Source organism: Burkholderia sp. MSMB1078WGS, from assembly GCF_001528895.1.
Taxonomy (GTDB): Bacteria; Pseudomonadota; Gammaproteobacteria; order Burkholderiales; family Burkholderiaceae; genus Burkholderia.
The window spans coordinates 1-57,671 of the sequence record NZ_LPDI01000111.1; the positions used below are offsets into that span (position 1 = coordinate 1).

Consider the following 57,671-nt stretch of genomic DNA (forward strand, 5'->3'; position numbering starts at 1 on the left):
AGCCGGACAGCTTACGCGGCCCGAAAGCGGACATTTCTATGTAGCCAAAAGCGGACATTTCAATCTAGCTACTACAATACAAACTATCGATAATGTTGATTATGTCAAATTCAAGATGCGGGAGAAGATGCTGCTGGCCACCGGTCTTTCGTGCGGCAATCCAGTATTCCCTGGGAAGTGCTTCCGCACAAAATGCGACTGTGATCCAGGCATGGGCTGCTGGCACAGGCTACGCGATTGGCAGCACGCGGGCGTCTGGAATCGACGTCATCGGGAGGTAAAGCCCGCGCGACCGACACTCGGTCGGCCAACGCCGCATGGTCCGGTCACACGTGCGTCGAATTGCGTTAGAAATGCCACACGTTCGCTACCCTTCTCAGTCGCAATTCCGGGATCGCGCGTCCTCGCGTTCAGACCTTACACCACTGCACTTGACCTCGAGTGAGGCTGGTTGCCAATCCAGAAGGAATCTCACGAAGGCGCCTGCAAGGTGCGCCGCAAGAGCGGATCGAACGTGTATCTCTCCACCATACTTCTGCTCGATGCAGCCGATCCGGTCCGCGCGCATCCTTCATCGTCCCGGCGCGCGCCGCGCGCCGGGACCGGTTGCCGCCTGGCGGCCTCATCGCCGTCAGAACCGATACGTCGCCCCGACCTGGAAGAAGCGGCCGAGGTCCGTGTAGAGCGACTGGTCATAGCCCGTGATGTCGGGCACGGCTTGCCACTCGACGTCGAACGGCGGCTTCTTGTCGAAGAGGTTCGTGATGCCGCCGTAAATCGTCCAGTGCTTGAAGCCGCGGTAGTTGAACATCAGGTTGAACTGGCTGTACGACGCCACCGAGCCCGTGCCGCCGTCGCCGAATTCCGCGGCCACGGCGTTCGTATAGGGCCCCGTGTATTGCCAGGTCAGCGTGGTGGTCAGTTGCCGGTAGTCCCAGCTCAGGCTCGTATTGCCCTTCCAGCGCGGGTTGCTCGCGCCGAACGGCTGCAGCAGCGCAAGGTTGTTGCCGGCGAAGTCCTGCGGCGCGGTTCCGGGGCTGTGCAGCTTGAAGTGCCACACATAAGCCCAGTCGCCCGAGAGCGTGAACGTGCCGTACTTGGTGCGTAGCGCCTTGCGGAAGTTGAGATCGAAACCGTCGGTGTCGAGCGCGCCGAGGTTCACGAAATGCTGAACAAGGTAACGCACCGACCCGTCGGCGTTGCGCACGACGCGGGAAGGATCGTTGGCGACGAGCACCGCGTTCGGATCGTCGGTGCCGATGACTCCGTCGATGCGGACCTTGTAGAACGCCGCGCCGATATCGGTCATCGCGTCGGGCGAAAGCTGGAAGCCGATGTTGTAGTTCTTCGTGTGCTCGGGCTGAAGATTCGGATTGCCAGCGACTTGCTCCGTCGTGAAGTGCTTCGTCGGCACACCGCTCGGATCGTTCGGATCGACGAGGTTCTGGTGAGAGAGATAGACGGCCTGCGAGTTTTCGACGAGGGTCGGCGCGCGGAAGCCGCGACTATACGATGCATACGTCGTCAGCATTTGCACGGGCTGGAAACGCAGCGCAAAGCTCGGCGAAAATGCCCCGCCGAAGTCGCTGTAGTGATCGTAGCGGCCCGCCTGCGTGAACGTCAGGTTGCGCAGGATCGGAATGTCGACCTGGTAGAACGCGGCGGCGACGTTGCGCGAACCCTCCACCGTCTGCACGTTCGCGGGCGCTGATACGCCTTGCGACGCGAGCGTCTGCGGGTTGATCGTCGACGATTCGTGGCGGAACTCGGTGCCCAGGCCCAGGCCGACGGGTCCCCCGGGCAGCGTGAACAGATTCGACGTCGAGGCCTTGGCCGTCACGCTGTCGACCTTCGAGATGGCCTGCTGATCGTCGTCCGTGAAAACACCCTTCAGGCCGTTCGGCGTGGAGGCCGGGTTCGAGAAGTTGTAGGTGCCGTTGGCGAGCATGTTCTCGAGGCCCGCGACGTTGATCCGGTTGCTATACGTCGTATCGACGGTGCTCTGCGAGTGGCCGTAATCGGCCGACCAGTCCCACGCGCCGAACCTGCCCGCGTCGAACGCGCCTTTGACGCCCGTACTCGCCATCCAGAACGTCGATACCGTATCCGCCCCCACGACGTTGCCCGGGAAGGTCAGGTTGATCGCCGTCGGCACGCCGAACGGGTTATAGGGGTTGCTCACCGGTACCGTGCGCGGCAACGGCGAAACGGATCCGGTCGAAGGGTTGTAGATGTTCGTCGTGCTCGAGATCGAGGCCGGCCCCTGCGACTGGACGGTTTCATCGCGGCTCACCCAGAAGCCCGCATAGGCCTGCGTGTTGTCGTCGATCTTGAACGTGGCCCGCACCTTCGCGTTCAGGCGCGTCGTGGACGGAACGAGCGATGTCGAGGCGGCCGGGTTGTACGTGCAATTGGTCGCGCTCGTCTTGCTGCCCGGCGGGCACGGCGAAAGCGGCACCTTCGAGCCGTCCGCCAGCGACCAGTACGACTGCTGGTTCGGCCCGAGCGGCGCGGCCAGCCCGCCGGGATATTGCGTGAAGTCTTGCGCCGACGTCATGTCGCGATCGCCGAGCGTCGAGCCCGAATCGCGGTAATAGCTGGCGGCCGCGGTGACGTTGAAGCGATCCGAATTCAGATCGCCGAAGCCGGCCAGTACGCTGAAGTTGCCTTGCCCGTCGCCCGGATGCTGCGCCTTGCCGAGTTGGCCGTCGATCTGCAGGCCCTGAAAGTTCTTCTTCGTAATGATGTTGACGACGCCCGCGATCGCGTCCGACCCGTAGACGGACACCGCGCCGGTCTTGACGATCTCGACGCGCTCCACCATGTTCAGCGGAATTGCGTTGACATCGAAGAACGTGTCGGTGAAGTTCACCGACTGCGCATAGTTCGCGACGCGCTGGCCATCGACGAGCACGAGCGTGTATTTCTCGCTGAGCCCTCGCAACGCCATGCCGGCGCCGCCGGGGGCGGAGCTGTTCATTGTCGTCTGGCCCCAGCTGCTGGCGGAATTGGCCGAGGTCGAACGCAGGAAATCGGCGACCGTCGTGTATCCGCTTTGCTGGATTTCCTTCGCGGTGATGACCTGCACTTCGGTGTGGCCGACCTTGTCGGATGTGCGGATCAGCGAACCCGTCACCTCGAACTTGTCGAGCTTTTTCACGGTCTGCCCGCCCGCGGCAGTGCCCGACGCCGGCGCGGGCGCGGCGGCGGCGGTGCTGCCGGTTTGCTCGGTGGCGACGCCCCCGTCGACAGGCGTTGTCTGCGCGTAAGCGGAGGTACCCAAAGCCGCCGTCAACGCGACTTCAGCCCATGCGATGCTGCGTATTGCCGATCCCAAAGCCGTTGGTTTCATAACACCCCTTTGTCGTCGCAAGGCCTGACCTTTTTGTATGCACGGAGATTCGCCGGCCTTTAAATAGCGTTGCCCCGCATTCCTGATTCGCCATCTGGTGCTCACAACCATTCCGTCCGACCGCTTATTTCTTTCAACTTTATTTATTCTGCTTACAGGAATAACCAAGCTGAAATTCAAGAAATAAAATATCCACAAAATTAGTAGCTCTAATTACATGGATCGATCTATCCATGTATCGAACGGCCATGTGCAAGCCGTACTACCAATGGCACTTGGCACATTCTCGCCATGGCGCCTCGTCAACCACAACGTACGCGCTACCAGGAAAGGCAGTCACCCGTTGAAGAGCTGCTTTACGTATTCACTTTGAAAATCTTAATGCACGGAATCTTCATTACCGTTCACTACCAGGCTTTACGCTGGACGCGAACATATCAGGACAGAATCGACGCGTCAAAAAATATTTGATAGCACATAACTTTGTTTAGGTGCATTGAATGCACTCGGTTGGTGCCGAATGAAAATCGATATGGTTCATCAATCGCCACCGTTGCCTTTCTTCCTTGTTCGGCTGCTTTTTTTCCCCGCTCGTGGATGCGCCGCAATGGAGCACACGGCAGGCATTCGCCGGTCCGAACTGTTTTGTTTAGCCGACACGGGCACCCCCTGGAACGGGATTTTTCGGTCGGGTTCGGATGGTGTTCCTCGAATATCGGATAGGATTCCTGATAGAGCAGCCCCTCGAGCATGTGCGTGGCGTCGTGCACCGCCGAATTGACGGCTTTCGTGTGATATTTACACGTCGTCGCCCCTTGATCCCACCGCAACACCTCGTCGCGCACATCAATCGATCTCCAGATTCCCGGCCGTTTCCATGCGCTTCGTCACCGCCGCATGCCGCCCGCGTCGGCCTATGGACACGACTACCCGAAACGCCACCGGCGCGAACACCAGCCCGAACATCGTCGCCGCCAGCACGCCCCCGAACGCGCCGGTCCCGATCGAACGCCGGCTTTCCGCGCCCGCGCCGGTCGCCAGCACCAATGGCACGACGCCGAGCAGAAACGCCATCGACGTCATCACGATCGGCCGAAACCGTGCGGCCGCCGCCTCCACCACCGCCTGCCGCAGCGGCACGCCGCGTGCGACGAGTTCGCGCGCGAACTGCACGATCAGAATCGCATTCTTCGCCGACAACCCGATCACCGTAATCATCCCGACCTTGAAGTACACGTCGTTCGGCATCCCGCGCGCGAGCGCCGCCGCCAACGCGCCCACGATGCCGAGCGGCACGATCGTCAGCACCGACAGCGGAATCGTCCAGCTCTCATACAGCGCGGCGAGCGCCATGAATACCGCGAGCACCGACAACCCGACCAGCAGCGGCGTCTGCCGCTCGGCGATCCGCTCCTCACGCGCCGCGTTGACCCAGTCGTAACCGATCCCGGCCGGCAGCATGGCGGCCAGCCGCTCCATCTCCGCCATCGCCGCGCCCGAACTGGTGTGGGTCGCCGCCCGGCCGCTGACGTCGAGCGACGGGTAGCCGTCGTAGCGATTCAGCATCACGGGTCCGACCGTCCAGTGCGGCGCGGCAATAGCCGACAGCGGCACCATGTCCCCCGTCCGGTTCGGCACCGACAGCGCCATCAGTTGCGCGTCGGTCGCACGCGCGCCCGGATCGGCCTCGATGATCACGCGGCGCATCCGGCCCGACGCCGGAAAATCGTTGATGTAATTCGAACCGAACGTGCCGCCGAGCAGCCCCGCGATGCGCTCGAACGGCACGCCAAGCGCATACGCCTTCGCGCGATCGACGTCGAGCTCGATGCGCGGCGCATCCGGCAAGTCCTCGAAATGCACGGACGCGAGCGCCGGGTCCGCCTTCGCGCGCACGGCCAGTTGCTCGCGAGCGGCCTTCAGCACGTCGAGCCCGACCCCGCCACGATCCTCGAGACGGAACGTGAAGCCGTCCGCGTGACCGAGGCCGGGCACCGATGGCGGCAGCGTTGCCTGTACGTCGCCGTCGAGAATCGCATCGAAACGCCGGTTGAGCCGATCGCGCAACGTCATCGCATCGACGTCGCGCTGCGACCAGTCCTTCAGCTCGACGAATGCCATCCCGACGTTCTGCCCGCTGCCCGCGAAACTCCAGCCGATCACGCTCGTCACGTTCGCGACGGCCGGCTCCGCCTGCAGGATCGCCTCGACACGCTGGACGACCGCGGCCGTGCGCGCCTGTGTGGCGCCAGCCGGCAACTGGATCATCACCTGCAGTTGCCCCTGGTCCTCGGTCGGCAGAAAACCGCCCGGCATCATCCAGGACAGCAGCCCGCACACGGCCACGAGTGCGACGTAGATGCCCGCGACCGCGCCCGTGCGGCGTACCGCCGTCACGGTCATGCGCCGATAGCCGGCCTCCGCGCGCGAGAATGCAACGCCGAAGCGGTCGGCCAGGCGCGCGCCGAGGCTGCGTCGCGGCACGCGTCCGCCACCGCCTTCGTGACGGCCGACCGGTTTCAGCAGGTTCGCGCACAACGCCGGCGTGAGCGACAGTGCCATGAACGACGACACGAGCATCGACGCGATCATCGACACCGCGAACTGCCGGTAGATGCCGCCGACGCTGCCCGGGAAGAACGCCATCGGCACGAACACGGCGGTCAGCACCGCCGTCACGCCGACGATCGCCCCGCCGATCCGCTTCATCGCGCGGCGCGTCGCATCGCGCGGCGACACGCCCTCCTCCATCACGCGATGCACGCTCTCGACCACGACGATCGCATCGTCGACGAGGATGCCGATCGCCAGCACGAGGCCGAACATCGTGAACACGTTGATCGACAGCCCGAACGCCCACATCGCGACGAACGCGCCCATCAGCGTGACGGGAATCACCACCGTCGGCACGAGCGTGTAGCGCAGCTCGCGCAGGAACAGCCACATCACGCAGAACACCAGCACGACGGCCTCGGCGAGCGTCAGCACGACTTCGCGGATGGCGATCTTCACGAAATGCGCGCCGTCGAACGGAATCTCGACCGCGACGCCCGGCGGCAGCGTCTTCGACAGCTCGGCAAGCCGCGCGCGAATCGCGTCGGACGTTTCGAGCGCGTTGCCGCGCGGGCCGAGCTGGATGCCGACGGTGGCCGCCGGACGGCCGTTCAGCCGCGAATAGAACGAATAGTCGTCGCGGCCGATTTCGACGCGGGCGACGTCGGCGACGCGCACCACCGAACCGTCCAGCTTCGACTTCAGCACGATCCGGCCGAACTCCTCCGGCGACGTCAACTGCCCCTTGACGACGATCGTCGCGGTGAGCTGCTGGCCGTGCACGAACGGCGCATCGCCGATCGCGCCGGCCGTCACCGTCGCGTTCTGCACGCCGATCGCCGCGATCACGTCGTCGGCGCCGAGGTCGTATTCGCGCAACTTGTTCGGATCGAGCCAGACCCGCAGCGCCTCGTCGGCGTCCCACAGCTCGGCCGCGCCGACGCCCGGCGCACGTTTCAGTTCGCGCAGCACGTAGCGGTTCAGATAGTCGCCGAGCTGCGCGGAGTCGCGCGTGCCGTCGGTCGACGTCAGCGTGACGAGCATCAGGAACGTGTTGGCGGCCTTGAACACGCCGATGCCCTGCTGCACGACCTGCTGCGGCAGCCGCGGCGCGACCTGCTTCAGCCGGTTGTTGACGTCGACGAGCGCGATGTCCGGATTGGTGCCGGGCGCGAACGTCACGTCGATCTCGAGGTTGCCGTGACCGTCGCTGCTCGTCTCGTAGTACTGCAGCCCGTCGGCGCCGTCGAGGCTCTCCTCGATGATGCTGCCGACGTCGCCGTCGACCGTCTCGGTCGACGCGCCCGGATAGGTCGCGGTGATCACGACGCGCGGCGGCGCAAGGCGCGGATACTGCGCGATCGGCAATTGCGGAATGGCGAGCACACCCGCGACGACGATCGCGAGCGCGACGATCCACGCAAACACCGGGCGGTCGATGAAGAACGACGGCATCGCGATGCGTCAGCGAACGGCACGGGCGCACCGCGCCCGGTTCACGTCAATCATCCGTGCCCCCTTCCTTCCGCAGCGGGCCCGGTTCCGGCGCGAGCATCGACGACGCGAGCAACGCCTGCGTATACGGGTGGGACGGCGCGTGCAACACGTCGAGCGTATCGCCCTCCTCGACCACGCGCCCCGCCTTCATCACGATGACCCGGTGAGCCATCGCGCGCATCACCGCGAGATCGTGCGTGATGAACAGGTAGCTCAGTGCGTACTTCTTTTGCAGATTCGTCAGCAGATTCAGGACCTGCTTCTGGATCGACACGTCGAGCGCACTCGTCGGCTCGTCCAGCACCAGCAGTTCCGGCTCGACCGCCAGCGCGCGCGCGATCGCGATGCGCTGGCGCTGGCCGCCGGAAAATTCATGCGGATAGCGCATCATCGCTTCGGCCGGCAGGCCGACCTCCTGCAGCAGGGCTGCAATCCGAGCGCGCCGCGCAGCGCCGGCCACCTGCGGCCGGTGCACGGCGAGCCCCTCGCCGACGATCTGCTCGACCGTCATGCGCGGCGACAGCGAGCCGAACGGATCCTGGAACACGACCTGCATGCGGCCGTACAGTGCGCGCCGGCCGCGGGTCGTGCGCAGCAACGCCAGCGGCATGCCGTCGATCTCGATGCCGCCCGACGCCGGCCGCTGCAGGCCGAGCACGGCCGCCGCCAGCGTCGATTTTCCCGACCCCGATTCGCCGACGATGCCGAGCGTCTCGCCGCGCCGCAGGCTCAGCTTCACGTCGTGCACGGCCCGGAACGCCGTCTTGCCGAACACCGCGCGCCAGCCCTTCGCAGCGATGCGGTAATCGACGGCGAGCTGCTGCACGTCGAGGATCGTCTGCGCGCCAGTCGCGACCGGCCGGACGGCGCGTCGCGGCGCGCTGTCCAGCAGCCGGCGCGTGTACGCGTGCTGCGGCGCGGCGAACAGCGCGGCGGTCGCGTTCGTCTCGACGAGCACACCCTGCTCCATCACGGCCACGCGCTGCGCGAAGCGCCGCACGAGATTCAGGTCGTGCGTGATCAGCAGCACGGCCATGCCGCGCGCGGCCGCCTCCTGCTCCTGCAGTTCGATCAGCAGGTCGACGATCTGCTGGCGCACCGTCACGTCGAGCGCCGTCGTCGGCTCGTCGGCGAGCAACAGCCGCGGCCGGCACGCGAGTGCCATCGCGATCATCGCGCGTTGCCGCTGCCCGCCCGACAACTGGTGCGGGAAACTGTCGATGCGCCGTTCCGGCTCGGGAATCCCGGTGCGCCGCAGCAGCGCGATGCCGCGCTCGCGCGCCTCGCCCGCTCGCAGGCCCTCGTGCAACCGCAGACTCTCGGCGATCTGCTTGCCGATCGTATACAGCGGATTGAGCGCCGTCATCGGCTCCTGGAACACCATCGCGATATCGGCGCCGCGGATGCCGCGCATCTGTTGCTCGGTCTTCGCGAGCAGATCCTCGCCGTCGAACAGCATCTGTCCCGACAGCGTCGCCTGCTGTGCGAGCCGCAGGATCGACAGTGCCGTCACGCTCTTGCCCGAGCCCGATTCGCCGACGAGTGCGACGCGCTCGCCGCGTCCGACCGAGAGGCTCAGATCCTGCACGGCGGCTTTCGCGCCGAAGTGCGCGGAGAACCGCCGGATGTCCAGCAAGGGCGTCGTCATCGTTGCTCCCCGCCGAAGGCCGAGCCGCGCGCGCGCATGTCGAGTGCGTTGCGCAGCGCGTCGCCCATGAACGTGAGCAGCAGCAGCGTGACGACCAGCGCCGAGAACGCGGAGATCGAGATCCACCACGCGTCGAGGTAGTTCTTGCCTTCCTGCAGCAGTTCGCCGAGGCTCGGCGTCGGTGGCTGCACGCCGAGGCCGAGGAAGTCGAGGCTCGTCAGCGACAGGATCGCCGCGCTCATCCGGAACGGCAGGAACGTGATCACCGGCGTCAGGCTGTTCGGCAGCACATGTCGCCACATGATCTGCCGGTTCGACAGCCCCATCGTGCGCGCGGCCTTCACGTAGTCGAGCGCACGGTTGCGCAGGAACTCCGCGCGCACGTAGTCGGACAGCACGATCCAGCCGAACATCGACAGCAGCACGAACAGCAGCCACAGCGACGGCTCGAAGATCGACGCGAAGATGATCAGCAGGTACAGGTCGGGCAGCGCGCTCCAGACCTCGATCAGGCGCTGCCCGACGAGATCGGTGCGCCCGCCGTAGAAGCCCTGCAGCGCCCCCGTCAGCACGCCGAGCGCGACACCCGACACCGTCAGCGCCAACGCCATCAGCACCGACAGCCGAAACCCGTACAGCAATCGCGCGAGCACGTCGCGGCCGAACTGGTCGGTGCCGAGCCAGTTGCTCGCGGACGGCGGCGCCGGATACGGCCGCGACGCGAAGTAGTCGATCGTGTCGTAACGGTAGCGGTTCGGCGGATAGATCGCGAAGTTGCCGTGCGACTCGAGTTTCGCGCGGATGTACGGATCGAGATAGTTGGTCTTCGCCGGAAAATCGCCGCCGAACTGCGTCTCCGGATAATCCTTCAGGATCGGGAAATAATAGTGTCCGTCGTAGCGCACGAGCAGCGGCCGGTCGTTCGACAATCCGTCGGCCAGCAGGCTGAGCGCGAACAGCGTGGCAAAGATCACGAGGCTCCAGTAGCCAAGTCGCTGCGCGCGAAACCGCAGCCACGTGCGTCGCCACGGCGACGGCGACGCCGCGCACGCGACGGCGGCCGGATCAGTGGTCCAGGCGGCTGAACTGGATACGGGGGTCGACGAGGACATAGCAGATATCCGCGATAAGCTTGGTCAGCAGACCGATCAGGGTGAACAGGAACAGCGAGCCGAGCACGACCGGATAGTCGCGGCGGATCACCGAGTCGTACGACAGTTGCCCCATCCCGTCGAGCGAGAACAGCGTCTCGATCAACAGGTTGCCGTTCAGGAACGCGCCGACGAACGCGGCCGGCAACCCGGTGAGCAGCGGAATCGCCGCGTTGCGCAGCACGTGCTTCCACAGCACGTCGCGTTCCGGCGCGCCCTTCGCGCGCGCGGTCAGCACGTATTGCCGGCCGATTTCGTCGAGAAACGTGTTCTTCGTGAGGATCGTGACGATCGCGAAATTGCCGACCACCGAGGCCGTCACCGGCAACGCGACATGCCACAGATAGTCGAGGGTCTTGCCGATCAGCGTCAGGTCGTCGAAGTTGTCCGACGTGAGCCCGCGCATCGGAAAGACCTGCCAGAACGTGCCGCCGCCGAACAGCATCAGCAGCAGCACGCCGAGCACGAAGCCCGGCACCGCGTAGCCGGTCAGCACCAGCACGCTCGTCACGGTGTCGAACCGCGAGCCGTTGCGCACCGCCTTCGCGATGCCGAGCGGCACCGACACCAGATACGTGAGGATCACCGTCCACAGCCCGAGCGTGATCGACACCGGCAGCTTGGAGCGGATGACCGTCCACACGCTGCGGTGCGCGAAGTAGGACTGGCCGAGGTCGAACGTCGCATAACTTTTCAGCATCAGCAGATAGCGCTCCAGTGGCGGCTTGTCGAAACCGAACTGCTTGCGGATCTGCTCGATCTGCTGCGGATCGACGCCCTGGCTGCCGTGGTAGCCGCCCCCGCCTCCGCCCGCCTCGCCTCCCCGCGTGCTGCCGTGGCGCAACTGCGCGAGCACCTGCTCCACCGGACCACCCGGCACGAACTGCGTGACCGCGAACGTGATCGTCACCACCCCGATCAGCGTCGGAATCATCAGCAGCAGCCGCCTCAATATGTATGCCAGCATCGTTGCTCCCCGTCAGGCCGCCGGAGCGGGTTGTGGCCGTGCGGCCGGCTTCTTCTCGTACCAGTAGTCGATGATCCAGTCCTCGTACTGATAGGAAGCCGGCACGACCGCCGGATGGCCGAGCGTCGTCTTGTACGCGATCCGCGCGTTCGGCATGTAGTACTGCGGGACCAGCACGTACAGGTTGATCAGCACGCGGTCGAGGGCGTGCGTGGCCGTCTCGAGATCCTCGAGCGTATTGGCCGCGAGCGCCGCGCGAATCAGTGCGTCGACGGCCTTCGACTTCACGCCCGGATAGTTCTCCGAGCCGGGCTGCGACGCGGCCGCGCTGCCGAAACGGCGTGTCAGCTCCGCGCCGGGGATCGTCACGGGCGAGTAGATATACGTCGTCATGTCGTACTCGAAATTGTCGAGCCGCTTCTGGTAGAGCGCGCTATCGATCTCGTGCAGGTACGCATGGATGCCAAGCGTCGCGAGCGCCTGCGTGTACGGCAGGATCAGCCGATCCATGCCGGGCTGGTCGTCGATGATCTCGATCGTCATCGGCGTGCCGTTCGCGTCGCGCAACGCGCCGTCGCGGTAGTGCCAGCCGGCCTGCGCGAGCAGGTCGCGCGCTTGCTTGAGGTTCGCGCGCAGCGAGCCCGGCGGCAGCGTCGACGGCTGCTTGCTCATCGGGCCGAACACCTCCGGCGGCAGCGTCGACCGGTACGGTTCGAGCAGCGCGAGCTCCTTCGCGCTCGGCATGCCGGACGCGGCGAACGGGCTCGCGTCCCAGAAGCTGTTGGTGCGGCGGTACTGCCCGTAGAACATCATCCGGCTCATCCAGTCGAAGTCGAATGCCAGCGCGAGCGCATGCCGCACGCGTACGTCCTGGAACATCGGCTTGCGCAGGTTCATCAGGAAACCCTGCATCTGCGCGGGGCCGTCCGGGAATTCGCCTTTCTTCAGCAGTCCGTTGCGAAAGTTCTTGCCGACGTACTTGCGCGCCCACTGCGTCGAGCTGTATTCCATCCGCGCGTCCACGTCGCCGGCCTTGAGGGCCTCGAGCGCCGTGTACTGGTCGAGGTACAGCTTGAACGACACGCGTGCGAAACGGAACATCCCGCGCCGCGACGGCAGGTTCGCGGCCCAGTAGCGCGGGTTGCGCACGTACGTGATCTGCTTGTCGTTCCTGCGCTGCTCGATCAGGTACGCGCCGCTCGCGATCGGCGGCACGTTCGCGATCTGGTCGAACGGCGGTCGCGTACCGTCCGCGCGCTGCCCCCACTTCGGCGAGAACACCGGCAGGTCGCCTGCGATCAGCGGGGCGTCGCGCTCCGCATGCTTGAATTCGAAGCGGATCGTGTGACTGTCGACGACCACCGCGCGCCGGATGATCGAGAACTGCGCGTTGTACAGCGGCGACGCCTGCGGGCTCGTCAGCGTATCGAACGAATACTTGACGTCGGCCGCGGTGATCGCGTCGCCGTTCGAGAAGCGCGCGGCCGCGTTGATGTGGAACGTCGCCGACAGCCCGTCGGGCGCCACCTCGACGTCGTCGGCGATCAACGCGTATTCGGACGCGAGCTCGTCCCAACTGCGCTGCATCAGCGTGTCGAACATCAGGTTCTTGATGTCCGGCGCGGGCGAGCCACGCACGAGAAACGGGTTCAGCGAGTCGTAGCTCTGCGCTTCGTCATAGTTTTCGAAATTGAGCGCGCCGGTGTCCGGCGCCTGCGGATCCGCATAGTCGAAATGCGTGAAGCCCGGCGGATATTTCGGCTGGTCGTATTGCGCGATGGCCGGCACCGCACGCGCGACCAGCGGCATGGCCGTGGCGTATGCGATCAGCGCCACGCACGCGATCAGCGCGGGCATCCGCCGCCATTTCAACAGTCTCATGTTCAGTCAACCCGGTTGCGTGCCGGCCCGATGCCCGCACGCGATCAATGTCTGTCGATTCATACGTCGTCGATGCCGGTCGGATCCGGCTGTACCGTCATCGCGCCTGGTTAAAAAAAAGGCCGCTCCTAATTTGGGGTAGTGGACGTGGAGCGGCCCGTCCAAGCTGGCCAGTCTTGCGCGTGTCGCCGTCAGAACTTGTACGTCACGCCGACTTGCGCGAAGCGGCCGATGTACGAATACACCGACGTGTCGTACCCGCTCTGGCTCAGCGTGCCGGGCACGCCGAAACTGATTACTTGCACTGAGCGCACTGCTTGCTTTCCGTTTAGATAATGCTGGTCCGACGGGCTAGAACAGCCGCGGCGTACCGACCCAGACGATCACCGCCTCTTCGTCGGCCGTGTTGTGCCACGCATGCGGCATCGTCGACTCGTAGTGCGCGGTGTCGCCAGGGCTCAACACGAACGTGCAATCCTCCAGCGTGAGCGCGACCCTTCCGCGCATCACGTAGAGGAACTCCTCCCCTGCATGCGTCGTCACTTCCGACGGCGACTGGCCCGCCGGTATCCTGACGAGGATCGCGTCGAGCTTGCGACCGTCCACGAGATTCGTCAGCCTGGCAAATGAACTCGCCGAGTTCGTGAACTGGAAATACTGCAGTGCGTCGCCGCGGCACACCGAGCGCGCCTCGGTCGGCGTGTCGATGAAGTACTGCATCGTCACGCCGAGCGCCTTCGCAATCCGGACCAGCGACGTGATCGACGGCGTCGCGCGCCCACGCTCGACCTGCGACAGGAATGGCTTCGAGATCCCTGCCGTCGTGGCCGCTTCGTCGAGCGTGAGTTTCAGCCGCTGCCGAAGCGCGCGGATCTTGTTGCCGAGCGAAACCGCGACGAGCACCGATTCATCGGGAGGCAAGACCATGGAAGAACGGACCCTCTCAATCGCAATCGATTTGATGTCGGCAGGCCTTGCCCGATGCCATGAAGCTGCCGCCACGGTGCGAGGCTCCGCTGCCCGTCGCCGCCGCGCGCACGTCTCGCGCGAAGCGAAACGGGAGTCCCGCTTCGCCATCGCGCGATTCGCGCTCATTTCATTCGGTTTACTAATTAACACGGCTGCCCCCTTTTTTCCTCGCCCAGTCAGACTTCTCCACCTTCAGGTGGCCGCAATGGCACATGCATGCGGTACGGTGCCCATCCCGCATTCGGCCGCTGCATCCCCCAGCGTCGCCTTACCGCGACGCGACGACCGTCCACAGCTTCGCCAGATCCCCCGATCCGTCGTTACCCTTCACCGTGCGCAGCACCTGGACCGCATGCGCCTTCTGGCCCGCAACGTAGTACGCCTCGCCGAGCCGCAGCCGCGCCGCATCGGGATGCTCGAGCCCGCCCTTCGCGATGACCTGCTCCATCATCGACAGCCCTTGCGCCGCATGGCCCGCGAACACCAGATTCATGCCTGCGTCGATCGGCGCCACCGGATCGGCAGTGTCCGCGCCCGACTGCGCGCGCCTTGCGGCCAGCGCCTGCAGCCGTTTCTCGCGGTCCGCCTGCGCATCCTTGCCGAGCACGCCGGACGCGAAGCCCTGGTCGATCACCTGCCGGCCTTCGGCCGGCGTGCCCGCCACCAGCGCGAGCTGCGTCATCTCCATATAGGCGCCGGCCGTCGTCAGCGAGCCCGTCGCTCTGCGCAGCCGGTATATGTCGAGGTCGAGCGACGACAGGTAACCGGGGCTGCCGCGAATCGCCGAGATCATTTCCTCCCAGTACGCGGGGCTCGGATGATAAGCCACCAGCATGCCGAGCGCGCTGCGATACGCACCGGCATCCTTGCTCTTTTGCGCACAGTCCGCCAGCATCTGCAACTGCCCTTCGTCCGGCGCGTGGCCGGCCTTCACCTGTGCGTCCGCGCTTGCCTTCAGCTGGCTCACGACCTGGCCGCAATCGTTCGACAGGTAATACGACTGCGTGAGCAGCGTGCGCATTTCGGGATCCGTGCCCCCCGCCTTCAAGTAGCGCTGCGCGATGCGGATCGCCTGCGGATAGTTCTTCTGCTGGAAGTAGATCCCCGCGAGCGCCGCCGTCGTCCTCTGCTCGTCCTCGCCCGACAGGCGCCCCGAGTTCAGGACGGTTTCGTAGGCCTGCGCGGCCACACCGGTATCGCCGGCCGCCATCGCCGCCGCGCCGCGCGTCGCTTCCACCATGTAGGTTTCATACGGCGTGCGGTTGGGCACGGCGGCCGCCTGCGCGATCTTGCCGAGCGCGTCGCGATACCTGTGCGCGCGATACAGGTCCTGCGCGGCCGCCAGCGGCTTCGCCACATCGGGCCGCAACGCGTCGGCCGTCCACGCCGGCCCGCCGAGCACGCAGGCCGCACCGAGCGCCGTCAGCGCCATCATCCATTTCCATCGTCGCTGGCTCATCGGTTGGCCTGTCCCGTCATTGCATGAACTGCTCGTTGCCGATCAGGCCGATCTTCGTCGCGCCCACACGCTGCGCGGACGCCAGTACGGCCGCCACGTCCTTGTACGGCGCCAGCTTGTTCGCCCGCAGATGGATCTCCGCCTGCACGGGCTCGTGCGCGATCGCCGTCAGTTTCGCCTCGAGTGCCGCGCGATCCGGCACCCGCGCGCCGTTCCACGTCGTCGTACCGTCGAAGTCGATATCGATCTGCACGACCTCCGGCGGTGTGGCGGGCGGCGGTGGGTTGCCCACCGGCAGGTCCATCTTCACCGAATGCATCTGGATCGGGATCGTGATGATCAGCATGATCAACAGCACCAGCATCACGTCGATCAGCGGCGTGGTGTTGATGTCGACCATCACGTCCGGCTCGGCGCCGCCTCCGCCCGAAGGCACGTTCATTCCCATCGTCTGCTCCTGTCGATGCTTGCTCTGATCCCATGCGTCGCCGTCAATCGGAATCGACGCGCGTGCCGTCCCCGTGCAAGGCTAACCACCCCGCGCCGGCGGTTCCGTAATGAACGACACCTTCGCGATGCCTGCCCGCTCGCACATCGTGACGACCCGGCCGATGAACTCGTAGCGCGTGTTCTGGTCACCGCGCACGTGCACGCTCGGCTGCGGCTGCTGCTGCGACACGCCCTTCAGCTTCGCGAGCAACGTCGACGCATCCACCCGTTGTTCACCCCAGAAGAAATCGCCGTCGCGATTCACCGCGATCTCGACGCTCTTCGGCGTGGTCTGCAGCGGCTGCACGACCTCCTTCGGCAGCTGCAGCTGGATCGTGTGCGTGACGACCGGAATCGTGATCAGGAAGATGATCAGCAGCACCAACATCACGTCGACGAGCGGCGTCGTGTTGATGTTCGCGATCACCTCGTCGCTTTCGTCCTGCCCGACGTTCATGCCCATCGCGCGCCTCCGTCAGCCGGTCAGTTCACGAGCGACGCGGCAGGCGACGGCGCGCGAGCGGCACGCTTGCTGCCGGCCAGCAGCACGGTATGCAGCTGGGCGCCGAAGTTGCGGACCCGCTCCATCACCGACTTGTTGCGCCGGACGAGGAAGTTGTAGCCGAGTACGGCAGGCACCGCGACCGCCAGACCGATCGCCGTCATGATCAGTGCCTCGCCCACCGGGCCCGCAACCTTGTCGATCGACGCCTGGCCCGCGATCCCGATCGCCGTCAGCGCGTGATAGATCCCCCACACCGTGCCGAACAGCCCGACGAACGGCGCGGTCGAACCGACCGTCGCCAGGAACGCGAGTCCGTCCTGCATGCGGTTCGACACGTTCGTGATCGAGCGCTCGACGGACACGTCGATCCACGTGTTGCGGTCCACGGCTTCGAGCAATGCCTCGTCGTGATGCTCGCCCGCCTCGATCGCCGTTTCGGCGATGAAGCGGAACGGCGATGCCTCGTCGAGCAGCTTCGCGCCCTCGGCCAGCGACGGCGCGCTCCAGAGTTGCGCGTCCGCAAGCTTCGCGCGGCGGTTCGCCCGCAACTGCTCGACGAACTTCGTGACCATGATGTACCAGCTGCCCATCGACATAATCACGAGCAGGATCAGCACGAAGCGCGCGACGAAGTCGCCGTTCTTCCAGAGTGCTCCCAGCCCGTACGGATTCTCGACTGCTTCGGTCGCGGCCGGCGCCGGCGGCGGGGCCGGCTCGGCGGCGGACGGCGCGGGCGCCGCGGCTTGTGTCGACGCGTCGGGCGCCGCCGTGGATCCGCTCGCCTGCGCGTAAGCGAATTGCGGTGCTACGAGCCCGTCGATTGCAGCGACGGACATCAACAGGCTTGCCGCCAGTGCGGCCAGAGAACGCTTGGTCATACCCCACTCCAATTCTTTCGTTGAACTTACGATTAAGGTTCAAGCCGGTTTTCCCCGGCCCGGCTCTCGCCGGGCCGCCCACTGCATCAATTCAGGTTGAACGAGAACGGCACCTGCACCCTTACCGCCTGGCCTTGCGCCACGCATTTGAACCGCTTCACGGTGTTGTAGGCCGCACGATCGAGCACGGGGTCGGCCGACTGGGCCACGCGTTCGTTCGTGATGTTCCCGTCCGCATCCACGACGAACTCGATCGTCACGTCACCCGTGATGTTGTTTTCCTGCGCTTCCTTCGGATACTGCATCGACGCGCGAATCGTGTCCGAATTCGGGCAGACGACACCCACTTCGTGGCTGACCGGCTTCGCGGGCGCGGGCGCGGGCGGTGCGATGACGGGCGCCTGCACGGCCGGCGCGGACGGCACCGGTGCAGACTGGTGCGTGATCGTCGCCTGCGGCGGCGCCTGCACCGGCACTTCCGGCGGCGGCACGAACGGCGGCGGCGGGGGCGCGAACTTGGGCGGCGGAAGCTTGACGACCGGCATCGGCGGGGGTGGCGGGGGCTTCACCGGCTCGATGATGCGGGTTTCGATCGGATGCTGGATCACCTGCACGACTTTCGTCGCGAGGCCGTTGAGCAATGCGTAGATCAGCACTGCATGCAACAGGAGGACGACTGCGATGCCGCCGAAACGGCGCACCGGATTCTGCTGCTTCTTGCCGAATTCCCGCGGACGCCCTAGCGTGGCCAGTCCGCTGTTCGAAGCAACCAGATGCTCTTCGACTTTCATGCCCACTATCCATCCCCCAAGCGAATCGCCCAGTTTCGCGACGATGGCTGGCCCCGGAACCGGGTCGGTTCCGTCTCCGCCTCACCCCGAAATTTCACTTTCAATGCAATTAGCGATCCAAATCGAAAGAATCGATTTCGGATCCCGATTTACTCAATTTCAAGGAATCGTTTCAACCGCAACGGGATAGCCGCCCTATCCGGCGTCTATTCCTAACCAGCGTATTCAGGCAATTGTCAGCTGCTGCGTCGACACCGGCACTTTTCTCGCGTGACGACTGGATCTTCGTTACACACTGATGTCAGCCGGGCCGTTCGTCTTGGGTGCAGAAGATAGCAAGGAAAAAATTTGGGCGTCAAACTTTATTTGATACTCGAATACAAAGTTTGGAGGCCTTGCTCGAATAACGATTTAGTAAACATTTTTCATCGATTTGGTAATTACTTTGTATGGTTATCGCACCAATCAAGTGCTTCTAAAAAATAATCACCAATTTAGTGCGAAGCACCGAATCGGCGCGTCTGTAATGAGCTCGCCGGATGCGTTTCGCATGTCACATGCACGGATGGAAGCCGATTGGCCGTCGTCATGCGGGCCGGGCTTGTTCACGCGATGATCTGACGGGACACCCTCCGCTTATTTATAAGGATTCCAAATAAAAAGAGGGATGCTTTTCCACCGATCTGATCTACACGATGATCTGCACACCGAATCTGCTTTCCGATGCCGGAAACCGCTGCATCAGCGTGAATGCGTTGCCCGCCACTTTGCGCGCACTGGCACATCCACTTCACCGAGCCCGGTGAGACAATGCGCGTGCATGCTTCGTCGATGCACGACCGGCATCGCTCAGGACAGCATCATCCCCTGCATCCGGTGCGAGAAATGCGCCCGCTCGGCGGTCTCCATCAGCATCAGGAATTCGTCCTGCGTCATGTGAATCAGCGCTTCGTGATCGCCGGCCTCGAAATAGACTTCCGGCTGCTGCGCGAGGCGTTCCTCGAGGAACGTCTTCATCCCGTACGCCATGCAGACCGGCGGCAGCGCGCCCATGTCGCAATCCTTGAACAACTCGCGCAATTCGACCTCCCGGGCGAGCACGAGATGGCGTCCCGTCTTCACCCAGAGATCCGACAGGCGCACGGCGTGCGTCGTCGGCAATACGGCGGCGACGTAGCCCTCGGCGTCCTCGAGGAGCACCGTTTTCGCGAGCCGGTCGCCGGGAATATGCGCGGCGGCGGCCGTCTCCATGCTCGTATGACTATAGGGGTGGTACACGATTTCGTACCGCGATGACTTCTGGCGCAGGCAATCCTGCAGGGTGGCTGAGACCGGCATGGCACACCTCGTCTGGGTGAATCGGGCGAACGGCGTTCGCTCCGGATTCGTTCAGCATAGGTCGCATTCGGGCTCAATGGAAACGCCCTCGCGCGACGCCGGTCCCGATGCCCCGGCAGCCCATTCCCGTCATTTTTCATCTGTGCGCCCGCCCTCGCCGGCATGCGAGATCGAGACTCGGAACGGGCCCGGAAAGCCCCCTCGTCTCTGTAGACGAATTTTAGGTAGTGCTACGTACACGCGAACGAGTCGGCAATTTGCCGATGTCGGGAAACCGGACCGTTAGTTGCATTTTTCCGAAAAACAACGGGATACCGCCGGGAATGCGCCGTTCAAAAAGCGAACCCGCGAATGCCCGCCGTCACGCCGGCACGCCATGCCGCCAACAGCTTTCGCGGTGCCCTATACTGAGCCGGCCGCCCCCAATCTCCCGGCGGAAACCGACTCCTGGAGCCATCATGCATTACCAGTTGATCTACGAACTCGTCGACGATTACCTGTCGCGGCGCGACGCGTTCCGTGCGCAGCATCTCGCACTCGCGCAGGCCGCGACCGAGCGCGGCGAACTCGTGCTCGCAGGCGCGCTGGCGGACCCTGCCGACCAGGCCGTGCTCGTGTTCGAAGGCGATTCGCCGGAAGCGGCCGAATCGTTCGCGCGCGCCGATCCGTACGTGCAGAATGGCCTCGTGAAATCGTGGCGCGTGCGGCCGTGGCGCGTCGTGGTCGGCAAGCACGCGCCGCGTCCGGCGTGAAATCGGGCTACAGCCACCCTGCCCGCTTGAAGCGCCACCACAGCGCGAGGTCGGCGACGGCCATCACCGCGATACAGCCGTAGAACCCGTATTTCAGGTGCAGCTCGGGCATGTTCGCAAAGTTCATCCCGTAGATGCCGGCGATCATCGTCGGTATCGCGAACAGCGCGGCGAACGAGCCGAGCCGCTTGGTCACCTCGTTCTCCGCGAGCGAAATCATTCCGAGGTTGACCTGGATCGCGGTCACGACCATCTCGCGGCGCCCTTCGATCGTCTTCACGATCCGCTGCAGATGGTCGTACACGTCGCGGAAGTAGGCCGCCATCCCACTGCAGACCTCCGGAATGCGCCCGCCTGTGAGCTTCGCGAGCGGCTCCATCAGCGGCGCCGTGTGCTGGTACAGCAGCACGAGCCGGCGTTTCAGCGAATAAAGATCCTCGATGATCGCGCGCGAGGACGCGGGCGTCGCCTTCGCGAAGATGCGATCCTCGAGTTCCTCGAGCTCGGTGCCGAGCGTTTCGAGGATCGGGAAATACCGGTCGACGACCTGGTCCATCAACGCGTAGAACACGAACGCCGACCCCTCGCGCAGCAGATGCGGTTCGCGCTCGCAGCGCTTGCGCACGTCGCGAAAATCCTGCTCGGTATGGTTGCGGATCGACAGCACGTAATTCGGGCCGACGAACACGTTCAGTTCGCCGACCTTGAATTCGTCGTCCTCGTCGAGTTCGACCGTATGCAGCACCGCGAACAGCGAATCGCCGTATTCCTCGATCTTCGGCCGCTGATGACCCTTGCGGGCATCCTCCAGCGCCAGCTCGTGCAAGCCGAACTCCTCGCCCATCAGATCGATTTCCTCGGGCGTCGGATCCTTCAGCGCGACCCACACGAAGCATTCGGGCTTCGACACGTAATCGCTGATGGCGGCGATGTCGATATCGGCCAGCTTGCGGCCGTCCTGGTAAGCAGCACAGTTGATCAGCATGTTGTCCCACGATGTTGCAGTTTGCCCATCAGTTTACCGGTTTGCCGCACGGACGGCCCGGCTTGCGCGGCACGCCGATATTGGTCATGATCGTGCTGCGTGCACCGCAGCACGCGCGTCGAGGCACGTCGGCAGGCCCGCCGGGCCTGCGTTGCGCGATGCACAACGGCCGTGCGGCCGCACCGTCAAGGAGACAGACCTATGTGGTATTTCTCGTGGATACTCGGCATCGGCGTGGCACTCGGCTTCGGCATCATCAACGCGATGTGGCTGGAAGCGGAAGTGTTCTCGCGCGGCGACGCGCGCGGCGACACGTCGCGCCGGAAAGCGGGGGGCCGGTATTCGTGACGCATCTCGTGTTCTTCTGCGGTCACGCCGGCACCGGCAAGACCACGCTCGCGAAGCGGCTCATCGGGCCGCTGATGCGCGCGACCGGCGAGGCGTTCTGCCTGCTCGACAAGGACACGCTGTACGGCCGCTACAGCGCGGCCGCGATGGGCGCGCTCACGGACGATCCGAACGACCGCGACAGCCCGCTCTACCTCAAACATCTTCGCGATCCCGAATACCAGGGCCTGCTCGATACGGCCCGTGAAAATCTCGCACTCGGTATCGGCGTGCTCGTCGTCGGCCCGCTGTCGCGTGAAGTGCGCGACCGGCGCATCCTCGATCGCGCGTGGCTCGGCATCGCGCCCGACGTCGCGCTGACGGTCGTCTGGGTTCACACGTCGGAAGACGTCGCGCACCAGCGGATCGTCGCGCGCGGCAACCCGAACGATGCGTACAAGCTCGCGCACTGGGACGAATACCGGCAGCGCCGCTTCGTGCCGACCGGCCGCGAATGCGACGGCATCGTGATGTTCGACAACACCGCGCCGTCCGATGCGGACATCGACGCGCTGCTGTACCGCATCGTGCCGCCGCCGCAACCGGCAACGATCGTGCCGCCGCTGCCGGCCTGATCGCGCCGTCAGAGCCCTTCCCGATTCCTCGAAAAACAACGCCGGAAGCGTTGCTGCGCTTCCGGCGTCGTACGGCCCTCGTGCCAGAGACTGGCGAATGGTCCCGCAACCGCGGTCAGGCGACCGCGTGCACGCGCTCCATCGTGCCGCCGTCGTACAGCTTGCCGAAGCGGTTCGACAGGAATGCCTTCAGCGACACCTTTTCCTGCGGGATGAAACCGCTCTGCGGCAGCTTCTTTTCGCGGAACAGATCCAGCACCGCGCACATCGCGCCGGCCGTCGTGATCTGGATCGCGCTCATGTGCATCCCGCACACGTCCTTCGCGAAGATCTTGCGCGTGAACACGTCCTGCACCAGCTGGCCGTCCTTCACGCCCGTCACCGTGACGAATACGAGCACGACGTCCTGCTTCGTCGACGGTACCGCGCGGCGCATGATCGACTTCAGCGTGTCGCGGTCGGTCGACAGGCGCAGGTCTTCCAGCAGGAACTGGACGAGCTCGCGGTGGCCCGGATAGCGCACCGACTTGTAGTCGAGCGTCTCGACCTTGCCCGACAGCGTTTCGCACAGCGTGCCGAGGCCGCCCGACGTGTTGAATGCTTCGTATTCGGTGCCGTCGAGCGAGAAGTGTTCGAGGCCTTCGAGCGGCTGCACCCATTGCTTGCGGCCGTCGCGGATCGCTTCGCACGGCTGGCAGTATTCGTTGATCAGGCCGTCGACGCTCCACGTGAGGTTGTACTTCAGCGCGTTGGTCGGATATTCGGGCAGCGCGCCGACGCGCATCTTCACGTCGCGCACTTCACTGAAGCCGTTCACGAGCTCGTGCGCGGCGATGCCGATGAAGCCCGGCGCAAGGCCGCACTGCGGCATGAACGCGCGATCGGAGCCGTCGGCCAGTTCGCGGATCGCGTGCGTGGCGCGCACGTCCTCGGTCAGGTCGAAGTAGTGAACGCCGGCAGCCTTCGCGGCGGCGGCCACGTTGACCGCGAGATAGTACGGCAGCGCGTTGACGAGTGCATCGAAACCCTTCACTGCTTCGCGAATCGCATTCGCGTCGGCCGAATCGACCCGCTGCGTCGCGATGCCTTCGCGCGACAGCTTCGCGAGCGCATCCGCGTCGCGGTCGAACGCGACGACTTCGTAGTCGCCCGTTTCACGCAGCATGTGAGCAATGGTGTGGCCGATCAGACCTGCGCCGACGATGGCGATTTTCATGCGCTTATCTCCTGATGATGGGTTTGGTGTTGTGGACGGCGTCGAGCCATGCACACAGTGTAGGGACGCTCAAAATCAGTTCCAAGACGAAGAATGATGCGAAACGACCGATAATTTCGACGTTATGACGATGTATTTCGCCGAAATGACACACCCGCTCAAGAAGCGCCTAAAAAAGGGGTAGCGGTGCTGTCGCAAACCGGTCGTTAGCGGTTGCACGTTGCAACGACGAAGACGAGGACGCACGGCGTGGCACTGGACACACGAACAGCCCATGCGTCGGATGCGGCGCGCCGGTCGATGCGGAATGCGAAAGGAGATTCGGGAGAGATGCGCGAAGTGCGCGAAAGGATGATGGCGGAAACCCGTGCCGATCACGACGTACAGCGAAGGTCAAGACGAATGCGTGCGGGCATGCACCCGACGCCAGGCCGGGCGCCCGCCGCGACGCCACCCAATCCGCACCACGCTCGCGCGATCGTGCGCGGCGCGGCATGCGACCGGTCAGCCGCCGATCGTCCCGCGATCGATCTTGCGCGACAGGATGATCGACGTCGTCGTGCGCTCGACGCCTTCGAGCGTGCCGATCTGGTCGAGCAGATCGTTGAGCCGTTCGGGCGAATCGGCGCGCAGCCACGCGACATAGTCGTACTCGCCGCTCACCGCGCACAGCAGTTGGACTTCCGGCATCCGGTCGAGCTTGCGCAATACGTCGTTGCCGAACTTCGGCGTGAGGATGATGCCGACGTACGCATAGATGCTGGCGTCGAGCACGTCCTGCCCCAGTCGCACGCTGTACCCGGCGATCACGTTGGTGCGTTCGAGACGTGCAATCCGTGCTACGACCGTCGTGCGCGCCACGTCGAGCTGGCGCGCGAGATCCGCGACGCTGGCGCGCGCATCGGCTTGCAGCAGCGCGACGAGTTGCCGGTCGAGATCGTCGAGTTGGTCGAGGCGGGGTGGACGCATGACGCTGGGCCGGTACGCATGTGCCGGCAGAGTGGAAAGTGACGGGATGATAGCGCCGAACGCCGGCGCGCCCAACCGGCATGGCCCGGATTCGAACCTTTCGATTTCGATTCGTATCGGATGTAAGCAAGTGTCGCATTCGCTGCCGCACTGCATGCAACGTGCTACTAATAGCGGGCGACGCGAGATGCGCGCCGGCGGCGATGGCCGCCGCGCCCGCTCGCAAGACACCACCCCGGAGAGCCAACCATGAAGAAAATCTCGCTCACCCTCGCTACGCTCGTCGTTGCAGCCAGCGCGTTCGCGCAAACCCCGGCGCAGCCGCAAGCGCCCGCCCAGGTGCCGGCCACGACGGCCGCCGCGTCGGCCCCGAGCGCCGAACAGCGCGCGGCACGCCACGAAGCGCGCATCGAGCAGCGCATCAAGTACCTGCACGACCAGTTGAAGATCACGTCGGCGCAGGAGCCGCAATGGAAGACGTTCGCCGATACGATGCGCGACAACGGCGCAACGATGGGCCGCCTCTACGGCGAACGGATGGCCAAGCACGACGTGTCCGCGCTCGACGACATGAAGCAGTACGCGGAACTGTCGCAGGCGAACGCCGACGGTGCAAAGAAGCTCGCCGACGCCTTCGCGCCGCTCTACGAGAGCTTCCCGGCCGAGCAGAAGGCGCTGGCCGACACGACCTTCCGCAACTGGCTGCACCACGGCGGCGAGCACCGCGGCAAGGGCAAGACGAAGGGCAAGGAAGGCAGCGCAGCCGCCGCGCCGGCCGCGAGCGCACCCGCGCAGCCCTGACGCCCTCCCTGTCGGCGCCGTGCCGGCTCGTCCGGGCCGAACGGCGCCGCGCCGCCGGCGGCATCGGCGCGTCACACGGCGCGCCGAATTCGGGATAAGCTCCCGGCTTTTCCCGCTTTCCCGCCCTTCCCCGCCATGCTCGAACTCAAGCAACTCGATCTGCGTACCGATCCGCAGGCCCGTCGCGTCGTCAAGGACGAAACCGTCGCCGTGTCCTTCGCGGAGGCCGACGGCGAACTGATGAGCCTCGAAGGCCCGAACCGTTATGGTGTGGGCGACGCGCTGATCACCGGCTCGACCGGCGACCGCTGGGTCGTGTCGCGCGCGCGCTTCGACGCCAAATACCTGCCCGCCGATCCCGCGCTCGCGCACGGCGCGCCGGGCGCTTACCGCAATCGGCCGGCCGTCGTGCTCGCACGCCGGATGGACGAACCGTTTACGATCGCCCGCTCGGAGAACGGCGACACGCTGCGCGGCGTCGCCGGCGACTGGGTGATGCAATACGCGCCCGGCGACTACGGCGTCGTGCAGGCGCAGCGCTTCGCTCAGGTCTATCGCGACGCGTAATGCACCCGCGTAATGCACCGCACCGGCCCGAGGCCGGCGCCGCTGCTCACGCAAAGTCTTCGTCGAGTTCGAGTTCCGCCTCGCGTTCGACGGCCTCGCCGGCCGCGTGCCGCTCTTCGAGCGATCCGAGCATCGCTTCCGTATATGCATGCAGCACCGCATGGCTGCGCGCGCGCTGCATCGGCTTGAGCGCCAGGTAGCGCGCGAGCGCGGCCGGCACGATCCGGATGTCGAGCGTCATCCGCTTCGGCGTCGCGCCGAAACGCATCGCCAGCCAGTGCACGGACAGGAAGCGCCCGCGCGCGTCGCTGCTTTCGGCGAAGCGCGTCTGCTCCGGAAACAGATCGCAGATCACACGCGCGAGTGCGTCGAATTCCGCGCTCCGGCATTCGATCAGATAGTCGTCCACTCCGTCTCTCCCGTCAGGCCGCCGCACGCGACGGCCGGCACGCCTTCACCAGCACGATCGCCAGGATCGCGGCCAGCACGACATACGCGGCCTCGACCCACGCGGCCGGTAGCACGCGCACTTGGTACAGCAGCGCCGGCGTCGCCGCGAGCGCATGCAGCACGATCGCGAGCGGCAACACGGCCATTCGGCCTGCCCGCACGCCGCGCCATACCAGCACCGACAGCGCCAGTTGCACCGCGAACGCCGCGCAGCGTTCGAGCAGCAACAGCAGGATCGACTGGACCGACAGCGTCGCGAGCATCATGTGCAGCCGCACGACGGTGTCGACCGGCAGGTCGGACAATTGCGCCTCGAGCTGGCCGCGGCTCGCGAGCCACCCGAGATACGACCACTGGCCCCACACGAGCACGCCGACGAACCACGCTTCGGCGCCGCCGTGGCCGATCCCGTAGCCGATGCCGCGCCCATCGCCGTCCGATGCGCCATAGCGGCGGTTCAGGACACGCATCCCGAGATAGCGGCCGACTTCCTCGAACACGGCGGTCGCGAACACGCTGTACGCGACGAACGCGAGCGGCTGCGTGAGCCAGCCGTCCTCGGGCGTGTGGCTCAGCACGAGCCCATGGAACGCGCGCTCGAGGATCATGGCAAACAGCGTGAAGACGGCGACGCCGACGATCGTGTCGCGGCGATTGAGCGCAAGCGGTTTGCGCAGGATGCGGTAGAGGACGAGCGGCAGCAGCGCGATGATCAGCGTGGCGGCGATCAGCGCCGCCAGCGTGACGGGAGCGACAGTCATGTATTTCCTTGGTTCGAGGCAGCGCACCCGATGCGCCGCGTGCCCCGAATGATACTCAGCTTGCGGTCGACGCGCGCGCAATCAGCTCGCCGGGCAGCATCGCGACGCGCACGTCGCCCGCCGCGCCGTCGATCCGCTCGTGCACGAATTCGACGGCCTTGTAGCCGATTTCGTAGGTGGGCTGGCGGATCGTCGTGATGCCGATCAGCTCGGCCCACTCCGGATCGTCGATCGACAGCAGTGCCGCCTGCTGCTGCCACGCGGCGCCGAAGCGCGCGCGCAGGTGGCGCGCGATCGCCAGCGCGACCGGCGCATTCGCGGCGAACAGCGCCGCGCGCACGCCGCGCCGGGCCGCGTGATCGATGCGGGCATCGACGTCGGCGAGCGCCGCCGCAGCCGCGTCGGGGGCGTTCAGGTCGAGCACGACCGTCGACGGCACCGCCAGCCCGCGCGCCGCCAGCGCCGCGCGGAACGCGGCCTCGCGCACGCGCCGCGAGCTGACGCGCTCGAACGGCTGCACGACGAAATGGATCGCGTCGAAACCGCGTTCAACCAGATGCGCGAGCGCCGTCTCGATCGCGTCGTCGTTGTCGAGGCCGATCAGGTCGGCCTCGAAGCCCTCGACCGTGCGATCGACGAGCACGGCCGGAATGCCCGCGCCGCGCAACGGGCGCAGCACGTCTTCGTCGGCGCCGAGCGCGTTGACGATCAGCCCTTCGACGCGGTAGGTCGTGAGCAGTTGCAGGAAGCGGCGCTCCATCTCGACTTCGTTCGCCGCGTGACAGATGAGCGGCATGTAGCCGAGCGCATGGCACGCGGCCTCGACGCCCTGCAGCACTTCGACGGTGTAAGGATTGGTCAGGTCGGCCGCGAGCATGCCGAGCAGCCGGTTGCGGCCGCGCTTGAGCCCGCGCGCCATCTGGTTCGGCCGGTAGTTGAGCCGCGCGATGGCCGCTTCGATCCGCTGGCGCAGATCGACGGACAGCACATGCGTCTCGCCGTTCAGGTAGCGCGAAACGCTGGTCTTGCCCGTGCCGGCCTCGCGCGCGACGTCGCTGATCGTCGCCGGACGCGTCGTGGAAGGTTGCGAATCGGTCACTGTCGTGCCTCGCGACGTACGATCCGCGCCGCTTCGTGAGCAGACGGACCATTGTTGTTGGAAACGTAAGCCAACCGGCGGCCTCCCCTGTCCTGGCGCATCGGCGCCTGCGCCGGCCCGGTGCTTCGCGCTCGCGCAGCGCCCGCCAGTCGCGTGCTACGGCAGTCGGCCGCACCGGAGCCGGCGCGGATGCCCGTCGCCCGACGCCGCCGGCCGCACGGCCGGCCGTCGATGCGACGAGAGCGGGCGATCATAACGCAGCCGGCCCGCTGGCACCAAGATCATCGACTCTAACGGCGCCGGCGCCGCGCCAGCCGGTTGCCGGAGGCGGTTCAGGCGTGCGCCAGCGCATCCGGATTGACGAGATTCGTGCGCAGCGTGCCGGCCAGCGCGCCGACCAGGTTTTCCGCGGCGCAGCGCGCCATCGCATGGCGCGTCTCGTGCGTCGCCGAGCCGATATGCGGCAGCGCGACGACGTTCTTCATCTGCAGCAGCGGCGAATCCGCCGGCAGCGGCTCCTTCTCGAACACGTCGAGCCCCGCGCCGCGGATCGTCCCCGCGCGCAGCGCGTCGATCAGCGCGGCTTCGTCGACGACGGGCCCGCGCGACGCGTTGATCAGGATCGCACTGCGCTTCATCTTCGCGAATTCGGGCGCGCCGATCAGGTGGCGCGTGTCGGGCGACAGCGGCACCTGCAGACACACGAAATCCGACTGCGCGAGCAGCGCGTCGAGCGTCACGCGCCGGGCGCCGTACTGCGTCTCGGCCTCGGCATGCGCGGACCGGTTCGCGTACAGCACCTGCATCCGGAAGCCGAGCGCCGCGCGCCGCGCGACCGCACCGCCGATCCGCCCGAGCCCGACGATGCCGAGCGTCTTGCCTTGCACGTCGGTGCCGTACAGGTCCGGGCCGATGCTGCGATGCCAGTGGCCGGCCTTCACCCATTCGGCCAGTTCGACCACGCGCCGTGCGGAGGCCAGGATCAGCGAAAACACCGTATCGGCCGTCGACTCGGTCAGGACGTCCGGCGTATGCGCGAGCACGATGCCTCGCCGCGTGAGATCGGCGACGTCGAAGTTGTCGTAGCCGACCGAGATCGTCGACCACGCCTTCAGCCGCGGCGCGCGGTCGAGCATTTGCGGCGTGACCTTCAGGCTCGCGCCGATCGCGCCGTCCGCGTCGCCGAGCGCAGCGGCGAGCGCGTCGGCGCCGTCGGCCTGCACGACCTCCGCATGCTCGCGCAGGTACGCGAGAACGTCATCGGGCAGCGGCTTGTACGCGACGATACGGGGCTTCATCGTTTCATTTTCCTTGCAGCGGCGCGGCGAGCGGATGCGCATCGCGCGCCTGGGGTTTGACGGACAGCGTGAGGATCACCGCGGCGACGAGCGCGGCGCTCATGAACGCGTACGACGCGACGGGCGACCCGGTCGCACCGTTCAGGTAGCCGACGAAATACGAGCCGACGAACGAGCCGAGCGCGCCCATGCTGTTGATCAGCGCCATCGCGCCGCCGGCGACGTTCTTCGGCAGCAGTTCCGGCACGATCGCGAAGAACGGGCCGTACGGCGCATACATCGCGGCGCCCGCGACGACCAGCAGCGCATACGAGATCCAGAAATGCGATGAACCGAGCGCGTACGACGCGGCGAAGGCGGCCGCGCCGACCAGCAGGAACGGCCACACGAAGCCGCGGCGCGAACCGACCTTGTCGGACGCCCACGACGCGGCGAGCATCGCGATCGTCGCGGCCAGGTACGGCAGCGCGGACAGCCAGCCGGTCGCGACCATCCCGAGATCGGAACCGTTCTTCACGATCGACGGCAGCCACAGCACGAAGCCGTACACGCCGATGCTCCAGCAGAAATACTGCGCGCACAGCTTGATCACGGCCGGCGAGCGGAACGCCTCGCCATAGTTGCGGACCGGCTTGATCGCGGCCTGCTCGGCTGCGAGCGCGGCGTCGAGGTCGCGCTTTTCCTGCGCGCTGAGCCACGGCGAATCGGCCGGCTTGTCCTGCACGAGGAGCCACCAGCACACGGCCCAGATGACGGCCGGAACGCCTTCGGCGATGAACATGTGGCGCCAGCCGAATTCATGCACGAGATAACCGGACACGATCGACATCCACAGCACGGTGACCGGATTGCCGAGGATCAGGAACGTATTCGCGCGCGAGCGCTCGTTCTTCGTGAACCAGTTGCTGATGTAGATCAGCATCGCCGGCATCACGGCCGCCTCGACGACGCCCAGCACGAAGCGGATCGCCATCAGCGACGGGATGTTGCTGACCACGCCGGTCAGGGCCGCGCAGCCGCCCCACAGCACGAGACTGACGAATACGAGCTTCTTCACGCTGCGGCGTTCCGCGTAGATCGCGCCGGGGATCTGGAAGAAGAAGTAGCCGAGGAAGAACAGTGCACCGATCAGCGACGACAGGCCCTTGCTGATCCCGAGATCCTGGTTGATGCCGGCCGCCGCCGCGAACCCGTAGTTCGCGCGATCGAGGTAAGCGAGGCTGTACGTGATGAAGACGATCGGCATGATCGTCCACCACCGACGGGCTGCGAGATTGGCTGCCATGAGAGTGTCTCCGTATATGGACCGCAGTGGGCGCCAGCGCCCGCCCGGCCTCGAACAAAACTACCGTGCGTCGCGCACGAAATGGATCCGCGGATTGTGCCGTGTCCGGCCTCTCATTGCGCGGTGACGGTTTCCTCTAAGCGATCGGCGCGATCGTCGACACCTTCGAGACGGTCGAGTGCGTCGCGCGTCGGCAACCCTTCCGAATCGCCGATCACCTGGATCGCGAGCGCACCGATCCGGTTGCCGCGCGCGACCGCCTGCTCGACGCTGCGGCCTTCGAGCAGCGCGCTGACCACGCCGACCGCGAAGCCGTCGCCGGCGCCGACCGTATCGACGACGCACTCGACGCGCTCGCCGGCGATGGTGCCTTCGCGGCCGTCGGCCGTGCGGAAATACGCGCCTTGCTCGCCCAGCTTGATCACGACGCCGCGCGCGCCCTGCGCGAGATAGAAGCCTGCGATGTCGGCCGGCGTGTCGTGTCCGGTCAATTGCCGACCTTCGGCGAGGCCCGGCAGCACCCAGTCGGCGAGCGTCGCGAGGGCATTCAGCGTCTTCGCCATCACGTCGGCGGACGGCCACAGCGTCGGGCGCAGGTTCGGGTCGAACGAGATCGTCTTGCCGGCCGCACGCATCTCGCGCGCCAGCCGGAACGCAAGTTCGCACGACGTCGCCGAAATCGCCGGCGCGACGCCCGTCAGGTGCAGATGACGCGCGCCGAGCACGTAGTCGGCCACGTAGTCGTCGCACGACAGATGGCTCGCCGCCGAGCCCTTGCGGAAATATTCGACCGTCGGATCGCTGCCGTCGTCGTTGCGCGACTTCAGCTGGAAGCCGGTCGGGTAGCGCGGATCGACGGTCACGCACGACGCGTCGATTCCCTCGCGCGCCAGCGTGTCGAGCACGTAGCGGCCGAACGAATCGCGGCCGACCCGGCTCATCCAGCCAACCCGGAAGCCGAGCCGCGACAGGCCGATCGCGACGTTGAGATCGGCGCCCGCGATCCGCTTCGCGAATTGCCCGGCGTGCGCGAGATGGCCCGGCTCCGTCGCGACGAACATCGCCATCGCTTCGCCGTAGGTCACGACATCGAGTGCTGCTTTCATGACTGAACTCCTCAGGATCCTTCCGCCGTCACGCGGTCGCAAGCCACGCGACGCGCCGGCAGGCATCGCCGGCCAGGTCGGCCGCGTCGAGCGGGAACTCGATGCCGCGCGGTGCGTGCTGCGGCAGCGCGGCGAGTACGCCGGTCACGAGCGGATCGTTCGGCGCCGGCGCGGCGGCGAACCGACGAGCGCCCTCGCCTTCGATGGTCTTGCAGTGAATGTATTCCACATGCGGCGCGAGCACCTGCGCGCAATCGAGCGGCGCTTCGCCGCGCCACTGCCAGTTGCCGATGTCGAACGTCATGCCGAGCGCATCGGGCATGCCGGCGTCGGACAACGCGTCGAACAGCCCGCGGAACTGCGCGAACGCGCCGCCGACCTCGAGCTGGCCGTTCTCGACCACCACGCGGGCCCGCGCGCCGCGCGACAGCGCGACGATCTCGGCCGCATGCGCGTCGCCGGCGAAGCCGCCGAGCTGGAATTTCACGATGCGCGCGCCGAGCGCGTCGGCTTGCGCGAGCGCGTCGCGCAATGCGTTGGCATCGAGCGCCCCCGTTTCGGTGTACAGCGAGTCCGGGGTCGAATAGACCGACCATAGCCCGTGGCCGGCGATCTGCGCACCGAGCACGGCCAGCGCGCCGGGCGCCGTGTCGTCGTCCGACGCGAACAACTCGCGCCGCACCTCGAAACCGGCCGCCCCGGATGCCGCCACGGTGGCGATGAATGCACTGTGGCCCTCCTGGCGCACCCGGTCCATCCCGAATGCGCTCGCCACGATCACGATGTCTGCCATGTTGCCCTTTTTCAACCGGAATGGAACCGGTTCCATTTGCTTGAGACGGATGGTGCGCCTCGCGTCGGACCCACGCCATAGAGGAAATCCCTAAGGCCGTTTCGTCGCGCGAATGCGCGCGCAACCGTATGCAACGCGTGTTCCCGGCGCGACTGCGAGCGCCTACGCGAGGTCCTGCGCGAGACTCATTTCGAGGAATTGCGCGGCGACCCGCGACGGTGCGCCGCCATGCGGCACGAGGATGGAGAAATGCCGCGTGAGCGGCGCGGGCGCCAGCGAGCGCGGCACGAGCGCGGCGTCTTCGTGACGCAGCGACATCGCGGACACGAACCCGACGCCCATCCCTGCGCGCACGGCCTCCTTCACCGCCTCTACCCCCGCGATCTCGAACGCGACGCGCATCGGCGCGCCGCCATGCGCGAACGCGCGCTCGACGAGCTGCCGCACGGCGGAACCCGCCTCGCGCAGCACGAGCGGATGCGCGGCGAGCGCGTCGAGCGTCACGCCGGCGTCGTAGTCGGGCGCCGCGAGCGGATGGCCGGCCGGCACGATCGCGACGATCTCGTCCTCGTGCCACGCGTGCACGGCCGTGCCCGGCGGCAACGCCTCGCCGGGCGGCCCTTCGATCAGCGCGATGTCGAGCGACGGCAGCGCCGCGACCACGTCGGCCGTATTGCCGCTCATCGTCTGGATCGACACGCGCGGCGCGCGCGGCTGGAACGCCGCGATCAAATACGGCAGCAGGTAGCTCGCGGGCGTCGTGCTCGCGCCGATACGCAGCGTGCCGGCCTCCAGCCCGCGTATCGCGTCTCGAAACGCACGCGCCTGCGCAAACGTGTCGCGCTGCGCCCTCGCGTATTGCGCGAGTTGCTCGCCGACCGGCGTCAGGCGGATGCCGCGGCCGTCGCGCTGGTACAGCGGCTCGCCGAACTCGTCCTGCAGCAGCCGCAACTGGCCCGACACGGCCGGCTGCGACAGATGCAGCGCCACGGCGGCGCGGCTGATGTTCAGATGCTCGGCGACGGCGGCGAACGTTATCAGTTGATCCGGGGTCATGAGGATGAATTATCGGCTTTCCGGATAGTTTACGTCACAAATCACAATTTTTCATATCGATATAACGAAATTAGGATTACACCATCGCCACACGCTCCATCACGGTGCCTCCATGTCCACTGCCCCGACTCCCCCTCTCAGCCATGCCGCGCCGTCGATGCGCGGCCAGTTGAACGGCGTGCTGTTCGTCGCGCTGTTCGCCGCCGCCGTCACAAGCCTGTCCCAGCTTCCCGCGATCGAGGGGCTCGGCCTGTCGCCGCTGATCGTCGGCATCGTCGCCGGGGCGTTGTACGGCAACGGCCTGCGCGACGGCATGCCGGCCAGCTGGGCGGCCGGTGTCGATTTCTCCGCACGCAGGCTGCTGCGCATCGCGGTCGCGTTCTTCGGGTTGCGCGTGAGCCTGCAGGAAATCGCGCAGGTCGGGCTGCCGGGCCTCGCGGTGTCGGTGCTGATCGTCGTCAGCACGCTCGCGATCGGCACCTGGGTCGGCATGAAGCTGATGAAGCTCGATCGCGACGCCGCGCTGCTGACCGCCGCCGGCAGCGCGATCTGCGGCGCGGCCGCCGTGCTCGCGTTCGAGTCGACGCTGCAGTCGAAGCCGCACCAGAGCGCGATGGCCGTGGGCAGCGTCGTGCTGTTCGGCACGCTGTCGATGTTCCTGTACCCGGTCGCCTATCACGCCGGCTTGCTGAACCTCGATCCGGCCGGCCTCGGCCTGTTCTTCGGCGGCACGATCCACGAAGTCGCGCAGGTGGTCGGCGCGGCGAGCGACATCAGCCCGCAGGTCGCGCACGTCGCGACGATCGTGAAAATGACGCGAGTGATGCTGCTGGTGCCGGTGCTGCTCGCGCTCGGCTGGTGGCTCGCCCGTTCGGCGCGCTCGGCCCGCGACGCGGCCGGCGGCGCGCAAGCCAGGCGCAAGGTGGCGGTTCCCTGGTTCGCGCTCGGCTTCCTCGGCTTCGTGATCGTCAATTCGCTGAACGTGCTGCCTGCGGACGTCACACATACGCTGAACGTGCTCGACACCTTCGCGCTGACGATGGCCATGACCGCACTCGGCATCGAAACGCGTGTCGCGCAGATCCGCGCAGCCGGCCCGCGTGCGCTGATGACCGGCCTGATCCTGTACGTGTGGCTGATCGCCGGCGGCTACGGGATCACCTGGGCCGTGCAGCACTGGCTTGGCTGAGCCGCACGTCCGTGACGGTTCGCGCGCCGCGCCCGACGGGAAGGTCCCGCGGGCGCGGCGCAGTGCTATGCTTCGCGTCGTTTTCCATCGCCCCCTTTCAGCCGTGCTCTCGTTTCTGCTGAAGCTGCGCACTCGCGCCCAAACGCTGTTCCGCCTGTCGGACGCCCATACGATGCTGATCTGGTCGGCCATCGTCGGCGTCGGCGGCGCCTTTGCCACGATGGCGTTCCGCGAAGGCATCGACCTGATGCAGCACCTGATCTCGGGGCACAGCGGCAGCTTCGTGCAGATGGCGAAGCGCCTGCCGTGGTACGTGCGGTTCTGGATGCCGGCCGCGGGCGGCTTCCTTGCCGGCTGCGTGCTGCTGCTCGCGACGCGCGGCGACCGGCAGGCCGCCAAGACCGACTACATGGAATCGGTCGCGCTCGGCAACGGCGTCGTACCGGTGCGGCAGAGCCTGTGGCGCAGCCTGTCGTCGCTGCTGACGATCGGCAGCGGCGGCTCGATCGGCCGCGAAGGGCCGATGGTGCAGCTCGCGGCGCTCGCCGCGTCGCTCGTCGGCCGCTTCGCGCACTTCGACCCGCCGCGCCTGCGCCTGCTGGTCGCTTGCGGCGCGGCGGCCGGCATCACGTCCGCTTACAACGCACCGATCGCCGGCGCGTTCTTCGTGTCGGAAATCGTGCTCGGCACGATCGCGATGGAGAGCTTCGGGCCGATGGTCGTCGCGTCGGTCGTCGCGAACATCGTGATGCGAGAATTCGCCGGCTACCGGCCGCCGTACGAGATGCCGGTGTTTCCGGCCGTGACGGGCCCCGAGGTGCTGCTGTTCGTCGTGCTCGGCACGCTATGCGGCGTGCTGGCGCCGCAGTTCCTGCATCTGCTCGACGCGTCGAAAGCGCAGTTCAAGCGGCTGCCTGTGCCGCTGCCCGTGCGGCTCGCGCTCGGCGGCCTCGTCGTCGGCGTGATCTCGGTGTGGATTCCGGACGTGTGGGGCAACGGCTACAGCGTCGTGAACCACATCCTCCATTCGCCGTGGACCTGGCAGGCGCTCGTCGCGGTACTCGTGTTCAAGGTGATCGCGACCGCCGCGACGGCCGGCTCGGGCGCGATCGGCGGCGTGTTCACGCCGACGCTGTTCGTCGGCGCCGTGTTCGGCTCGCTGTTCGGGCTCGCGATGGACGCGCTGTGGCCGGGCCATACGTCCGCGTATTTCGCGTACGCGATCGTCGGGATGGGCGCGTTCATGGCGGGCGCCACGCAGGCGCCGCTGATGGCGATCCTGATGATCTTCGAGATGACGCTGAGCTATCAGGTCGTGCTGCCGCTGCTGGTGTCGTGCGTGTTCGCGTATTTCGTCGCGCGCGCGACGGGCACGACGTCGATGTACGAGATCACGCTGCACCACTACCAGGACGCGCAGGAACGGCAGCGCCTGCGCACCACGCAGATGCGCGAGCTGATCCAGCCCGCGCAGACGGTCGTGCCGCTCACCGCGAGCGTCGCCGACATGACGCGCGTGTTTCTCGAATATCCGGTGAAGTACCTGTACGTGACCGACGACGCCGGGCGCTTTCGCGGCGCGGTCGCGCTGAAGGACATCACGTCGGACCTGCTCGACAAGCGCGACACGACCGACAAGACGGCCGCGCACTACGTGCATACGCCGTTTCCGCTGCTCACGCCCGACATGCCGCTCGCGACCGCGCTCGAGCGCTTCATGGCGTTCCAGGGCGAACGGCTGCCGGTGATCGAGAGCGAAGCCGAGCCGACGCTCGCGGGCGTCGTCTACAAGACGTCGCTGCTCGACGCGTACCGGCGGATGACCGGCGAGCGCTGACCGGCGGCCGCGCCGCCCCTCATCCCGCGCAACGCTTCCCGCCTCCTCCCGTCCGTTTCGGCCGGCGCGCGCCGACGTCGCGCCGCCTCTACCGCCGCACGTGTTTCAAAATATTTGCACGAGCGGAATTTCCGTTTTCTCGCCCGGAAAATCCTGCACGGAAAATCAACGCTCCATTGTTTCATTTCACCCGAATCAATAGAGTCGACTACCCAGAAAATAAAAAATAAATTACCTATCCTTCGTCGTTGCAGCGATTGAAAACCAGTCAGGCATTTAAAAATTACAAAAATCAAACTTCCGCTGCAAAACAATCGATTCAAAACCGTTACGAGGGAAAAATGGAAACCAGTTCCAGCTATTCAAGCACGCCCGCAATCTATGTGATTCCGGGCCAGGGAGATAGTCCGTCCGCCGCGTTGAAATCGCTTTACGAGCGAAGTCCGCCGGCCCGCGAATGCATCGACGAGACGCTCGACGACATCGAAGCCATACTGCGCGAGGAGCCCTACGATCACGAGCCGCGGCTGCTGCGAAACGTGCTGCTTGGAAATGCCTCGGCCGCCGTTCCCGTCGGCATCCCGCAACTGTCGGCATTCGCCACCGCGGTCTGCGTGCACCGCTTCCTCGAACGGCAGCACGTGTGGCCTGTTGCGATCATCGGCCAGAGCCTCGGCGAAATCGGCTCGCTCGTCTGCTCGGGCGTATGGTCCGTAGCCGACGGCGTGCGTGCCGTCCTCGCGCTCAACGACGCGTTCCGGCCGTTCGCGGGACGCGGCGGCATGACCGCGGTCGCGGCGTCGGAAACCGATACGCGGGCGCTCCTCGACGAAATTGCCCACGAGCGGCTGGTGCTCGCGTGCGTCAACGCGCCGCGACAGACGGTCGTCAGCGGCCCGCATACGGCGCTCGACACGTTGACCGCATTTGCGAGCCGCCGAGGTATCAAGCTGCACTCGCTGCCGATTCCGTATCCGGCTCACCATCCCGCGCTGTGGACGGCCGCGGATCGGTTCCACGATGCGATCGCGCGATTGCCGCGCAACCGCTTCCGTGTACCGGTCTATTCGGCCGTCGCGTGTCGGCGCTACACGGATACCGACGATATCGCCCGCGCGCTGGCGGACTGCTTCACCAAACCGTATTACATGCCGGCCGTGCTCGAGCACAGCCAGGTCGGGCGGGATTCGATCTATATCGACCTGAGCATGACCGGCATCATGAATCGCAGCATTAAAGCCGCGCTGCCGGATGCGCGAACTTATTCACCGACTCGCGAAACCGATTCATTCCCATTCAATTTAAATCATACGGGGGCCCTGCAATGAATGCATACCAACTGGAAAATGGCGGAATATCCGGATCACCGTCGGCCCGACCGACTATCGCACCCGAAATCGACGAAATCCGCGATACGCTTTCCGGTCTCACGACGCCAGACCATCGCCGTCTGCTGATCCAGTTGCTGTCGAGCGCGGACTTCGACAAGCCGCTCGATCGGCATTCGGTCGACCTGCATCGCTCGACCTACGATCGCCTCGTCAAGCTCGCCGGCAGGTTGCCGGCCGCGGCCGGCAACCTGTCCGACCCGTCGCTGCTGTCGGCGATCGCCGAATGGACGGCCGTCAACGATCCGTCGCTATGCATCGCCGCGCTGATCCACTACGGGCTCTGCATCGGTTCACTCGTCGAACTCGGCAAGGGCAACGCCCGTGCGGAGGAATACGCGAGCGAACTGGCGGCGGGCCGCAAGGTCGGCGCGTTCATGATCACCGAAATCGGCGGCGGCAACAGCCAGCTCGCCACCCGCGTCGAAGCGCGCTTCGACGCCGCCAGCCGGAGCTTCGTGCTGCACACGCCGGACGATGGCGCGCTGAAGTTCACCAACGTCGGCGTCAACGATCTCGACAAGCTCGGTATCGTCTGCGCACGCGTCATCGTCGACGAACGCGACTGCGGGGTTTTCGCGTTCGCGGTGGACTTGTCCACCCGCGAGGGCCCGCTGCCGGGTGTGCGCCTGTCCGCGCCCGCCGAAATCCCGCTGGTGCCGTTCGATTACGGCCTGGCCGGCTTCGACCGCGTGCGAGTCCCGTTCGATGCGTGGCTGGCCGACGGCGCGTCGATCGACACCGACGGACGGTTCCACGATCCGCTCGGTGACCCGAACGGCCGTCTCGTCCGCACGCTGACCGCGCCGGAAAACGTGTGGGCGATGGGCGCGATCGGGCTGGCCGCCGTATCGCGCACCTGCGTCGCCCAGGCGCTGCGTTACTCGACGCATCGCTCGAGCATGGCCCGCATCGCGCCCGAAACGTCTCTCATGCGGTACAGCACGCAGCAGCGTGCGCTGCTGCGCGCGCTCGCGACGTCGTACGTGATGACCTGCTTCGCGAACGAAGCCGCGCGCGAATGGGCGCTGGCGCTGCATGGTCGCGCGCAGCCGGATCGCACGGCTTCGTCGTTCATGATGTGGGCGCCGTGGAGTTCCACCAATCGCAAGCTCGCGCTCGTCAAGGCGCTGACCGCGTGGGCCGCCGAGGAAGTGGCCGCCGAATGCCGGCTGCGTTGCGGGGTGGCCGGCGATCTGCTCGTCAACCGGTATCTCGACTATCAGGGGCTCGGCCACGTGTTCAACGACGCGGGCGGCAACAACTTCCTGATTCTGCTCGACACGGCGCGCACGCTCGCGGCGGCGCCTGCCGCGTCGGCCGGATCGGATGAAGGCGGAAGCAACTGGCCCGAGGCAGCGCGTGATGCAATCGCCGCACTGCGGGCGCGCGAACGCCGACTGATCCGCTCGCTCGCCGATCAGGTCGACGACCGAACCGCAAGCGGCGTCGATTCGCTGGACGTCTGGAATCCGCTGTTGCCGCGTGCGCGCGATGCGGCGGAGGCCTACGGGCTGAATCTCGCGCTGGATGCCGCGCTGGCCGCGGCCGATGCGGTCGCGAGCGAGCCGGCGCGCGCATTGCTGCGGGATCTCGCCGCGCTGTTCGCGATCGATCGTGCGCAGCGGCACGGCGGCTGGCTGATCAGCGAAGGCGTGATGGACCCGTCAGGCTACCGGCAACTCGATGCGGCAACCGACGCGTTGTGCGCGCGCCTCGTTCCGCACGTCGACACCTTCGTCGAAGCATTCGGGCATCCGCACCCGGTCGTTCGGTCGCCGATCTCGGACCCGACGCACGACTATGCGGCGTCGCTGGCCCGCATGCTGCGTGTGCCGCCCGGCGCCCCGCACTGAACACCGCAGATCGCGACAGGCGTGCGCCGGCCGTCAGTCCGGCGCACGCCCCAGCACCACCCGCGCGAAGAATCCCGCGAGCACCGCTTCCGCCGCGTCGACCGACACGTGCTGCGGATCGGCCGTGTAGTACGACTGCACGCCGTCGCACAGGCACATCAGCCCGAACGCGAGCGTGTCGGCCGGCAGCAGCAGCGGCGTGCCCGACCGCTCGGCGAAGCGCTGGATGAATTCGGCCATCTGCACGCGCTTGCCGTGCAGGAACTGGTTGAAGCGCACGCGGAACTTCGCGTCGCGCGCGGCCTGCAGCTTCGCCTCGCCCCACAGCAGCGAGTATTCGTCGTCGCGAAACAGCGTCCGGTAATACGCGAGGGCCATCGATTCCATCTGCTCGCGCGTGCCGCCCCCTTCGAAAATCGCCTCGAAGTCGGCCTGCACCTCCGCGTGATTGCGCTCCAGCAATTCCAGCAACAGGTCGGACTTGCTGCGGAAATTCGAGTAGAACGCACCGCGCGTATAGCCGGCCGCCGCCGCGACGTCCTCGACGCTCGCGGCCACGTAGCCTTTCTTCAGAAAAATTCGATGCGCGGCTTTCAGCAGACGTTCGCGCGTCTGGTCCCTGCTCTGCTCGCGAGTTAAGCGCTGTGGTTTCATGACGCGCAGTCTAGCATCCCCTCCCTTTCAGATTCATCTTTGCATTCAAATACAGGTGTGTATTAGAATTCGCCACAGTTTCCGAAGATGTCGTTCGTCTGTCCGCGTGCGCCGGTGCCGGCGCCGCTAGGGGCAAGCGCCCGCCGCGCTTGCCGGCTTCGTACCGCTCCACCTCACCTGGGGGTTTCGTGAATCGCTCCGGTTCCCGCGCCGCGCTGCTGATCGGCGCCGCGCTCGTCCTTGCCGCCTGTCATCCGAAAGAATCCGCACCGCCCGCCCCGCGCCCCGTCGTCGCGCTGCCCGCACGGGCCGACACGCTCGCGGTCGCGCGCACGCTGCCCGGCGACATCCAGCCGCGCTACGCCACCCCGCTGTCGTTCCGCATCGCCGGCAAGATCATCGAGCGCCGGGTTCGGCTCGGCGATACGGTGAAGGTCGGCCAGGTCGTTGCGCTGCTCGATCCGTCCGACGCCGAGAAGAATGCCGCGAGCGCGCAGGCGCAACTCGATGCCGCGACGCACACCCTCACCTTCGCGAAGCAGCAGCTCGACCGCGATCGCGCGCAGGCCCGCGAAAACCTGATCGCGACCGCACAGCTCGAACAGACCCAGAACAGCTACGCGTCGGCGCTCGCGCAACGCGACCAGGCGCAGCAGCAGCTCGCGCTCGCGAAGAACCAGCTCCGCTACGCGACGCTCGTCGCCGATCATGCGGGCATCATCACCGCCGAACAGGCCGATACCGGACAGAACGTGTCGGCCGGCCAGCCGGTCTACCAGCTCGCGTGGTCGGGCGACGTCGACGTGGTCAGCGACGTGCCCGAAGCCGCGCTCGCCTCGCTCGCGCCCGGTCATACGGCCACCGTCACGCTGCCGTCGCTGCCGGGCCGCCGGTTCGCCGCGAAGGTGCGCGAAATCGCGCCGGCCGCCGATCCGCAAAGCCGCACCTATCGCGTGAAACTCACGCTCGGCGCGCCCGATCCGGCGATCCGGCTCGGGATGACCGCGGACGTCGCGTTCGACGGCGCGCCGGCCGCCGCCGATACGCAGCCGATCACGCTGCCCGCGACCGCGCTGTTCCACGACGGCGCGCAACCGGCCGTCTGGGTCGTGCGCACGAAGGACGACACGCTCGAACTGCGCCGCGTCGACGTCGCGCGCTTCAACGAGCGCACCGTCACCGTGTCGCACGGGCTGCAACCGGGCGAGCGCGTCGTGCTGCAGGGCGTGCATACGGTCAGCGCGGGCGAGAAGGTGCGCGCGATCGCGCCGCTGCACCCGGAGGACTTCGCATCGTGAGCGTCTCCCACGAAGAAGGCCGGTTCAACCTGTCCGCATGGGCGCTGCGCCACCAGGCGCTGGTCGTCTACCTGATCGCACTCGCGACGCTCGCCGGCATCCTCGCGTACACGCGGCTCGCGCAATCCGAAGACCCGCCGTTCACGTTCCGCGTGATGGTGATCCGCACTTTCTGGCCCGGCGCGAGCGCGCGGCAGGTACAGGAACAGGTGACCGACCGGATCGGCCGCAAGCTGCAGGAAACGCCGGCCATCGACTTCCTGCGCAGCTATTCGCGCCCCGGCGAATCGCTGATCTTCTTCACGATGAAGGATTCGGCGCCGGTGAAGGACGTGCCCGAGACCTGGTACCAGATCCGCAAGAAGGTAGGCGACATCGGCTATACGCTGCCGCCCGGCGTACAGGGCCCGTTCTTCAACGACGAATTCGGCGACGTCTACACCAACATCTGGACGCTCGAGGGCGACGGCTTCACGCCCGCGCAACTGCACGACTACGCGGACCAGTTGCGCACCGTGCTGCTGCGCGTGCCGGGCGTCGGCAAGGTCGACTATTTCGGCGACCCGGACCAGCGAATCTTCATCGAGGTCAACAACGCGCAGCTCACGCGCCTCGGCATCTCGCCGCAGCAGCTCGGGCAGGCGATCAACGCGCAGAACGACGTTTCTTCGGCGGGCGTGCTGACGACCGCCGACGATCGCGTGTTCGTGCGGCCGAGCGGCCAGTTCGACAACGTCGGCGCGATCGCCGATACGCTGCTTCGCATCAACGGCCGCACGTTCCGGCTCGGCGATCTCGCCACCGTCAGGCGCGGCTACGACGATCCGGCCGTCACGCAGATGCGCAGCAACGGCAAGGCCGTGCTCGGCATCGGCGTCACGATGCAGCCGGGCGGCGACGTGATCCGGCTCGGCAAGGCGCTCGACGCCGAATCGAGGGATCTGCAGGCGCAACTGCCGGCCGGCCTCAAGCTGACCGAGGTGTCGAGCATGCCGCACGCGGTCTCGCATTCGGTCGACGACTTCCTCGAAGCCGTCGCCGAAGCGGTCGCGATCGTGCTGGTCGTGAGCCTCGTGTCGCTCGGGCTGCGCACCGGGATGGTCGTCGTGATCTCGATCCCGGTCGTGCTCGCGGTGACGGCCCTCTTCATGTACCTGTTCGACATCGGGCTGCACAAGGTGTCGCTCGGCACGCTCGTACTCGCGCTCGGGCTGCTCGTCGACGACGCGATCATCGCGGTCGAGATGATGGCCGTGAAGCTCGAACAGGGCTACAGCCGCGCGCGCGCCGCCGCGTTCGCGTACACCAGCACCGCCTTCCCGATGCTAACGGGCACGCTCGTCACGGTATCGGGCTTCCTGCCGATCGCGCTCGCGAAGTCGAGCACGGGCGAATACACGCGCTCGATCTTCGAGGTGTCGGCGATCGCGCTGATCGCGTCGTGGTTCGCGGCCGTCGTGCTGATCCCGCTGCTGGGCTTCCACATGCTGCCCGAGCGCAAGCGGCACGCGCACGAGGCGCACCTGCCCGACGATCACGAGCACGACATCTACGACACCCGCTTCTACCGGCGGCTGCGCGGCTGGATCGACTGGTGCATCGAGCGGCGCTTCGTCGTGCTGCTGATCACGGGCGTCCTCTTCGTCGTGGCGATGATGGGCTTCTCGCTGGTGCCGCAGCAGTTCTTCCCGAGCTCCGACCGGCCCGAGCTGCTGGTCGACCTGCGGCTGCCCGAAGGCGCGTCGTTCGCGGCGACGCTGCGCGAGACCGAGCGTCTCGAGAAAGCGCTCGACAAGCGCCCCGAGATCGATCATTCGGTGAACTTCGTCGGCAGCGGCGCGCCGCGCTTCTACCTGCCGCTCGACCAGCAGCTGCAACTGCCGAACTTCGCGCAGTTCGTGATCACCGCGAAATCGGTCGAGGATCGCGAGAAGCTCGCGACCTGGCTCGAAACCACGCTGCGCGACAGGTTTCCTGCGGTGCGCTGGCGGCTGTCGCGGCTCGAGAACGGGCCGCCGGTCGGCTATCCGGTGCAGTTCCGCGTGAGCGGCGACAGCATCGCGACGGTCCGCTCGATCGCCGAGAAGGTCGCGGCGACGATGCGCGGCGATGCGCGCACGGTCAACGTGCAGTTCGACTGGGACGAGCCGGCCGAACGCTCGGTGCGCTTCGAGCTCGACCAGAAGAAGGCGCGCGAGCTGAACGTCACGTCGCAGGACGTGTCGAGCTTCCTCGCGATGACGCTGTCCGGCACGACCGTCACGCAGTATCGCGAGCGCGACAAGCTGATCGCCGTCGACCTGCGCGCGCCGCAGGCCGATCGCGTCGATCCGGCGAAACTCGCGGGCCTCGCGCTGCCGACGCCGAACGGCCCCGTGCCGCTCGGCTCGCTCGGCCGCTTCACGCCGACGCTCGAATACGGCGTCGTATGGGAGCGCGATCGCCAGCCGACCATCACCGTGCAGTCGGACGTGCGCGCCGGCGCACAGGGCATCGACGTCACGCATGCGGTCGACGCGAAGCTGAACGCACTGCGCGCGCAGTTGCCGGTCGGCTATCGGATCGACATCGGCGGTTCGGTCGAGGAAAGCGCGAAGGCGCAGACGTCGATCAACGCGCAGATGCCGCTGATGGCGATCGCCGTGTTCACGCTGCTGATGATCCAGCTGCAGAGCTTCTCGCGCGTGCTGATGGTCGTGCTGACCGCGCCGCTCGGGCTGATCGGCGTGGTCGCGACGCTGCTGCTGTTCGGCCAGCCGTTCGGCTTCGTCGCGATGCTCGGCGTGATCGCGATGTTCGGGATCATCATGCGCAACTCGGTGATCCTCGTCGATCAGATCGAGCAGGACATCGCGGTCGGTCACGGACGCGTCGACGCGATCATCGGCGCGACCGTGCGGCGCTTCCGGCCGATCACGCTGACGGCCGCGGCCGCCGTGCTCGCGCTGATCCCGCTGTTGCGCTCGAACTTCTTCGGGCCGATGGCGACTGCGCTGATGGGCGGCATCACGAGCGCGACCGTGCTGACGCTGTTCTACCTGCCTGCGCTGTACGCGACGTGGTTCCGCGTGAAGCGCGACGAACGCGACCCGCACGACGGCCCGCCGCCAGGCGGCAGCACGCCGGCCGCGCCGTCGGGAGCCTGACCATGGACCGATCGATGACCCTGAAAACCAAAGCCGTGCGAGCGCTCGCGATGGCGAGCATCGCCGGCCCGCTCGCGGGCTGCGCGTGGTTCGCGCCGAGCGGCGAGCCGCCCGCGATGCCGTCGCCCGCGCACTACGGCGCGGCGCCGCAAGTCGAGCAGACCGTGTCAGCGCTGGGTGTCGCGCAGCAGTTCGAGGTCGGCGCGCAGCCGGTGCCGGACTGGTGGAAGCAGTACCGTTCCGATGCGCTGAACGCGCTCGTCGACGAAGGGCTGCGCAACAGCCCGACGCTGAGTGCGGCGTCGCATTCGCTGGATGCCGCGCGCGAACAGTTGCGCGGGCAGATCGGCAGTTCGATGCTGCCGTCGATCGACGCGGTCGGCCAGGCCGCACGCCAGCGAGCGCTCGGCGTACCGATTCCCGCGCTCGGCGCGCAGACGCTGTTGTACGACACGTTCGTCGGGCAACTGCAGGCGAGCTACACGGTCGACCTGTTCGGCGTGTCGCGCTTCGCGAACCGCGCGCTCGCGAAGCGCGTCGACGTCAGCGCGTTCCAGCTCGAATCCGCGCGGCGCGCGCTGGCCGCGAACATCGTGACCGCGTCGATCACCGTGGCGGTGCTCGATGCGCAGATCGAGACGACCGAGCGGCTCGTCGCGCTCGCGAACGACCAGGCGCACGACGCCGAGCGCCGCCATGCGCTCGGTTCGGCTTCGCGCAGCGACGCGCTCAATGCCCGGCAAAGCGCCGACACGTTCGCGGCGAGCCTGCCCGCGCTGCGCCAGCAGCGCGACTCGGCGAGGCATGCGCTCGCGGTGTTGGTCGGCCGCACGCCCGACCGGCCGCCGGCCGATCTCGCGCTCGCCGATCTGCACCTGCCCGAACAGGTGCCCGTCGTCGTGCCGTCGGACCTGCTGCAAAGCCGCCCGGACATCCAGGCCGCCGACGCGGGGCTGAAGGCCGCCGCCGCCGAAGTGGGCCTCGCGACCGCGCAGATGTTTCCGCAACTGTCGCTGTCGGCGGCGATGGGCAAAGGCGGCTTCAGCTGGCCGACGATGCTGTCGGGCGCCGGCGCGATCTGGAACGTCGGCGCGTCGCTGAGCCAGCCGATCTTCCACGGCGGCGCGCTGCTCGCCCAGCGCCGCGCGGCGAAGGCGACCTACGAGGCCGCGGTCGACCAGTACAAGCAGGCGGTGCTCGGCGCGTTCCAGAACGTCGCCGATTCGCTCGCGGCGCTCGAGCACGACGCGCAGGCGCTCGACGCGTCGTCGCGCGCCGCGCTGTCCGCGCGTGGCGCCTACGACGACGCGGCCGCCCGCGTGCGGCTCGGCGCGCTGCCGCCGTCGGCCGCGCGCGCGAGCGAGTTGCAGTACCGCAACGCGCGGCTCGACGAGATTCGCGCGACCGGCGCACGGTTCGCGGATACCGCGCGGCTTTACCAGGCGATGGGCACGCCGCCGGCCGGCAACGGCGACGGATCCCGTAAAACCGCCGGCGCCGCCGGCAAGGACGCGCGCGCCGCCGCCACGCCCGAATCCGCCCCATCGGCGCAATAAGCCTCTTTCGATCGGACGTGCGTGCGGCGCCCCGCCGCGGCCGTCCGATCGCCGATCTTCCGCTTGACCCTCACGTAGCGTAACGTTCGAGACTCCAGTGTGCGCATAGAACGGAGGAACCAATGCGGCTGAAAGTGGGAGAACTGGCGAAACGCACCGGGCTGACCGTCCGCACGCTTCATCACTATCACGCAATCGGTCTGCTGACGCCTTCGGCGCGCGCCGACAACGGCTACCGGCTGTACGACCGCGACGACATCGCCCGGCTCCACCAGATCCAGGCCCTGCGTCGCTTCGGACTGTCGCTCGCCGAAATCGGCGATTACCTGAACCGGCCAGGCACCCCGCTCGTCGATCTCGTCGCAAAGCAGATCGCGTCGCTCGACCGCCAGCTCGCGCAGACCGCGCAGCTGCGCGAGCGGCTCCCGAGCCTGCATGCGCAGCTCGCGGCGGGCGCCGAGCCGGAACTGACCGATTGGCTCACCACACTGGAGTTGATGACCGTGTACGACAAATATTTCTCCGAGGAAGAACTCGCTCGCCTGCCGATGTACCAGAAGAGCCAGGCCGGCGACGCCGAATGGATCGCGCTCGTTGCCGAAGTGCGGGCGCTGCACGAAGCGGGCGTGCCCGCCGAGGACGAGCGCGTCCGTGCGCTCGCCGCGCGCTGGATGGCGCAGCTGGTACGCGACACGAACAACGATCCGCGCTTGCTCGCGAAGCTGAACCTGATGCACGAGCAAGAACCGTCGATGCAGTCGAAGATCGGCATTTCGACCGCGTTGCGCGACTACGTGCTGCGCGCTTCATCGGAAACGAAGATGCGGCTCTTCGAGAAGTACCTCGAGCCGGACGAGATTCGCTTCATGCGGGCGCACTACCGCGAACGCTCGATGGAATGGCCGCAACTGATGGCCGACGTGCGCGACGCGGTCGAATCGGGCGTGCAGCCCGATTCGCCGCAAGGCCGTACGCTCGCGCAGCGCTGGCTCGAGCTGTTCTGCAGCTATGCGGGCCACGATCCGGCCACGCACGCGAAATTTCGTCAGGCGCTGGCGAACGAGCCGGCGCTGTCGAAGGATTCGTGGGCCGACGACACGCTGATCGGTTTCGTGCGCGAAGCGATGGCGCAGCTGGCGCCGGTGCGCTGATCGCATGATGCGCGGGCGGCAAGCGGGTTTCCTGCTTGTCGCCCGTTTCACCATCGGCAGCCGGTACCGCCAACGTACCCGGCGCGTCCGGAGACGAACGCGCCATGATCGGCAAAACCGCGTGCCGCTGCGTGCCGCGCGCGACAGGCCCGCTCAGCGCTCGCGCGAGCCGAGGCCGAGCGCCTTCATCCGCCGGTACAGCGTCCGTTCGCTCAATCCGAGCTGCTCGGCGAGCGCCTTGCGCGTGCCGTCGAACGCGCGCGCGATACGGACCAGCTCCGCATCCGACACGCCACGCGCGTCCACCGCCTGCGCGTGCGGCGCCGCCGCTGCCGCGACGAGCTCGGCCGGCAGATGTTCGACGCGAATCGTCCCGTCGTCGGCGAACAGGCACGCGCGTTCGAGCACGTTGCGCAGCTCGCGGATGTTGCCGGGCCACGCATACGCGTCGAGGCACGCCCGCGCACGCTCGGTCAGCACGAATGGTCGGGCCGCGAATGGTCGCGCATTCGGGTCGCCCGCGTTGCCGCGCGCGTTCGCGATCCGCCGCAGGATCGATTCGGCCAGCAGCGCGATGTCGCCGCGCCGTTCGCGCAGCGCCGGCAGCGGAATCGGAAACGCGTTGATCCGGTAGTAGAGGTCCTGCCGGAACCGGCCGTCTTCGATCATCTCGCGCAGCGGCTTGTGCGTGGCCGCGACGAGCCGGAAATCGGCGCGCAGCGCCTCGACGCCGCCGACGCGCCGGAACGTGCCCGATTCGATCAGCCGCAGCAGCTTCACCTGCATCGGCAGCGGCACGTCGCCGATCTCGTCGAGAAACAGCGTGCCGCCCTGCGCGGTTTCGACGAGGCCCGGCTTGCGCTGGTTCGCGCCCGTGAACGCGCCCTTCTCGTAGCCGAACAGTTCGCTCTCGAACAGCGTCTCGGCGATCCCCGAGCAATCGACGACGACGAACGGCCCCATCGCGCGATCGCTCGCCTCGTGCAGCGCGCGGGCGAACAGCTCCTTGCCGGTGCCCGATTCGCCGAGCAGCAGTACCGGCAGCGTCGACGGCGCGACGCGCTGCAGCGCGCCGAGCGCCGCGTTGAACGCGTCGGCGCCGCCGACGAGCCCTTCCGCGCTCGGCTGCGCGGACGCGCTGCGCACCGTCGTCAGCCGCTCGACGTACGCGATCACGTTGCCGTCCGCGTCGAAGATCGGCCGCAGCTCGACGTCGACATGCTCGGGGCCGCGCGGCGTGTGGTGGATGTGCAGCACGCGGTTCAGCCCGCGCGATTCGAGCGCCTGCTTCATCGGGCAATGCTCGCCGGCCTGGTCGCACGGCACGTCGTAGTGATGCGACACCTGGAAACAGTGCCGACCCACATGCTCGACGCCGGCCACGCCGAACTGGCGCCGGTACGCATCGTTCGCCGCGAGGATGCGGTAGGCGGGATCGACCACGATCGTTGGCTGCGGGTCCTGCTCGAGATACGCGACGAGCGCGCGGACATCCGGCACTGCGTCGCGGCGCTGGGCAGGAACGATCGGAATGGTGTCGTGCGGATTCATGCGGAGGCTCGCTCGGCGAAGAGGCGCCCGGACGGACTGCCAGGCTGACTGCCAATTCTGCCACGACACTGCCAGCAGTGGCAGTCCCGGTCCGCCACCGCATGTCGCCGCCGCCCGCGCGAGACCGCCGGCGCACCGAAAACCCGAGCCGAATCAAGTCCCTGTCGCATCGGCCGGTGCCGCGCCGCACGCTGGCACGCTTCTTGAAGTGAAGATCGCGATTGCCGATGCTGAACCCGATCGAGGACACCCCGTGAGCAACGCCCCCGCCCTGTCGGTCGAAGGCTTTTTCGACCCGGCGACCCACACCGTCAGCTATCTCCTGCTCGATACGGCGAGCCGCGCGTGCGCGCTGATCGACAGCGTGCTCGACTACGACCCGAAATCCGGCCGCACCCGCACCGCCAGCGCCGACCGGCTGATCGCACGTGTCGCCGAGTTCGGCGCGACCGTGCACTGGCTGTTGGAAACGCATGTGCACGCCGACCACCTGTCGGCCGCACCGTACCTTAAAACGCAGGTCGGCGGCCAGATCGCGATCGGCTCGCACGTGCGCCGCGTGCAGCACGTGTTCGGCACGCTGTTCAACGCGGGCCCCGGCTTCGCGGAAGACGGCCGTCAGTTCGACCGGCTCGTCGACGACGGCGACACGCTCGCGCTCGGCGCATTGACGATCCGCGCGCTGCACACGCCGGGCCACACGCCCGCGTGCATGACCTACTGCGTGGACGACGCGACGCAGCGCGCGGCGTTCGTCGGCGACACGCTGTTCATGCCCGACTACGGCACGGCCCGCTGCGACTTCCCGGGCGGCGACGCGCGCACGCTGTACCGCTCGATCGCGCGTGTACTCGCGCTGCCGCCCGACACGCGCCTGTACCTGTGCCACGACTACCAGCCGGGCGGCCGCGACGTGCAGTTCGTGACGACCGTCGCCGAGCAGCGACGCGCGAACGTGCACGTGAAGGACGGCGTGACCGAGGACGATTTCGTCGCGATGCGCACCGCGCGCGACGCGACGCTCGACATGCCCGTGCTGATGCTGCCGTCCGTGCAGGTCAATATGCGCGCCGGCCATCTGCCCGAGCCCGAAAACAACGGCGTGCGCTACCTGAAGATCCCGCTCGACGCGATCTGAGCCGCGCGCCCCGCCCCCTCCGGAGAACCCCGACATGACCATTCGCAAGCTGACCGACGCGCAGTCGGTCGCGCCGCAGATCGCGGCGGCCGACGTGCCCGCGCTTCACGCGGCGGGCATCCGCAAGCCGGCGCCGGCCGTGGATGCGCGGCACGACATCGTGATCGTCGGCGCCGGTGCGGCCGGCATCGCGGTCGCGTCGAGCCTGCTCGCGCGCGCCGCGTCGCTCGACATCGCGGCGATCGATCCCGCCGACGTTCACTATTACCAGCCCGGCTGGACGATGGTCGGCGCAGGCGTGTTCCAGCCCGGCACCACCGCGCGGCCGATGACCGACGTGCTGCCGCGCGGCATGCAGCGAATCCGGGCCGCGGTCGCGAGCTTCGAGCCCGATGCGCACGCGGTCGTGCTCGACGGCGGCCGACGCATCGGCTATCGCAGGCTCGTCGTGTGCCCGGGGCTCAAGCTCGACTGGCACGCCATCGACGGCCTCGCCGACACGCTCGGCCGCAACGGCGTCACGTCGAACTACCGCTACGATCTCGCGCCGTACACGTGGGAGCTCGTGCGCGCGTTCCGCGGCGGCAATGCGCTGTTCACGCAGCCGCCGATGCCGATCAAGTGTGCGGGCGCACCGCAAAAGGCGATGTACCTGTCGTGCGACCACTGGCGACGCACCGGGCGCCTCGACGCCGCGAACGTCGAATTCCTGAATGCGGGCGGCGCGCTGTTCGGCGTCGCCGATTACGTGCCCGCGCTGATGGAGTACGTGAAAAGCTACGACATCGCGCTGTCGTTCGGCCACGACCTCGTCGCGATCGACGGGCCTGCACGCCGGGCGACGTTCTCGCGCGCGCTGCCGGACGGCGGCAAGGAAACCGTCGAGCGTTCGTTCGACATGATCCACGTCGTGCCGCCGCAGAAGGCGCCCGACTTCGTGCGCGCGAGCCCGCTCGCCGACGCGGCCGGCTGGATCGACGTCGATCCGGCGACGCTGCGGCACAAACGGTTTCCGGACATCTACGCGCTCGGCGACGTCACAAACACGACCAACGCGAAAACGGCCGCGGCCGCCCGCAAGCAGGCGCCCGTCGTCGCGCACAACCTGCTCGCATCGCTCGGCCTCGCACGGGGCGACGCCGCATACGACGGCTACGGCTCGTGCCCGCTCACCGTCGAGCGCGGCAAGATCGTGCTCGCCGAATTCCTGTACGGCGGCAAGATCGCCCCGACCTTCCCCGCATGGCTGATCGACGGCAAGCGGCCGTCGCGGCTCGCGTGGCTGCTCAAGGAACGCGTGCTGCCGCCGCTCTACTGGAAGGCGATGCTCAAGGGCCGCGAATGGCTCGCGAAGCCCGCGATCGCACGTTGACCGGAGCGCGATGACGTCATGCTGATTTCCCTCGTACTGGGCGGCTTCGTCGGCGCCGTGCTCGGCCTGACCGGCGCCGGCGGCGGCATTCTCGCGGTGCCTGCGCTCGTCGTCGGGATGAGCTGGCCGATGCAGCAGGCCACCCCCGTCGCACTCGTCGCGGTCGCGGGCAGTGCCGCGCTCGGCACGCTCGAAGGCTTCCGCCGCGGGCTCGTGCGCTATCGCGCGGCGCTGCTGATGGCCGTGGCCGGCGTGCCGCTGACCACGCTCGGCGTCCGGCTCGCTCACGTGCTGCCGCAGCGCCTGCTGCTCACGCTGTTCGCGCTGACGATGCTCGTGGTCGCCGGCCGCCTGCTGCGACAGGCGCTGCGGCGGCAGGCGGCCGATGCCGATGTGTCGCCGCTGTGCGTCGGCCGCGTGAATCCCGATACGGGCCGGCTCGTGTGGTCGTGGCCCGTGGGCATCGCGCTCGCGTCGACCGGCGCGGTCACGGGCTTGATGACCGGGTTGCTCGGCGTCGGCGGCGGCTTCGTGATCGTGCCGATGCTGCGCAAGTTCACGAACGTGTCGATGCATGGGGTGGTCGCGACGTCGCTGATGGTGATCGCGCTGGTCGGCACCGGCGGCGTGCTCGCGACGCTCGCATCGGGCACGCGCGCGCCGCTCGACGTGACGCTGTGGTTCACCGTCGCGACCGCGCTCGGCATGGCCGCCGGCCGCGGCGCGTCGCGCCGCCTCGCCGCGCGGCACGTGCAGGCCGGCTTCGCGGCCGTGCTCGTGTGCGTCGCGCTGGGGTTGCTGGCCAAGGCGGCGTTCGGCGCGTGAACGCCGACGACGGGCCGGCGATCGTCACGCGCCGCCAAACGAAACGCCCGGCCCGACGCGTCGTCGGCACCGGGCGTTTTTCACGGCGGCAGCCGCCGGCCCGTCAGGCCGCGAACCCCGCCATCCGCTTGCGTTCCTGACGCAGCATCACGAAGTTCGCGATCACGACGCCGGCCGTCACCGCGATGATGAACAGCGTCGCGAGCGCGTTCATCTCCGGGTTCAGGCCGAGGCGTACGCGCGAGAACACGACGAGCGGCAGCGTCGTCGAGCCGGGGCCCGACAGGAACGCCGACAGCACGAGGTCGTCGATCGACAGCGTGAACGACAGCAGCCAGCCCGCGATCAGCGCCTGCGAGATCAGCGGCAGCGTGATCGTGAAGAACACCTTCAGCGGCGTCGCGCCGAGATCGAGCGCGGCTTCTTCCAGCGACGGATTCAGCTCGCGCACGCGCGACTGCACGATGATCGCGACGTACGAAATGCACAGCATCACGTGGCCGAGCCAGATCGTGAACACGCCGCGCTCGGCCGGCCAGCCGATCCACTTCGCGAGCTCGATGAACAGCAGCAGCAGCGAGATCCCCTGGATCACCTCGGGAATCACGAGCGGCGCGTTGATCATCCCGCTGAACAGCGCGAAGCCGCGAAAACGCCCCATCCGCGCGAGCACGAAGCCGGCCCACGTGCCGATGAACACCGACGCGAACGCGGTCAGCACGCCGATCTTCAGCGACAGCCATGCGGCCGCCAGCAGCTCGTCGTCCTCGACGAGCGCCGCATACCAGCGGAACGAGAAGCCCGACCACACGGTGACGAGCTTCGACTCGTTGAACGAATAGACGATCAGGCTGATGATCGGGATGTACAGGAAGGCGAAGCCGACGAACAGCGCCGCGAACTGCAGGTAGCGATTCGGTTTCATCGACGGCCTCCCTGTTCCTTCGCCTGGAAGTGCTGGAACATCGCCATCGGCACGAGCAGCAGCAACACCATCGCGCAGGTCACGGCCGACGCCATCGGCCAGTCCGCGTTGTTGAAGAACTCGTTCCACATCACGCGGCCGATCATCAGCGTATTCGCGCCGCCGAGCAGCTCCGGAATCACGTACTCGCCGACCGCCGGGATGAACACCAGCAGGCAGCCCGCGATGATCCCGTTCTTCGACAGCGGCAGCGTGATCTGCACGAACGCTTTCCACGGCTTCGCGCCGAGGTCGTACGCGGCTTCGAGCAGGCGCAGGTCCATCTTCACGAGGTGCGCGTAGAGCGGCATCACGAGGAACGGCAGGTACGAATACACCATCCCGATATACACCGCGTAGTTCGTGCGGTACAGCTCGATCGGCGTATGGGTGAGCCCGATCCACATCAGGAAGTTGTTCAGGAGCCCGTTGTTCTTCAGGATCCCGATCCATGCGTACACGCGAATCAGGAACGACGTCCAGAACGGCAGCATCACCCCCATCATCAGCAGGTTGCGGGTAGCCGGGTTCGAGCGCGCGATGTAGTACGCCATCGGATAGCCGAGCAGCAGGCACAGCAGCGTCGTGATCGCGGCGACCCACACCGAATTCACGTAGGTCGCGAAATACAGGCTGTCCGTGAGCAGGAACGCGTAGTGCGACAGGTTCAGCGCGATGTGCACGACGCCGTCCGCGTACGACGCGAGCTCCGTATACGGCGGGATGCCGAGCTGCAGCTCCGCGAAGCTGATCTTCACGACCAGCACGAACGGCACGAGGAAGAACAGCACGAGCCACGTGAACGGCCCGGCGACGACCGCCGTGGCGCCCGTCAGGTTGAAGCGCCGCACCGGCCACTCGAGCAGGGACTTAAACGCGTTCATGACGTCAGCACCACGCCGGCGGTCGCGCTCCAGCGCACGTAGATCTCATCGCCGAGCGCCGGCGTGTCGAGTTCGGAAATCGCGAGGCTCGACACGTTCGCGATCACCGTCTTGCCCGCGTCGAGCTTCACGTGATACAGCGAATAACCGCCCATGTACGCGACGTTGCCGATCCGGCCGCGCGCCCAGTTGAACGCGCCTTCGGGCGGCTTGCGCGTGAGCGCGATCCGCTCGGGACGCACCGACACCGTGACCGGCATGCCGAGCGGGCCCGAGATCCCGTGACTCACGTACAGCCGGCTCGGCAGTTCCGGCGATTCGATGTACACGTGATCGGGTTCGTCCTCGACCGTCACGCCGTCGAACAGGTTCGTCGAGCCGATGAATTCGGCCGAGAAGCGGCTGTTCGGATATTCGTACACTTCGTTCGGCGAGCCGATCTGCACGATCTGGCCTTCGCTCATCACGGCGATGCGGTTCGCCATCGTCATCGCCTCTTCCTGGTCGTGCGTGACCATGATGCAGGTGACGCCGACCTTGTTCAGGATGTTGACGAGCTCGATCTGCGTGCGCTGGCGGATCTGCTTGTCGAGCGCCGACATCGGCTCGTCGAGCAGCAGCAGTTTCGGACGCTTGACGAGCGAACGCGCGAGCGCGACGCGCTGCTGCTGGCCGCCGGACAACTGGTGCGGCTTGCGCTTCGCATACTTGCCCATCTGCACGAGCTCGAGCGCGGAAGCGACGCGCGCCTTCAGCTCGGCCTTCGGCGTGCCTTCCTGCTTGAGCCCGAACGCGACGTTCGACTCGACCGACATGTGCGGGAACAGCGCATACGACTGGAACATCATGTTCACGGGCCGCTTGTACGGCGGCATCTGCGCGAGGTCCTCGCCGTCGATCAGGATCTTGCCCGACGTGACCGTCTCGAGGCCCGCGAGCATCCGCAGCAACGTCGACTTGCCGCAGCCCGAGCTGCCGAGCAGCGCGAACAGCTCGCCCTGGCGCACGGTCAGGTTGACGCTGCGCACGGCTTCGGTGTCGCCGAATTTCTTGACGACGTCGACGATCTGGACAAAGTTCTCGGCGCGCGCATCGGCGCCGGAGGAAGGAACGGAGAACGGCGCGCCCGCGACCGGCGCGCCCGACTGGCTATTCATGATGTGCTGCTTCTCTCCTGCGTTAGACGAACAAAGCCCCCGGGGGCACCAGGGGCTTCATGACTGCGGGTTCACTTCGGCTCGCGTCAGCGGCCCGACTTCAGCTCGGTCCACAGACGCGTCTGCAGACGCTGGATTTCAGGCGGCAGCGGCTTGAGCAGGAACAACGTCTTCACGACGTCGGCCGGCGGGTAGACCGCCGGGTCGTTCGCGACGTCGGGGCGCACGTACTTGCGTGCCTCCGCGTTGGCGCTCGGGTAGTACACCGCGTTGGTGATCGCCGCGTGCACCTTCGGATCCTCGATGTAGTTGATCCACTGCAGCGCGGCTTCCTTGTTCTTCGCATCCTTCGGGATCGCCATCACGTCGAACCACACCGGCGCACCGCCCTTCGGAATGTAGTACTCGATCTTGTACGGCTTCTTCGCCTCGATCGCGCGATGCTTCGCGATCACGACGTCGCCCGACCAGCCGAACGCGAAGCAGATGTCGCCGCCGACCAGGTCGTTGATGTAGCCCGACGAGTTGAATTGCGTGATGTACGGACGGATCTTCTTCAGCACGTCCATCGCGGCCTTGTAGTCGGCCGGGTTCGTGCTCATCGGATCCTTGCCGATGTAGTGCAGCGCCGCCGCGAACATCTGGTCGGGCGCGTCGAGCACCGACACGCCGCAGGTCTTCAGTTTCGAGAGGTTTTCCGGCTTGAACAGGATGTCCCAGTTGTCGAGCGGCACCTTGCCGAGCGCCTGCTGCGCCTTCGTCAGGTTGTACGCGAGACCGGTCGTGCCGTATGCCCAGGGCACCGAGTACTTGTTGCCCGGATCCGCGCCGGCGACGAGCGCCATCAGTTGCGGATCGAGGTACTTGAGGTTCGGCAGCTTCGACTTGTCGAGCGGCGCGAAGATGCCGGCGGCGATCTGCTTGCCCGCGTAGTTGCTGGTCGGCACGACGATGTCGTAGCCCGAGCTGCCCGTCAGCAGCTTCGCCTGCAGCGTGTCGTCGCTGTCGTAGTTGTCGTAGCGGACCTTGACGCCCGCCTGCTTCTCGAAGTTCGGGATCGTGTCCTTCGCAATGTAGTCCGACCAGTTATAGATATTGAGCTGCGTATCCTTCGCCGCTGCCGCCGATGCACCCACGCACAGCGCGAGCGCCGCGAACCGGCCCACTACCTTTGCTTTCATCCCGTTCTCCCTTCGGCCGGACGCGTTGCCCGGCTGCCGTCTGCCTCGTCATGGCGGCGCATTCTGGCGCGCCGCCCCTCGAAAACCCCGAAAACTACCATCATTCGCGCCCCGTCACAAAAAAATCATGCCGGTGTCGCGCAAACGGAACAGATTCCCGCTGCCGGCCGATCGGACTGCCCGTGCGGCGGGGCGTTCCGGGGGAATTCTATCGGGTAATCGGCGGCTGTCCACCGGGAAAGACGCACGGCGACGAACCTGCGCTCGCATGGCGGGTACGCCCGCCCGGCGAACACGGCCGGCGCCCGGCCGGCCCGTCCCGCCGCCGCGCCGGGGCGACCCGCCAGCGTCGGCGGCCGGCCGGGCCGCCGCGATGCATTAAAATGGCGGCTGACGATTCAACTGCGCGAACCCTCCCGATGGCATCCAATCTTCACGACCTCCCCGACAGCCCCTGCATCGGCGTGTGCTCGACGCTCTTCGACGAAGTCTGCAAGGGCTGCGGCCGCACGGCCGCCGAAGTCTCGAACTGGGTGTTCCTGAGCGACGACGAAAAGCGCGCGGTATGGGAGCGCATCGCGCGCGAAGGCACCGCGATGCGCTTCCAGTACGACAAGCTGTAAATCCGCCGCGCAAAAAAAGAGCGGCATGCCGACCGCCATGCCGCCAACCCCAACTCTGTTCTTTCCGTCGCGTCTAGAACTTCATCCCGACGCCCACGCCGACGATCAGCGGATCGATGTGCAGCGTGCCGATGCCCTTGTCGCCGAGCGTCGCATCGGTGCTCATCCAGAGCTTCTTCACGTCGACGTTCATGAACACCTTCTTCGTCAGCTGCACGTCCACGCCGAACTGCAGCGCGGGGCCGAAGCTGCTCTTGTTGATCGATACGCCCTCTCCGCCGACGTTGAGCCCGTTGTTGTAGAAGTACGTGTAGTTCAACCCG

48 protein-coding genes and 2 pseudogenes (1 of these 50 running past the window's edge) are annotated in these 57,671 nt (G+C 66.8%); 18 read left to right on the plus strand and 32 right to left on the minus strand.

Annotated elements, in window-relative coordinates:
- Window positions 1-147: 147 nt before the first annotated feature.
- A pseudogene (locus WT24_RS35530) lies at window positions 148-265 on the plus strand (IS5/IS1182 family transposase); the annotation flags it as partial.
- Between the two features lie 366 nt (window positions 266-631).
- On the opposite strand, the gene WT24_RS30040 reads toward WT24_RS35530, so the two are convergent.
- The 14 genes from WT24_RS30040 to WT24_RS30100 all read right to left on the minus strand — a co-directional run bounded on the left by WT24_RS30040 (window position 632) and on the right by WT24_RS30100 (window position 19,478).
- Window positions 632-3,352 (minus strand): TonB-dependent siderophore receptor, encoded by a 2,721-nt coding sequence (locus tag WT24_RS30040; protein ID WP_060036851.1) that lies wholly within the window; start codon window positions 3,350-3,352, stop codon window positions 632-634.
- Between the two features lie 437 nt (window positions 3,353-3,789).
- Window positions 3,790-4,197, minus strand: coding sequence for a hypothetical protein (locus WT24_RS34750; protein ID WP_156441885.1), 408 nt, complete (start codon window positions 4,195-4,197; stop codon window positions 3,790-3,792).
- A gap of 1 nt (window position 4,198) precedes the next feature.
- Window positions 4,199-7,360, minus strand: a complete 3,162-nt coding sequence (locus WT24_RS30045) for a multidrug efflux RND transporter permease subunit (protein ID WP_060036853.1) — start codon at window positions 7,358-7,360, stop codon at window positions 4,199-4,201.
- A 46-nt stretch (window positions 7,361-7,406) separates the two neighbouring features.
- Complete coding sequence (locus WT24_RS30050; RefSeq protein ID WP_060036855.1) at window positions 7,407-9,050, minus strand: ABC transporter ATP-binding protein; 1,644 nt, start codon at window positions 9,048-9,050, stop codon at window positions 7,407-7,409.
- Entirely contained in the window at window positions 9,047-10,162 is a 1,116-nt protein-coding gene (locus WT24_RS30055; protein ID WP_060036857.1) for an ABC transporter permease, read from the minus strand. Before WT24_RS30055 ends, WT24_RS30050 begins: the two co-directional genes overlap by 4 nt.
- The gene (locus WT24_RS30060; RefSeq protein WP_060036859.1) at window positions 10,116-11,168 is read right to left on the minus strand and encodes a microcin C ABC transporter permease YejB; all 1,053 of its coding nucleotides are present in this window, start codon (window positions 11,166-11,168) and stop codon (window positions 10,116-10,118) included. Before WT24_RS30060 ends, WT24_RS30055 begins: the two co-directional genes overlap by 47 nt.
- Window positions 11,169-11,180: 12 nt before the next feature.
- Entirely contained in the window at window positions 11,181-13,049 is a 1,869-nt protein-coding gene (locus WT24_RS30065) for an extracellular solute-binding protein (RefSeq protein ID WP_060036861.1), read from the minus strand.
- 351 nt (window positions 13,050-13,400) lie between these two features.
- Window positions 13,401-13,976, minus strand: coding sequence for a helix-turn-helix domain-containing protein (locus WT24_RS30070; protein ID WP_059498880.1), 576 nt, complete (start codon window positions 13,974-13,976; stop codon window positions 13,401-13,403).
- A gap of 310 nt (window positions 13,977-14,286) precedes the next feature.
- Entirely contained in the window at window positions 14,287-15,477 is a 1,191-nt protein-coding gene (locus WT24_RS30075; protein ID WP_060036863.1) for a lipopolysaccharide assembly protein LapB, read from the minus strand.
- 16 nt (window positions 15,478-15,493) lie between these two features.
- Entirely contained in the window at window positions 15,494-15,925 is a 432-nt protein-coding gene (locus tag WT24_RS30080) for a biopolymer transporter ExbD (protein ID WP_059498878.1), read from the minus strand.
- 81 nt (window positions 15,926-16,006) lie between these two features.
- Window positions 16,007-16,429, minus strand: coding sequence for a biopolymer transporter ExbD (locus WT24_RS30085; protein WP_034207364.1), 423 nt, complete (start codon window positions 16,427-16,429; stop codon window positions 16,007-16,009).
- Window positions 16,430-16,449: 20 nt separating this feature from the next.
- A complete protein-coding gene (locus WT24_RS30090; RefSeq protein WP_059795565.1) occupies window positions 16,450-17,349 on the minus strand; it encodes a MotA/TolQ/ExbB proton channel family protein in 900 nt (299 codons plus the stop codon).
- Between the two features lie 86 nt (window positions 17,350-17,435).
- Window positions 17,436-18,140 carry an energy transducer TonB gene (locus tag WT24_RS30095; protein ID WP_059498876.1) on the minus strand — a complete coding sequence of 235 codons (705 nt, stop codon included), beginning with the start codon at window positions 18,138-18,140 and terminating at the stop codon, window positions 17,436-17,438.
- Window positions 18,141-18,989: 849 nt separating this feature from the next.
- Window positions 18,990-19,478, minus strand: a complete 489-nt coding sequence (locus tag WT24_RS30100) for an aminoacyl-tRNA deacylase (protein WP_059498875.1) — start codon at window positions 19,476-19,478, stop codon at window positions 18,990-18,992.
- Between the two features lie 458 nt (window positions 19,479-19,936).
- On the opposite strand from WT24_RS30100, the gene WT24_RS30105 reads away from it, so the two are divergent.
- A complete protein-coding gene (locus WT24_RS30105) occupies window positions 19,937-20,230 on the plus strand; it encodes a YciI-like protein (RefSeq protein WP_059498874.1) in 294 nt (97 codons plus the stop codon).
- Window positions 20,231-20,237: 7 nt separating this feature from the next.
- On the opposite strand, the gene corA is transcribed toward WT24_RS30105, so the two are convergent.
- On the minus strand, window positions 20,238-21,215 hold the full coding sequence (gene corA, locus WT24_RS30110; protein WP_034207369.1) for a magnesium/cobalt transporter CorA: 978 nt from the start codon (window positions 21,213-21,215) through the stop codon (window positions 20,238-20,240).
- 201 nt (window positions 21,216-21,416) lie between these two features.
- On the opposite strand from corA, the gene cydX reads away from it, so the two are divergent.
- Together cydX and WT24_RS30115 are read left to right on the plus strand one after the other, a co-directional pair.
- On the plus strand, window positions 21,417-21,563 hold the full coding sequence (cydX, locus tag WT24_RS33930; protein ID WP_082742323.1) for a cytochrome bd-I oxidase subunit CydX: 147 nt from the start codon (window positions 21,417-21,419) through the stop codon (window positions 21,561-21,563).
- Window positions 21,560-22,177, plus strand: a complete 618-nt coding sequence (locus tag WT24_RS30115; RefSeq protein WP_059498872.1) for an ATP-binding protein — start codon at window positions 21,560-21,562, stop codon at window positions 22,175-22,177. The genes cydX and WT24_RS30115 overlap by 4 nt, the downstream gene beginning before the upstream one ends.
- A 115-nt stretch (window positions 22,178-22,292) precedes the next feature.
- Here the strand turns inward: WT24_RS30115 and WT24_RS30120 are convergent, their stop codons facing one another.
- On the minus strand, window positions 22,293-23,393 hold the full coding sequence (locus WT24_RS30120) for a saccharopine dehydrogenase family protein (protein WP_006481527.1): 1,101 nt from the start codon (window positions 23,391-23,393) through the stop codon (window positions 22,293-22,295).
- 504 nt (window positions 23,394-23,897) lie between these two features.
- Window positions 23,898-24,362: an Lrp/AsnC family transcriptional regulator gene (locus WT24_RS30125; protein ID WP_060036865.1), complete on the minus strand. Its 465-nt coding sequence runs from the start codon at window positions 24,360-24,362 to the stop codon at window positions 23,898-23,900.
- A 249-nt stretch (window positions 24,363-24,611) separates the two neighbouring features.
- Between WT24_RS30125 and WT24_RS30130 the strand changes: the two genes are divergently transcribed.
- Together WT24_RS30130 and WT24_RS30135 are read left to right on the plus strand one after the other, a co-directional pair.
- Window positions 24,612-25,163: a Spy/CpxP family protein refolding chaperone gene (locus WT24_RS30130; RefSeq protein WP_060036867.1), complete on the plus strand. Its 552-nt coding sequence runs from the start codon at window positions 24,612-24,614 to the stop codon at window positions 25,161-25,163.
- A 135-nt stretch (window positions 25,164-25,298) separates the two neighbouring features.
- Window positions 25,299-25,730: a PGDYG domain-containing protein gene (locus WT24_RS30135; protein WP_059498870.1), complete on the plus strand. Its 432-nt coding sequence runs from the start codon at window positions 25,299-25,301 to the stop codon at window positions 25,728-25,730.
- 46 nt (window positions 25,731-25,776) lie between these two features.
- Here WT24_RS30135 and WT24_RS30140 read toward each other — a convergent pair whose 3' ends face one another.
- The 8 genes from WT24_RS30140 to WT24_RS30175 form a co-directional block, all read right to left on the minus strand.
- Window positions 25,777-26,139, minus strand: a complete 363-nt coding sequence (locus WT24_RS30140) for a DUF3022 domain-containing protein (protein WP_059498869.1) — start codon at window positions 26,137-26,139, stop codon at window positions 25,777-25,779.
- A gap of 13 nt (window positions 26,140-26,152) precedes the next feature.
- Entirely contained in the window at window positions 26,153-26,941 is a 789-nt protein-coding gene (locus WT24_RS30145) for a YhfC family intramembrane metalloprotease (protein ID WP_059498868.1), read from the minus strand.
- Between the two features lie 55 nt (window positions 26,942-26,996).
- Window positions 26,997-28,040: a LacI family DNA-binding transcriptional regulator gene (locus WT24_RS30150; RefSeq protein ID WP_059795573.1), complete on the minus strand. Its 1,044-nt coding sequence runs from the start codon at window positions 28,038-28,040 to the stop codon at window positions 26,997-26,999.
- A gap of 332 nt (window positions 28,041-28,372) precedes the next feature.
- Window positions 28,373-29,338: an NAD(P)-dependent oxidoreductase gene (locus tag WT24_RS30155; protein WP_059795631.1), complete on the minus strand. Its 966-nt coding sequence runs from the start codon at window positions 29,336-29,338 to the stop codon at window positions 28,373-28,375.
- A 4-nt stretch (window positions 29,339-29,342) separates the two neighbouring features.
- The gene (locus tag WT24_RS30160) at window positions 29,343-30,623 is read right to left on the minus strand and encodes an MFS transporter (protein WP_059498866.1); all 1,281 of its coding nucleotides are present in this window, start codon (window positions 30,621-30,623) and stop codon (window positions 29,343-29,345) included.
- A gap of 113 nt (window positions 30,624-30,736) precedes the next feature.
- Window positions 30,737-31,729, minus strand: a complete 993-nt coding sequence (locus WT24_RS30165; RefSeq protein WP_060036869.1) for a sugar kinase — start codon at window positions 31,727-31,729, stop codon at window positions 30,737-30,739.
- Window positions 31,730-31,757: 28 nt separating this feature from the next.
- Window positions 31,758-32,522, minus strand: coding sequence for a sugar phosphate isomerase/epimerase (locus WT24_RS30170; RefSeq protein ID WP_060036871.1), 765 nt, complete (start codon window positions 32,520-32,522; stop codon window positions 31,758-31,760).
- A 162-nt stretch (window positions 32,523-32,684) separates the two neighbouring features.
- Entirely contained in the window at window positions 32,685-33,578 is an 894-nt protein-coding gene (locus WT24_RS30175) for a LysR family transcriptional regulator (protein WP_060036873.1), read from the minus strand.
- A gap of 112 nt (window positions 33,579-33,690) precedes the next feature.
- Here WT24_RS30175 and WT24_RS30180 point away from each other — a divergent pair, with 112 nt between their 5' ends.
- The 4 genes from WT24_RS30180 to WT24_RS30195 all read left to right on the plus strand — a co-directional run bounded on the left by WT24_RS30180 (window position 33,691) and on the right by WT24_RS30195 (window position 39,848).
- Window positions 33,691-34,767 (plus strand): YeiH family protein, encoded by a 1,077-nt coding sequence (locus WT24_RS30180; protein ID WP_060036875.1) that lies wholly within the window; start codon window positions 33,691-33,693, stop codon window positions 34,765-34,767.
- A 103-nt stretch (window positions 34,768-34,870) separates the two neighbouring features.
- A complete protein-coding gene (locus tag WT24_RS30185; protein ID WP_218921583.1) occupies window positions 34,871-36,604 on the plus strand; it encodes a ClcB-like voltage-gated chloride channel protein in 1,734 nt (577 codons plus the stop codon).
- A gap of 341 nt (window positions 36,605-36,945) precedes the next feature.
- On the plus strand, window positions 36,946-37,932 hold the full coding sequence (locus tag WT24_RS30190; protein ID WP_082742324.1) for an ACP S-malonyltransferase: 987 nt from the start codon (window positions 36,946-36,948) through the stop codon (window positions 37,930-37,932).
- Window positions 37,929-39,848 (plus strand): acyl-CoA dehydrogenase, encoded by a 1,920-nt coding sequence (locus WT24_RS30195; RefSeq protein WP_082742325.1) that lies wholly within the window; start codon window positions 37,929-37,931, stop codon window positions 39,846-39,848. Before WT24_RS30190 ends, WT24_RS30195 begins: the two co-directional genes overlap by 4 nt.
- Window positions 39,849-39,881: 33 nt before the next feature.
- Here WT24_RS30195 and WT24_RS30200 read toward each other — a convergent pair whose 3' ends face one another.
- Window positions 39,882-40,502, minus strand: a complete 621-nt coding sequence (locus tag WT24_RS30200) for a TetR/AcrR family transcriptional regulator (RefSeq protein WP_059498858.1) — start codon at window positions 40,500-40,502, stop codon at window positions 39,882-39,884.
- Window positions 40,503-40,690: 188 nt separating this feature from the next.
- On the opposite strand from WT24_RS30200, the gene WT24_RS30205 reads away from it, so the two are divergent.
- From WT24_RS30205 to WT24_RS30220, 4 genes are all read left to right on the plus strand, one after another.
- A complete protein-coding gene (locus tag WT24_RS30205) occupies window positions 40,691-41,800 on the plus strand; it encodes an efflux RND transporter periplasmic adaptor subunit (protein WP_060036883.1) in 1,110 nt (369 codons plus the stop codon).
- Window positions 41,797-44,946 carry an efflux RND transporter permease subunit gene (locus WT24_RS30210; protein WP_060036884.1) on the plus strand — a complete coding sequence of 1,050 codons (3,150 nt, stop codon included), beginning with the start codon at window positions 41,797-41,799 and terminating at the stop codon, window positions 44,944-44,946. The genes WT24_RS30205 and WT24_RS30210 overlap by 4 nt, the downstream gene beginning before the upstream one ends.
- A 2-nt stretch (window positions 44,947-44,948) precedes the next feature.
- The gene (locus WT24_RS30215) at window positions 44,949-46,502 is read left to right on the plus strand and encodes an efflux transporter outer membrane subunit (protein WP_059498855.1); all 1,554 of its coding nucleotides are present in this window, start codon (window positions 44,949-44,951) and stop codon (window positions 46,500-46,502) included.
- 122 nt (window positions 46,503-46,624) lie between these two features.
- On the plus strand, window positions 46,625-47,653 hold the full coding sequence (locus WT24_RS30220; RefSeq protein WP_060036887.1) for a MerR family transcriptional regulator: 1,029 nt from the start codon (window positions 46,625-46,627) through the stop codon (window positions 47,651-47,653).
- Window positions 47,654-47,806: 153 nt separating this feature from the next.
- Here the strand turns inward: WT24_RS30220 and WT24_RS30225 are convergent, their stop codons facing one another.
- Window positions 47,807-49,204 (minus strand): sigma-54-dependent Fis family transcriptional regulator, encoded by a 1,398-nt coding sequence (locus WT24_RS30225; RefSeq protein WP_060036888.1) that lies wholly within the window; start codon window positions 49,202-49,204, stop codon window positions 47,807-47,809.
- A gap of 253 nt (window positions 49,205-49,457) precedes the next feature.
- On the opposite strand from WT24_RS30225, the gene WT24_RS30230 reads away from it, so the two are divergent.
- The 3 genes and pseudogenes from WT24_RS30230 (at window position 49,458) to WT24_RS30240 (ending at window position 52,539) form a co-directional block, all read left to right on the plus strand.
- Window positions 49,458-50,342, plus strand: a complete 885-nt coding sequence (locus tag WT24_RS30230; RefSeq protein WP_060036890.1) for an MBL fold metallo-hydrolase — start codon at window positions 49,458-49,460, stop codon at window positions 50,340-50,342.
- A 139-nt stretch (window positions 50,343-50,481) separates the two neighbouring features.
- Window positions 50,482-51,714, plus strand: a pseudogene (locus tag WT24_RS30235) (FAD/NAD(P)-binding oxidoreductase); the annotation flags it as partial.
- 18 nt (window positions 51,715-51,732) lie between these two features.
- Window positions 51,733-52,539: a sulfite exporter TauE/SafE family protein gene (locus WT24_RS30240; protein WP_060036894.1), complete on the plus strand. Its 807-nt coding sequence runs from the start codon at window positions 51,733-51,735 to the stop codon at window positions 52,537-52,539.
- Window positions 52,540-52,642: 103 nt separating this feature from the next.
- On the opposite strand, the gene WT24_RS30245 is transcribed toward WT24_RS30240, so the two are convergent.
- From WT24_RS30245 to WT24_RS30260, 4 genes are all read right to left on the minus strand, one after another.
- Window positions 52,643-53,464 (minus strand): ABC transporter permease subunit, encoded by an 822-nt coding sequence (locus tag WT24_RS30245; protein ID WP_059498849.1) that lies wholly within the window; start codon window positions 53,462-53,464, stop codon window positions 52,643-52,645.
- Window positions 53,461-54,387 carry an ABC transporter permease subunit gene (locus WT24_RS30250; protein ID WP_059498848.1) on the minus strand — a complete coding sequence of 309 codons (927 nt, stop codon included), beginning with the start codon at window positions 54,385-54,387 and terminating at the stop codon, window positions 53,461-53,463. The genes WT24_RS30245 and WT24_RS30250 overlap by 4 nt, the downstream gene beginning before the upstream one ends.
- Window positions 54,384-55,544 (minus strand): ABC transporter ATP-binding protein, encoded by a 1,161-nt coding sequence (locus WT24_RS30255; protein WP_059498847.1) that lies wholly within the window; start codon window positions 55,542-55,544, stop codon window positions 54,384-54,386. The genes WT24_RS30250 and WT24_RS30255 overlap by 4 nt, the downstream gene beginning before the upstream one ends.
- An 86-nt stretch (window positions 55,545-55,630) precedes the next feature.
- Window positions 55,631-56,725 carry a polyamine ABC transporter substrate-binding protein gene (locus tag WT24_RS30260; protein ID WP_059498846.1) on the minus strand — a complete coding sequence of 365 codons (1,095 nt, stop codon included), beginning with the start codon at window positions 56,723-56,725 and terminating at the stop codon, window positions 55,631-55,633.
- A gap of 419 nt (window positions 56,726-57,144) precedes the next feature.
- Here WT24_RS30260 and WT24_RS30265 point away from each other — a divergent pair, with 419 nt between their 5' ends.
- Complete coding sequence (locus tag WT24_RS30265; protein ID WP_059498845.1) at window positions 57,145-57,348, plus strand: DUF1289 domain-containing protein; 204 nt, start codon at window positions 57,145-57,147, stop codon at window positions 57,346-57,348.
- A gap of 73 nt (window positions 57,349-57,421) precedes the next feature.
- On the opposite strand, the gene WT24_RS30270 is transcribed toward WT24_RS30265, so the two are convergent.
- A protein-coding gene (locus WT24_RS30270; protein ID WP_060036896.1) for an OmpW family protein crosses the window boundary here: on the minus strand, window positions 57,422-57,671 show its final stretch. 392 nt of this gene lie beyond the right edge of the window; the window shows 250 of its 642 coding nt (coding positions 393-642); its start codon lies off the right edge, out of view; its stop codon occupies window positions 57,422-57,424.

Excerpts from the sequence above, each read along its gene's own strand:
- WT24_RS30070 (WP_059498880.1), bottom strand. The coding sequence starts at position 13,976 with ATGGTCTTGCCTCCCGATGAATCGGTGCTCGTCGCGGTTTCGCTCGGC.
- WT24_RS30050 (WP_060036855.1), bottom strand. The coding sequence starts at position 9,050 with ATGACGACGCCCTTGCTGGACATCCGGCGGTTCTCCGCGCACTTCGGC.
- WT24_RS30135 (WP_059498870.1), top strand. The coding sequence starts at position 25,299 with ATGCTCGAACTCAAGCAACTCGATCTGCGTACCGATCCGCAGGCCCGT.
- WT24_RS30220 (WP_060036887.1), top strand. The coding sequence starts at position 46,625 with ATGCGGCTGAAAGTGGGAGAACTGGCGAAACGCACCGGGCTGACCGTC.
- WT24_RS30155 (WP_059795631.1), bottom strand. The coding sequence starts at position 29,338 with ATGAAGCCCCGTATCGTCGCGTACAAGCCGCTGCCCGATGACGTTCTC.
- WT24_RS30100 (WP_059498875.1), bottom strand. The coding sequence starts at position 19,478 with ATGCCGGTCTCAGCCACCCTGCAGGATTGCCTGCGCCAGAAGTCATCG.
- WT24_RS30265 (WP_059498845.1), top strand. The coding sequence starts at position 57,145 with ATGGCATCCAATCTTCACGACCTCCCCGACAGCCCCTGCATCGGCGTG.
- WT24_RS30085 (WP_034207364.1), bottom strand. The coding sequence starts at position 16,429 with ATGGGCATGAACGTCGGGCAGGACGAAAGCGACGAGGTGATCGCGAAC.
- WT24_RS30075 (WP_060036863.1), bottom strand. The coding sequence starts at position 15,477 with ATGAGCCAGCGACGATGGAAATGGATGATGGCGCTGACGGCGCTCGGT.
- WT24_RS30040 (WP_060036851.1), bottom strand. The coding sequence starts at position 3,352 with ATGAAACCAACGGCTTTGGGATCGGCAATACGCAGCATCGCATGGGCT.
- WT24_RS30120 (WP_006481527.1), bottom strand. The coding sequence starts at position 23,393 with ATGAAAATCGCCATCGTCGGCGCAGGTCTGATCGGCCACACCATTGCT.
- WT24_RS30090 (WP_059795565.1), bottom strand. The coding sequence starts at position 17,349 with ATGACCAAGCGTTCTCTGGCCGCACTGGCGGCAAGCCTGTTGATGTCC.
- corA (WP_034207369.1), bottom strand. The coding sequence starts at position 21,215 with ATGCTGATCAACTGTGCTGCTTACCAGGACGGCCGCAAGCTGGCCGAT.
- WT24_RS30125 (WP_060036865.1), bottom strand. The coding sequence starts at position 24,362 with ATGCGTCCACCCCGCCTCGACCAACTCGACGATCTCGACCGGCAACTC.
- WT24_RS30180 (WP_060036875.1), top strand. The coding sequence starts at position 33,691 with ATGTCCACTGCCCCGACTCCCCCTCTCAGCCATGCCGCGCCGTCGATG.
- WT24_RS30200 (WP_059498858.1), bottom strand. The coding sequence starts at position 40,502 with ATGAAACCACAGCGCTTAACTCGCGAGCAGAGCAGGGACCAGACGCGC.
- WT24_RS30105 (WP_059498874.1), top strand. The coding sequence starts at position 19,937 with ATGCATTACCAGTTGATCTACGAACTCGTCGACGATTACCTGTCGCGG.
- WT24_RS30255 (WP_059498847.1), bottom strand. The coding sequence starts at position 55,544 with ATGAATAGCCAGTCGGGCGCGCCGGTCGCGGGCGCGCCGTTCTCCGTT.
- WT24_RS30215 (WP_059498855.1), top strand. The coding sequence starts at position 44,949 with ATGGACCGATCGATGACCCTGAAAACCAAAGCCGTGCGAGCGCTCGCG.
- WT24_RS30260 (WP_059498846.1), bottom strand. The coding sequence starts at position 56,725 with ATGAAAGCAAAGGTAGTGGGCCGGTTCGCGGCGCTCGCGCTGTGCGTG.
- WT24_RS30160 (WP_059498866.1), bottom strand. The coding sequence starts at position 30,623 with ATGGCAGCCAATCTCGCAGCCCGTCGGTGGTGGACGATCATGCCGATC.
- WT24_RS30170 (WP_060036871.1), bottom strand. The coding sequence starts at position 32,522 with ATGGCAGACATCGTGATCGTGGCGAGCGCATTCGGGATGGACCGGGTG.
- WT24_RS30060 (WP_060036859.1), bottom strand. The coding sequence starts at position 11,168 with ATGCTGGCATACATATTGAGGCGGCTGCTGCTGATGATTCCGACGCTG.
- WT24_RS30045 (WP_060036853.1), bottom strand. The coding sequence starts at position 7,360 with ATGCCGTCGTTCTTCATCGACCGCCCGGTGTTTGCGTGGATCGTCGCG.
- WT24_RS30145 (WP_059498868.1), bottom strand. The coding sequence starts at position 26,941 with ATGACTGTCGCTCCCGTCACGCTGGCGGCGCTGATCGCCGCCACGCTG.
- WT24_RS30190 (WP_082742324.1), top strand. The coding sequence starts at position 36,946 with ATGGAAACCAGTTCCAGCTATTCAAGCACGCCCGCAATCTATGTGATT.
- WT24_RS30165 (WP_060036869.1), bottom strand. The coding sequence starts at position 31,729 with ATGAAAGCAGCACTCGATGTCGTGACCTACGGCGAAGCGATGGCGATG.
- WT24_RS30195 (WP_082742325.1), top strand. The coding sequence starts at position 37,929 with ATGAATGCATACCAACTGGAAAATGGCGGAATATCCGGATCACCGTCG.
- WT24_RS30065 (WP_060036861.1), bottom strand. The coding sequence starts at position 13,049 with ATGAGACTGTTGAAATGGCGGCGGATGCCCGCGCTGATCGCGTGCGTG.
- WT24_RS30080 (WP_059498878.1), bottom strand. The coding sequence starts at position 15,925 with ATGGGAATGAACGTGCCTTCGGGCGGAGGCGGCGCCGAGCCGGACGTG.
- WT24_RS30250 (WP_059498848.1), bottom strand. The coding sequence starts at position 54,387 with ATGAACGCGTTTAAGTCCCTGCTCGAGTGGCCGGTGCGGCGCTTCAAC.
- WT24_RS30245 (WP_059498849.1), bottom strand. The coding sequence starts at position 53,464 with ATGAAACCGAATCGCTACCTGCAGTTCGCGGCGCTGTTCGTCGGCTTC.
- WT24_RS30055 (WP_060036857.1), bottom strand. The coding sequence starts at position 10,162 with ATGTCCTCGTCGACCCCCGTATCCAGTTCAGCCGCCTGGACCACTGAT.
- cydX (WP_082742323.1), top strand. The coding sequence starts at position 21,417 with ATGTGGTATTTCTCGTGGATACTCGGCATCGGCGTGGCACTCGGCTTC.
- WT24_RS30240 (WP_060036894.1), top strand. The coding sequence starts at position 51,733 with ATGCTGATTTCCCTCGTACTGGGCGGCTTCGTCGGCGCCGTGCTCGGC.
- WT24_RS30130 (WP_060036867.1), top strand. The coding sequence starts at position 24,612 with ATGAAGAAAATCTCGCTCACCCTCGCTACGCTCGTCGTTGCAGCCAGC.
- WT24_RS30095 (WP_059498876.1), bottom strand. The coding sequence starts at position 18,140 with ATGAAAGTCGAAGAGCATCTGGTTGCTTCGAACAGCGGACTGGCCACG.
- WT24_RS30175 (WP_060036873.1), bottom strand. The coding sequence starts at position 33,578 with ATGACCCCGGATCAACTGATAACGTTCGCCGCCGTCGCCGAGCATCTG.
- WT24_RS30225 (WP_060036888.1), bottom strand. The coding sequence starts at position 49,204 with ATGAATCCGCACGACACCATTCCGATCGTTCCTGCCCAGCGCCGCGAC.